We start from the raw sequence: 49,086 nt of genomic DNA on the forward strand, positions 1-49,086 counted from the left end.
TCTTGAGCGCGTTTTGTCCGCGCTGGAGCGGGCCGGGTGTGAGGGATGCGCCGCGCGGATGGTGCTCAAGCGCGAAATCAAATTGCTTCGGACCGCACAGGAGGCCGTCAATGGATAGCTCACTGCAAATCATGGAACAGCGGGTTTCCGGACTTCGGACACGGCTGGATGCGTTGCGGGCCGACGAGCGCCTTTTCCAACGCGCGGCCGGCCTCAAGACGCAACTGGAAAAGGACCGCGCGGCGGTGTTGGAGCTGGCGTCCGCGCTGGAAGCGGAAAAGAAGACGCTGGACGACCTGCGCAACAAAAAGGCGGCGGCCATGCAGGCCACGGCCACGGCCATTGCGGAAAAAATGGGCCAGGTGCTGCCCCACGGGCGCGCGGAATTTCGCGTTGACGATGAAGGGGCGGTATTTCTCGGCTGGGAAATTCCGGGCCACGGGGTTGTGCCCTGCGGGGGCCTCTCTGGCGGCCAGCGTGTGATGTTCGAGAGCGCGCTTGCCTATGCGCTGGCGCCGCAAGGGCAGAAAAATCCGGTCATCCTCATTGAGGGAGCGGAACTCGGCCAGGAAATCGGGCTGCTGCTGGAGAGCGTCGCCACGTCCAATGTGGACACGCAGATTATCGCCTGCACCTGCCACGAACTGGCCTCCATCAGCGACGGGTGGACTGCGGTGCATGTTGTGGAGGCCGCCCGATGACTCACCCCAGCCTGAACCAGGAACAACAGGCCGCCGTGCTGGCGCGGGAAAAAAATGTGCTGGTGCTGGCCGGGGCCGGAAGCGGTAAAACCCGCACCCTGGTGGAGCGCGTGGCCCACCTGATTGAGCATGGGGCCAGCGGGTATGAAATCGTCTGCACAACCTTCACCCGCGCCGCTGCCGGGGAAATGCGGGCGCGGCTCAAAGCCCGCGTCGGCAGAGAAGCCCGTAAGGTCACGGTATCCACCTTTCACGGCCTGGGTCTGGGCCTGCTGAAAAAATACGGCCATCACATCGGCCTGCGCTACGGCAATCTGACCGTGTACACCCCGCTGGAAACGGACACCCTGATCCGGCTCTGCGGCGAGCAGCTCGGTCTGTACGCCAAGGGTAAATGGAAGCACGGCAAAAAGGCCCTGGATGACATGTTTGCCGCCTTGGAGCGGAGCGGAGAAAAAATCGGGACAGCGCACCCGTACTATCCCGTGTTACAGGCATTTGAGGCTGCGTGCCGTCAGAACAACGCCATGCCCTATTACGGGCTGATTCACGGGCTTGTGGAACTGGCTGAAGCCGGCAAGGTCAGAGAGTTCACCAACTGGAAATACCTGCTGGTGGATGAAGTGCAGGATCTGGACCCGATGCAGTGGCGTGCTCTGAAAGCCATCGCGGAACACACGGACGGCGCTGAATTGTACGCCGTGGGCGATCTTTCCCAGTCCATTTATGGATTTCGCGGGGCTGTTCCTGCCCACCTGCAACATCTGATGGATGCCGGCGCGTTGACCGTCTACGAGCTGCGCAACAACTACCGCAGCGCCCCGGACATAGTATCCGCCGCAAACTGCCTGATCCGTCACAACACCAGCCACCGGGCGCTTGCCATGCGGGCCATGCGGGATGACGCGCCCCACGCTCTGGCAATCATTCCGAACGCGGACAGTTCCCGACTGGCCGATATTCTCGCCGCCCGGCATGGGTGGCCGCATCCTCCTGTTGTGCTGTGCCGGAACAACCGGATGCTGGACAGACTCAGTGAGGAGCTGACCGCCCGCGACGTGCCGCACAAGCGGATCGGCAGGCGCGCCACGGCCCTGCACAGCCCGCTTTTCGTCAAGGCCAACGCAGCCTTGAAGTGCATCGTCAATCCCTTTGACGAAACGGCCTTCCTGCTGGCTCATGCGGGCCTCGGCCTGGACGCGGGCGCATACGCGAACATCCGCGTGCGGGCTGCGGAAGAAGGAAAATCCTGTTTTGAGGCGTACCGGGACGACCTGAACGCGGACATTCTGGAAGCTATGCCCTCGGAAAGCGGCACAGTGAAAGAGGCCCTCGACTGGTTTGGTTCGGACGGATACCAGTTCGACCCGCTGGACGGATACGGCCCGGAATACTGCCAGTGGCTGGAACTCTACGCCGCTCAATATCCCACCGCCACCATCGCAGACTACCTCGACTGGCTGGCCCTGGTGGATGTGCAGGACGAAATGCCCGCCAGGGACGAAGAACCGTGCATCCTGCTCATGACCTGCCACGCCGCCAAGGGGCTGGAGTTCCCGTGTGTCATCGTGGCCGGATGCAATGAGGGCATTATGCCCAGCAAGCAGGCTCTCACCGCCGAAACGAAAGGCGACACGGCGGGCATCGAGGACGAGCGCCGCCTCATGTATGTGGCCGTCACCCGCGCCAAAGACCGCCTCATTCTGGCCGTCAGGCCGGAAAAGGAAGGCGCCGGCGAACGTCCATCCCGGTTCATCGCGGAATCAGGCTTGAGCAGCCAATAGAGCATTTTTTGATTGAAAATATTCATCATTGAGGGTGCGGCGGCATGGCTGCGTAAAGTGAAGGAAGCCAGCGGGGTGCCGCACAGGGACGATAGGAGAGCACAGCATGATTGATTCAACTTTTCGCCAAGTCTGTGCCGCCGCTGTCCAAAAATACGGAGCCGACGCCCAGCTTTGCCAGATACAGGAAGAAGCCGCCGAGCTCATCGCCGCCATTTCCCATTTCCGGCGCGGCCGCTCCGACAGCCGGGCGAAACTGCTCGAAGAACTGGCGGACATGGAAATCATGCTCGAACAGGCGCGCGTCATCTTCGGCGACGACGCGGTCACCACCGCGGCCACGCCGAAAATTGAGCGACTGTGTGACCGACTGGGCATTGAAGACAGCGCCGGGTAATCCTCATCCGGGAGCGCGGCCGGACACCAACGCGCAACAGGAACGGCCATGAGTCAAAAAATATCGACCTTCTCCCTGCCGGAGGGCTGGGAATGAAACCCGCCGCCCGTCAGTACGGATTGCCTGGCTTCGAGTTTGACGATTATGTCCAGGATGCCATTGCATTCCTGCGTCTGAATGAGCCGAGAGGTGGTTATTTTGTGGGCTTCAGTGGCGGCAAAGACAGCATTGTTACCCTCGATCTGGTCACGCGGAGCGGGGTAAAATACGTTGCCGGATATAATTGCACGGGTATCGACTATCCTGAAATCCCCCGCTTTATTCGGCGTTATTATCCTGACGTGGTTTTCATTTTTCCCAAGGAAAGCTATTGGCGATTGCTACGCAAAAATGGGCCGCCCATGCGGACGGTCAGATGGTGTTGCAACCGCCTAAAAGAGGGACATAACCCATATAAAAAGTGTGTTTTTGGTATCAGAGCAGAAAAATCTTATAGGCGAGCAGCACGAGGGCACATTGATACCTACAAAGGAAAAACTACATATAAACCGATTTTTCACTGGCCTGAATGGGCTGTATGGCAATATATCGAAGAAAACTCTTTCCTGTATCCGTCGTTGTATGATGAAGGATCAAGACGCATTGGCTGTCTAGGTTGCCCTTTTGCGTTGTGCGGAGCAAGTGAAGCAAAGGCAATACGTCGTAATGAAGAGATGGAAAAGTTCAAGAACTGGTTCAGAATACACCGCAAAATTTCACGGGAGTGGTTTGAGCGTACGCGGAAAGCACATCCTGGGAAGTACCCGATCCACGATTTTGATACATTTTACCGTGCATACTGGTTGCATTGAGGAGGGAAAAGAAATGAACCAGACAGACGAAAGAACCGCCCACAAAGCGCGGCCTCGGCTGGAACGCAAATCCCTGGGTCTGGGTAGTGGGATTCAAGCGACTCCTCGACACGGACAAGGAGGCCGCATGACAGACCACCTTGCAGCCGAGCGCTATGCCGAGCTCCTCTCCGCCCTGCGCGAGCGTGACGCCGCTATGCGCAAATTGGCCGCGCTGGACAAGCGCATCAAGGAGTTGGCTGGCATCGTACAGACATCCCAAACGCACAAGCCTGCGCAAAAAACCCTTTCCCCCAAGGACTTCGCCAGGGGGTACGGCTTCTAGGGGGACACAGTGAGCATTCACAAGGCCAACAAGCGCGACCTCTTTTTCTGCAAGTGGCGCGAGAACGGCAAGGAAAAGCGGCGCTACTTCAAGACCGAGCAGGAGGCCCGCGCTTTTGAGGCTGACCGCCTCCAGACACGGACGCAGGAGGAGGAACGCCTCACCCTTGGCGAGCTGACCATGCTCTTCTGCCGCAGCCGCTACGACCTCAACATCGTGACCAAGCGAAAGATCGTCTATTTTCTTGCGGGCTACGAGAAGGACGGCGTTCACCATCCCGGCACAGGAGAGTTTCTGCGTGACAAGTATGCCGAATCCCTCACACGGCAGGATCTTGAGCGGATGCGTGAGAGTTTTCGCAGCCGTGGCGTGGGAAACAATACCATCAATAAATTTCAGGCCATGGTGCGAGCAATCCTCGCATGGGGCGTCGATCAGGAGCTCATCCGCTTCAACCCATGGCGGGATTTCAAGAAGCTGAAATTCGCCCGTCCAGTGTTCCAGCCCAAAATGGAGGACTTGAAAAGGCTCTATCCGGAGTTGCCTGAATACCTGCAATGGGCGGTGAAAACCGCCTTTTTTCTTGCCCTGCGTCCGGGCCAGGTGGAGCTTTTCAGCCTGACATGGGATGCCTTCAACTGGCGGCGCGGCGTGGTCATCGTCCGGCAGGGAAAGAGTGGCCGCCTGAAAACAGTCGTCCCCCACTCCGCTTATATGCAGGAAGCCCGGCGCCGGTATGAAGCAGACATGGCCGCTGGTATCCCGTGGGTATGCCACCGGGGCAAAGGGCAGCGCGTCCTAAATTTCCGGACAGCCTGGGTTTTGGCGTGCAAGCGCGCCGGGGTCACACTCAGGCCCTATGACATCCGTCACATAGCGGCCACGGAAATGCTGGCGCGCGGGGCAGACCTTGCTGCTGTGGCCGCACAGCTTGGCCACAGCAGCGTGGCAACCACCGGGGCGGTCTATGCCCATGTCACCGCAGGAGGGCAGGCACATGCTGGCGCACTCATGCCCGCGCTTGGTGAGATGCAGCCTCCGGACACGGGGCGCACAAAAAGGTGATACATGGTGATACAAAAATCAAGCACATAAAAAGGGCTGCATCCTCGCAGCCCTTGCTATTCCTTGGTGCCCGGAGTCGGACTCGAACCGACATACTCTGCGAGTGAGGGATTTTAAGTCCCTTGTGTCTACCAATTCCACCATCCGGGCATTGTCGGGTTTTCGGCTTGCAACCGGCCGTCTGGCGCGGCGTCTTGCGTCAAGCCGATCGGGGAGCCCTCATGACGGCTTTTCTGCCGCCAATGGGTCCGCGTCAGTCTTCCTCGTGTGTTCCGTCTGCACAGTCGATGCGCCGGTTTTGCAGGTTTTGGGGCGGGTTCTCCGGCACAGGGCGCGCTTCTTCCTGCCACTGCCCTGTCTGCATCCAATAGATATGCAGGGCGTCCAAGCTTTTGTCCAGGCAGAGCAGCCGCCCCGTTACGCCCTGGGGCAGGATTTTTGCCGTTTCCTGGGCAATTTTACGGTACACATAGAGTTTATGCGCTTCAAAAGCACATTGAAACAGCAACGCATCGCCCAGGGGGGTAAAATCCAGGTGCGCGGCTCCGGCCCGCAGCAACAGCTCTTCCAAAGCCGTGGTCAGGCCTGCTTCAGTGTCCAGCAACTGTTCATAGCTCAGGCTTTCGTCATAACTGAGCCGACCAAAAAGCTCACTGTGATTTTTGTCCATGCCCTTGCCTCATCATGCCGAGTTCTATGCCAAAACCGCGGATTAGGCAACATTCCCGGCTGGCTTTGCGTGAGGAAGGCTCGTATATTCAGGCCTTGGACGGAGGACTCGCCGCCGGGCTTCTCCGCTGCCGCGGGAGCGAGTGCCGGGTGCGGCTTTCCTTTCTCTGGTTGGCGGTTCGGCCGCGTCAGCTTTATCTTCCGCGCAGTCAGCAGGCCAGCCCCTGCGGCTCAGAGCCCATTGCGATGCAGAGCAGGAGGCGGCGCTTTTGCCGCAGGCCCGGCACAAACAGCGGCACGCCGCATTGGAGAGTGTATGCGTTCCCGGGATGCATGGATATTGTCGTTTTGCCGTTTGGGCATAGCCGGTCTGGCCCCCAAAGCGCCGGGCACCTGGGGCACGGCCCTGGCCTGTGTGCTGGCGCCGTTCGTATTTCTGCCCTTTTCTCTGGGGGGACGCATACTGGCCGTGATTCTGCTGTTTGTGCTGGGCGCTCTGGCCGCAACACGCGCGGAAATTCTGCTGAACCGCAAGGATCCGGGCGAAGTCGTCATCGACGAGCTGGTGGGCGTCTGGATTGTGCTCTTGCCTTTTGAGCATCCAGGAATTGGGATTTTTGCGGCGGCCTTTGTCTTTTTCCGCTTTTTCGACATTCTTAAGCCCTGGCCGGTACGCGCCTCTGAAAACTGGCTGCCCGCAGGCTTTGGGATCATGCTGGACGATGTGCTGGCAGGATGTTGGGCTTTGCTCTGCGTCTTTCTGCTGCGTCTGGCCGGAGTGATCTGATCCCGTTCCCGCCTCCGGGCGCAGGGCAGTGTTGCAAAGCCGCGGGCATGGCTTCAGAAGACGCGCATGACGCCGCAGACTCCGGGAACAGGCAGAGGAGAAAGCGCAGACGCGCCCCGCGCTACTTCATGCGGTAGGTGATGCGGCCGCGCGTGAGATCATAAGGGGAGAGCTCCACCTTGACGCGGTCGCCGGGCAGGATGCGGATATAGAACTTGCGCATTTTGCCGGAAATGTGGGCCAACACCTCGTGGCCGTTTTCCAGCTCCACGCGGAACATGGCGTTGGGCAGAGCTTCCTGCACCACGCCGTCAACTTCAATGGAACCTTCTTTCGCCATGTGGCCTCCGTAAAAGACATGCGTAAACGGCAGACAGCTTCACAGAAAAGACCGGGCCTGTCAACAGGCGGCGAGGCGGCGTACAGGGCTGCCGCAAGGCAAGAGCCCGTTTTCAGGGTCTGCCCTTTTGCCAAGTCCTTTTTTGCTCGGACTTCATTGGTCTGAGCAGCAGCCAGAGGCCCACCAGAATAAGCGGCACGCAGAGCGTCTGACCCATGGTCAGCCAGCCGAAGGCCAGATAGCCCAGCTGGGGATCCGGCACGCGCACGAATTCCACAAGAAAGCGGAATACGCCGTAGCCCACGGCAAACAGGCCGGACACGACGCCGGGCTTGCGCGGCTTGTCCGAATACATCCAGACGATGATGAAGAGCGCCAGCCCTTCCAGCAGCGCCTCATACAGCTGGGAGGGGTGGCGCGGCTGCGGGCCGCCGCCGGGAAAGACCACGGCCCAGGGCCCGTCGCTGACTTTGCCCCAGAGCTCTCCGTTGATGAAGTTGCCCAGGCGTCCGAAAAAGAGGCCCTGGGGAATCAGAGGGGCCACAAAGTCCGAGACTTCCAGAAAGGATTTTTTGCGGCTGCGCGCAAAATACCAGAATGCCGCGAGCACGCCCAGCAGGCCGCCGTGAAACGACATGCCGCCGTTCCAGATGCGCAGGATCTCAACCGGATCGTGGATGTAGACCGGCAGATCGTAAAAGAGCACATACCCCAGGCGACCGCCCAGAATGATGCCCAGCATGACGCAGGTCAGCAAATCGTCCACATCGGCGGGCCGCCAGCCAGAGCCGGGCCGCGAGGCGCGCCGGCGCCCCAGAATCCAGCCCAGCGCGAAACCGAAGAGGTACATCAGGCCGTACCAGCGCAACTGCAGGCTGCCGATGGAAAAAGCCACGGGATCGATCTGGGGCATACTCATAAGGGCAATTCCGGAGCGTTGAATTCGCCGCTTTTGCCGCCGCTTTTGTGCAGCAGGCGCACCCGGCTGATCACTATGTCGCGCTGTATGGCCTTGCACATGTCATAGATGATGGCCGCGGCGGTCTGAGCGGCTACAATGGCCTCCATTTCCACGCCCGTGGCGCCCACGCTGCGGGCCTCGGCCTCAATGCGCACCTGGGGCGGCCTGTCGCGCACCTCAAAGCGGATATCGGCAAAGCTCAACTGCAGCGAATGGCAGAGGGGGATCAGTTCGTCCACGCGCTTGGCAGCCATGATCCCGCCGATTTTGGCGCAGGTCAGCACATCGCCCTTGGGCAGAGCGGCCTTTTGCAGCAGCTCCAGGGTGGCCGGCGCCAGTTCCACAATGGCTTCGGCAATGGCCACGCGCCTGCCTGGGGTCTTCCCGCCCACATCGACCATTGTCACAGTGCCCTGGGCATCCAGATGCGAAAAGGAATGTTCCATGCTGCGTCCTTGGATCATAGTGCTTTTAGAGCATTTTCAAAGTGAAAATGCCTGGCGCCGTGGGGCACGTTTGCCTGAGATTGCCCGCGCCTGTCGCCGACGCGCTTACGCGGGCGCAACGGATAAAACCGCCCCTGCTTCTTCGACGTGCCCCATGATGCGCGGGGTTCGGAGAAGCGTAGGGACATGCCGCATGGGCAGCGCAGTCTGTGTGATTTTTACAGCACATACTGTAGTTCGCGGCTTGAGGCAAGACCGTGGAAGGGGCCTAGCGCAGGCCCACCAGCCAGGGCCAGAACGACGGCGGCCGGGGAGGGCGCGGCGTCCCCCAGCGCGAATCGCGACCGCTGTCGGAAAAGCGCAGGCGTTCGCGCAGCAGCCGCGCTCCGCTCCCTGCCGCCTGTGGGGCGTTTTTGGGACGGAGGTCCGGGCTGTCGCCCTGTCCAAGTTCCACTTCCACCATGAGTTGAAAAGGGATATCCGCATGCGGGCGCATGGCCATGAGTTTTTGTACAAATTCCAGATTGCTGCCAAAGCGCAGATCATGGATTAAAAATTCGCGGGCGTGCTGCGCCGGGTCTTGCGGCCACTCCTCCCGGCGCAGGGGGGCGATGACCGGCAGCACGGCAAATTGCAAAAACGTCTCGCAGGTCACGGACTGGCGCGAAAGATCCGCTGCCAGAGCGTTGGGCACGGCCGTACAGGCGCGCTCCGGCGTGCGCGCCTGCCCCAGGGCATTGAGCCCTTGCTCGCGCACGTTTTTCCCCTTGGCGTTCTCTTCTTCAAAGAGCACCCGCCAGAAAAAGGGCGCCAATGCGTCCGGCAGCACGGTTACCCGGCTCACAAGCCGGTGTTCGGCCGCCAGGCGCGCTTCGGTCTGGGCCGTATGCCAGGCGTTGAGCCCCACGCCCAGGGCCGGGTATACGAAAATCCAGGCCAGGGCCAGGAGCATGAGCGCGCGCTTGGTGCGCCAGCGCCAGACAGCCCAGAGCAGGGGCAGCGTCAGCAGCAGATCGATGATAAAGATGCCGTTGAGGCGAACGCGCTCGTGCGAAAAGGGCAGAAAAATCATGGTGCCGTAGGTGGTCACCACGTCCAGCCAGATATGGAGCAGCACCAGGGCGCAGGCCAGGAGCCAGACCCGCGCGAAGCTCCAGCGCGCCGGCGTGGCCGCGCGCCAGAGAGGCCAGGAGCAGACGGCCAGAATCAGGCCCATGACCGGCAAGGCGGCGAGGGAATGGGTGATGCCCCTGTGCAGCAGGAGGAACTGCAGCGGGCCGGAGGCGAAAAGGATGTCCAAATCAGGCGAGGCGGCAACCAGAGCGGCCAGAGGCACGGCCCAGCGCGTGGCGGGGCGGCCCGGCAGAGCCAGCATGGCCACGGCGCCGCTGGCGGCATGGGTGACGGGATCCATGACGGGCGCTACTGCCTGAAGGGGCTGCGCTGCCTGGGAACCGCGCGATACGCCGGATCCTCTGGAGTGGGCTGGTCGCCGCGCAGACCGCTGAAGCGGCTCATCTGCCATTGCTGCATGCGGCTCATGACGTCCGGCCGGTTGACATGGTAGAGCATGCGCTGGGTATTGCTCATGCCGGTCATGGGGTAACGCAACTGATCCTCAGGGGCCATGCCCGGCGAGGCCGCGGCATACTCCGAGGAGGTGCCCGTCCCGATGTCTTTGGGGCCGCAGGCGGCCAATGCAAAGACCGTCAGAAGGGCGAGACAGAGAGTCTTGGTGGCTGTATTCATGCCGCCAGTATAGACATGAGCGCGCCAGGCCGCAAGGGGCGGCGCAACAACTCCGACGCTGCGAGGAATTCAGCTTTAAGATGATTTCAGTAAAAAATCCATTGTAATTTTACATGGTTGCAAAAGGAATTTCGCTCTAAAAATGAATCCTTCCAGAGCCAGGCATCTTGCCTTGCGCCCCGGCACAGTCTATAGATACACTTTCCATGTCATTGTACCGCCGCGCCGGACAGCGCGGCGCACCCACTGGAGTCATTATGCGCCCCGCAAACTGCGGCATTACCCCCGAAGGCTGGCCTTGCATCGGCCTGACCGCGCTCTCGGCCCTGGTTTTCGCTTTTCTGGGCTGGAGTTGTTTGGCTTTGCTCCTGTTGGCGGCCTGCTGGTTCAGCATGCATTTTTTCCGCGATCCCGAACGCGTCGTGCCGCAGGGCGAAGGTCTGGCCGTGAGCCCGGCTGACGGGCGGATCATCCGCATTGAGCAGCGCCCGGATCCCTTTGATCCGAGCGGCGAGCCCAGGCAGTGCATCAGCATTTTCATGAATGTCTTCAACGTGCACGTCAACCGCTCGCCCGTGGAGTGCGTGGTGGAGGAAATCCGCTACTGGCCCGGAAAATTTTTCAATGCCGCCATGGACAAGGCCGCCACGGACAACGAACGCTGCGCCTACCGCCTGCGCGGGGCTGACGGCCAGGTCTGGAGCATGGTGCAGATCGCGGGCCTTGTGGCGCGCCGCATCGTCTGCCGCGTGGCCGAAGGTGACGCGCTGGGCCGCGGCGAGCGTTACGGCATGATCCGTTTCGGCTCGCGAGTTGACCTTTATCTGCCGCAAGGCTATGCTGCGGCCGTGCAAATGGGCGAAGAAGTTTTTGCCGGGCAGAGCGTCCTTGCCCGGGCCCGGTAAGCCGCGCCCCGGCGTTGCGCCGCATGATGCGGCCGGTTTGGAAAAGCATGGAAAAGAAAAAGCCGCATAAAGGGGTCTACCTCCTGCCCAACATGATCACGACGCTGAGCATGTTTCTCGGCTTTTTGTCGATGGTCTGGGCAGTGCAGGGCCGTTTTGAAGCCGCGGGCATGGCCATCCTGCTTTCGGCGCTTATGGACGGTCTGGACGGCAAGGTGGCCCGCCTGACCAACACGGCCAGCGAATTTGGCGTGCAGTACGACTCCCTTGCGGATCTTGTGGCTTTCGGCCTTGCCCCGGCCATGCTGCTCTGGCAATGGCAACTGGAGGCCTTCGGCCGCCTGGGCGTGGCCGCGGCCTTCATTTATGCGGCCTGCGGGGCTTTGCGCCTGGCGCGCTTCAATGTCAGCACTGCTGCCGTGGGCAAGCGTTTCTTCATCGGTCTGCCGATCCCCGCAGGGGGCTGCACGGTGGTGACTTTTGTCTTTTTCGCCTCGCTGTTCCCCGGCTTTCTGCAGCCGCTGACTGCCTATCTGGCGCTGCTGCTGGCTGTGGGCGCAGGCATTTTGATGGTCAGCCGGGTGCGTTACTTTTCCTTTAAGGAATATGATTTTCTGCGTGCCCATCCCATCCGTACCATGATCGCCTTTTTGTTCATCCTCGCGTTGGTGGTTTCGCTGCCCCGGCTCATGGGCTTTGTGCTCTGCGCTTTGTACATCGCAGGCGGCCTTGTTTACACCTTTGTGATGCTCCCCCGCCGCAATCGTCAGTTGCTACGCGCCCTGTCGCCGCAAAGCGAGTAAGGTTGCGTAACGGCCCGCCGCCTTTCGGGCGGAAAGACGCGCTCCCCGGACAGCCGCCCTTTACGGTGGCCGTTACGCAAGATATATCCACTCGTTGCCGTTGGGTTCAGGCTTTTTGGCGCAGGGGCTCCCATGAGGCGGCCGCGTCCGTGCCTCAGGCGTTTGCGCTGCCGGTGGTCGGGCATTTTGAAAGGGAAAGCGCTGCGGCGGTTCCCTTGACAGCAACCGTGTTTGTACGGGGGAGCGGCATCAGACCAGAGGAGATCGTCATGCATAACCGCGTCTACTTTTTCGACACTACCTTGCGCGACGGCGAGCAATCGCCCGGCGCCACCATGAATTTACAGGAAAAACTGCGCCTTGCGCATCAACTGGAAGTGCTGGGCGTGGATATTATGGAGGCGGGCTTTCCTGCCTCCAGCCCCGGCGATTTTGAAGCCGTGCGGGCCATTGCCGCGCAGGCCGGGGATATACAGGTGGCCGGTTTGGCCCGCTGCGTGGAAAACGATATCGACCGTTGCTGGGACGCCGTGAAAATCGCCCGCAATCCGCGCATTCACATTTTCTTGTCCACCTCGCCCCTGCACATGAAGCACAAACTGCGCAAGGAGCCGGAAGAGGTGCTCAAAATGGCGGTGGCCGGGATCCGGCGCTGCGCTGCCTACACGGATAACGTGGAATTTTCCGCCGAGGATTTCTCGCGCTCCGAGCGCGACTTCCTCTGCCGCATCGTGGAGGCCGCCATCAAGGCCGGGGCCACCACCATCAACCTGCCGGACACCGTGGGCTACGCCCAGCCTGAGGAATTCGCCGCGCTCGTGGACTATGTGATCAAAAATACGCCCAACAGCGACAAGGCGGTTTTCAGCGTGCACTGTCATGACGATCTGGGCCTTGGGGTGGCCAATACCCTGGCTGCCCTCAAAGTGGGCGTGCGCCAGGCCGAAGTGACGCTCAGCGGCATCGGCGAGCGCGCGGGCAACGCCTCGCTGGAAGAGGTCGTCATGGCCTTGAGCGTGCGCCGCGATTACTACGCTCTGGAGCACAACATCAAGACCGAGCAGCTCTATCCCTCCTGCCGCCTGCTTTCCATGATCATCGGCCAGCCCATTCCCAACAACAAGGCCGTGGTGGGCGCCAACGCCTTTGCGCACGAATCCGGCATTCATCAGGACGGGATGCTCAAGAACCGCGAAACCTACGAGATCATGACCCCGCAGTCCGTGGGCCGCAGCGCCAGCAGTCTGGTCATCGGCAAGCACTCGGGCCGCAATGCTGTGCGCAACAAGTTCGAGAGCATGGGGTACAAGCTGGACGAGGAACAGCTCAATCTGGTCTTTGAGGCCGTGAAGCAACTGGCGGATCGCAAAAAAACCCTGCATGACGACGACCTCATGGCCCTCATCCAGCAGGAGATTTACCGTATTCCGGATCGCCTGCGCCTGCGCCATGTGAGCGTGCAGAGCTCGGATGCCGGAGGCGTGCCGCCCACGGCCGCGGTGCTCATGGATGTGGACGGCATGGAAAAGAGCGGCGCGGGTTTCGGCGTGGGGCCGGTGGACGCGCTCTTCAACGTGATCGCTGACATTGTGGGCCGCGAGCCCGAACTGGAGCAATACGCCATCAATGCGATCACCGGCGGCACGGACGCTCTCGGCGAAGTAACCGTTCGGATCAGGGAAAAGGCGTATTCCGCCGTGGGCCGGGGCACGCACCCGGATATTTTCGTGGCCAGCGCCAAGGCCTATGTGGACGCGCTGAACCATCTGGCCAAGAGAGAGGAGGAAGGCGCGCGCCTCCACTGCCAGCATGATTAGCGGGCGTCTATTGTCTTCCGGGCTGCGTCAGGCTGCGCTGCCCGCTCAGATGTATATTTGTAAGGAGTTTGAACATGCCTCAGACGCTTGCGCAGAAGATTCTGCAGGCTCATACCGACGACACCGTGGAGCGCGACGGCCAGATTGTCCAATGCCGGGTTTCTCTGGTGCTGGCCAACGACATCACCGGGCCGCTGGCCATCAAGTCTTTTCGCGGCATGGGGGCGAAACGGGTTTTCGACAAGGATAAAATCGCCCTGGTCATGGATCATTTCACGCCCCAGAAAGACATTGATTCGGCCAATCAGGTGCTGATCAGCCGCGCCTTCGCCCAGGAGCAGAACATTACCCACTATTACGAGGGAGGCGACTGCGGCGTGGAGCACACGCTGCTGCCTGAACAGGGCCTGGTGGGGCCGGGCGATCTGGTCATCGGCGCGGACAGCCACACCTGCACCTATGGCGGCATCGGAGCTTTTGCCACGGGCATGGGCTCCACGGACATTGCGGCGGCCATGGCTTTGGGCGAAACCTGGCTCAAGGTGCCCCCCACCATCCGGGTCAATTTCACGGGCGTCATGCCCCGCTGGTTGCGCGCCAAGGATCTTATACTTTTGCTGATCGGAACCATCGGCGTGGACGGAGCCTTGTACAAGGCCCTGGAATTCGGCGGCCCGGTCATTGACGCCCTGCCCGTGGAAGGCCGCCTGACCATGGCCAACATGGCCATTGAGGCTGGCGGCAAGGTGGGATTGTTCGCTGTGGACGCCCAGACCCGCGCCTATTGCGCCGAGCACGGCCACGATCCCAACCATCCGGGTTTGATCCGGGATCTGGCCGCGGATGCGGGCGCGGCATATGAGCGCGTGCTGGACATTGACGTCACCGGCCAGGAGCCTGTGGTGGCCTGCCCGCATCTGCCGTCCAACGTCCGGCCCGTGTCCGAGGTCAGGGATACGCCTGTCCAGCAGGTGGTCATCGGCTCCTGCACCAACGGGCGGATCAGCGACATGCGCGACGCGGCGGAAGTGCTGCGCGGCCGCAAGGTGGACAAAAAGGTGCGCTGCATCGTGCTGCCCTCCACCCCCACGGTCTGGAAGCAATGCCTCAAGGAAGGCCTGATGGAAGTGTTCATGGATGCGGGCTGCATTGTGGGCCCGTGCACCTGCGGGCCCTGCCTGGGCGGCCATACGGGCATTCTGGGCGACGGCGAGCGCGCGGTGACCACCACCAACCGCAACTTCAAGGGCCGCATGGGCAGCCTCTCTTCCGAAGTCTACCTGGCCGGGCCGCTGGTGGCGGCGGCCAGCGCCGTGGCCGGCAGGATCGCTTCCCCGGACGCGCTGTAAGGCCGGATGGGAGCAGGGGCCAGGGCAGACGCAGCGCATGCGGCAGCCCTGAAGCAGGGGCGCAGTGCAGGAAAAATTTCGGGAAAGATGCGGGCCAGGGGAGGGAAAAGGCTTTCCTGCCCCGGTATTTCCGCCGGAGGAATCACATATGGAGTACAAGGGCAAGGCCCACAAAGTGGGCGAACATATCGACACGGACGCGATTATCCCGGCGCGCTTTCTGGTCACCAGCGACGCCGCGACATTGGGCGAAAAATGCATGTCCGGACTGGACCCGGAGTGGGTCAAACGGGTGCGGCCGGGCGACATTCTGGTGGCCGGGCGCAACTTTGGCTGCGGCTCCTCGCGGGAGCACGCGCCCATTGCCATTCTGGGCGCGGGCATGCCCGTGGTCATCGGGCACAGCTTTGCGCGCATTTTTTACCGCAACGCCTTTAACATGGGCCTCTTGCTCATGGAAGTGGGCGACGAGGTGGACAAAATCCGGGACGGCGACGAACTGGAAATCGACGCGGCCACGGGCCGCATCCACGATCTGACCAACGGCGCGGAAATCGTCTGCCCGCCCCTGCCCAAATCCATGGCCGCCATTCTGGCCAGGGGGGGCCTGGTAGGCTATGTAAAGGAGCGCCTGGGAGACGGGCGCTAGCGCCTTTTGCTTCCCGGCCTGCCTATGCGCCTGTTTTGCCCAGGGCTCACGGCCTGTGCTGCTGCATCCGTATGCAGGCGCGCCGCCAGGGGCAGCGGCAAGCGTGTTTGGCCTGTGGGGCGTCTGCCTGGCGGAGATTGCGCGGTTGCCGGCTGTTGCCGGTCATGCGCGCGGAACAACGTGGAGTACCTGAAAAAGTTAAGGAAATGACATATGCATAAGACCATCTGCCTCTTGCCCGGCGACGGCATCGGCCCGGAGATTCTGACCCAGGGAGCCTGCGTGCTGGCGGCCACGGCGCAAAAATTCGGCCACATCTTTGATTTTGAGGAAGCCCTGATCGGCGGCGCGGCCGTGGACGCCACGGGCGAACCCTTGCCCGCCGAAACCGTGGAGAAATGCCGCAAGGCGGATGCGGTCTATCTCAGCGCGGTGGGCGGCCCCAAGTGGGATGCCGTGCCGCCGGAAAAACGGCCGGAAAAAGGCCTTTTGGGCATCCGCAAGGCTCTGGGGCTTTTCGCCAATCTGCGCCCGGCCCTGCTGCTGCCGGAACTGGCCGGAGCCTGCCTGCTGCGGCCGGACGTGGCGGCCAGGGGCCTTGATCTCATTGTGGTGCGCGAGCTCACGGGCGACATTTATTTCGGCGAGCCGCGCGGTCTGGAAACGCGCGACGGCCTGCGCACGGGCTTCAACACTATGATTTATACGGAAGAGGAAATCCGCCGTATCGCGGTGGTGGCCTTTGAGACCGCGCGCAAGCGCCGCAAAAAGGTCTGCTCCGTGGAAAAGAGCAATGTGCTGGAAACCTCGCGGCTCTGGAAGGAAGTGGTGCTCGAAACCCACAGGGAGTACGCCGACGTGGAGCTTTCGCACCTGTATGTGGACAATGCGGCCATGCAACTGGTGCGCGATCCCTCGCAGTTCGACGTTATCCTGACCGGCAATATCTTCGGGGATATCCTTTCCGACGAGGCCTCGGTGATCACCGGCTCCCTGGGTATGCTCCCCTCGGCCTCACTGGGCGCTTCCGGGCCCGGGCTCTTTGAGCCTGTCCACGGTTCCGCGCCGGATATCGCCGGGCAGGACAAGGCCAATCCTCTGGCGACGATTCTGTCCGGGGCCATGCTCCTGCGCCTGGGTTTTGGACTGAGCGCCGAAGCTGACTGCATTGAAGCGGCCGTGCGCCGGACCCTGGCCGACGGCTACCGCACCGGCGACATCATGGAAGCGGGCAAAACTCTGGTGGGCTGTGAGGAAATGGGGCGCAAAGTCCTGGAGCGGCTGTAAGCCTGCGCCGTAGAGCATTTTTTGATTGAACATATTCATTTTCAATCAAAAATGCTCTAATGAGGGCTGAACTTGGCTGCTTTCATGAGCAAAACGCTCCCCTCTATCTTCTCAACGGCGCAAAGGATATTTTTTTCGCCTTGATCGAAAATTTTTATGATTTCCCGGACTGGCGTCTTGACAAGTTCACTGCGTCTGAGCTACGAAAAACAAATTCAAGGCGGTGGGCGCTGGCGCGCCTGCCGTCGCATCCTGATGCGGGACGCATGTTCACAACGGGGTGGCCTGAATAGGCCCCCTTTTTTTTGTTCTCGCGGCCGGCCCGGCTGTTCCGGCAAGGTGTCCGCAGCCAGCCGCCAGAGCTGCCGCCAAGGAAGATATGACCGAAAACGACCTCAAAGAAAATGTTATCCGCCTGGCCGATCCCGTGGCCCGCTCTCTGGGGCTGATCATCTGGGGCGTGGAAATCAGCCGGGCCGGCCGCATGATCCTGCGGCTCTTTGTGGATGTGCCCCGGCTGGAACAGGAGACTGCGGCCCTCCAGGCCCGGCCCGACCGCGATCAGGCGCCCATTGAGGCAGTTTTTTCGGCCCCGGCGCCCTCTGCCGCAACTTCTCCGGCCCCGGCTTCCCCCGGTTCGGCTTCCCCCAGCTCAGCTTCCATTGACCAGTGCGAGGAAATTTCGCGCCATCTGGCGCTTGCCCTGGAGGTGGAAGACATCATCCCCGATCCCTATGTGCTGGAAGTTTCCACGCCCGGTCTCACGCGCACCTTTTTCAGCCTTGCGCAGATGCGCCCGTATCTGGGCGACATGGTGGAGGCCCGGCTGCATGCGCCTCTGGCTCCCCAGGGCAGGCATCCTGCCGCTGCGGGCGATGCGGGGCGCAGGATCTGGCGCGGCAGGCTGGCGGCAGTGGAGGAGGACGGCTTCGTGCTTGAGCCGGCCCTGGTTTCGCCCGATGGCGAGGTGCAGCCTGAAGATCTGCCGCCTGTGCTCCTGCCCTGGCAGGCCGTGCGCAAGGCCAGCCGTATGCATATTTTCTGCCGGCCCGGCAAACCCGGAAAACAACCGGGCAAAAAGACCGGAAAAGCCGCTGGGAAAAAAACGGGCAAGACTATTGCCGCAATGGGAAACACGGCCGACTGATGTCGGCAGCAGCGATTTTGACGCCGCAACGCGCGGCGGACGGAGGCGACCATGAATCTTGAGCTCAAAAAGGCCATTGATCAGATCAGCAAGGACAAAGGCCTGGATCGCGACATGCTCATCGACACCCTGGAAGATGCCGTGCGCACTTCCGTGCTGCGCCGCTTCAGCGAGGATATGGACGTGGAAGTAACCTACAATGACGAGACAGGCGACATTGAGGTCTACCAGTTCAAAATCGTGGTGGAGGACGACGACGTGGCCAACGAGGATACCCAGATCGCCCTGGCTGACGCCCGCGAGCATGATCCTTCCGTGCAGCTCGACGACGAAATGGGCTTCAGGGTCAAAATCGAGGATCTGGGCCGCATTGCCGCGCAATCCGCCAAGCAGGTGATCATCCAGCGCATGCGCGACGCCGAGCAGGAAATCATCTATGAGGAATACAAGGATCGCGTGGGCGAAATCGTCTCCGGCATCGTGCAGCGCCGCGACAAGGGCGGCTGGGTGATCAATCTGGGCCGCACCGAAGCCGTTCTGCCCCGCGAGGAGCAGATCCCGCGCGAGCATTACAAACGCAATGACCGCGTTCAGGCCCTGATTACCGAAGTGCGCAAGGAAGGCCGCGGCCCGCAGATCGTCATTTCCCGCGCGCACCGCGACTACATGGCCGCGCTCTTCCGCCGCGAGGTGCCTGAGGTGGACGACGGCGTGGTCCAGCTCATGGGCGTGGCCCGCGATCCCGGCTCCCGCGCCAAAGTGGCCGTGCTCTCGCGTGAGCGGGACGTGGACCCGGTGGGCGCCTGCGTGGGCGTGCGCGGCTCGCGCATCCAGAATATTGTGCAGGAGCTGCGCGGCGAGCGCATTGACATCGTGGTCTGGAGCCCGGACATTGCCACCTATGCCCGCAACGCCCTGGCTCCGGCCCTGGTTTCGCGCATCGTGGTGGATGAAGAAGAAAATCTTCTGGAAGTGATCGTGCCGGATGATCAGCTGACCAACGCCATCGGCCGCAAGGGCCAGAACGTCAAGCTGGCCGCGCGCCTTCTGGGCTGGAAAGTCGATATTTTCACCGAGACCCGCTACAACGAGGCCAATGCCATTGGCCACGGCCTTGAGCAGGTGGCCAGCGTGGCCGAAGTTTCCATAGAGGCCCTTCTGGAAGCGGGCTATTCCTCGCTGGACGCCCTGCGCTCGGCCAGCGACGAAGAACTGGCGGAAAAGCTGACCATCAGCGCCTCGCGGATCGCGGATCTGCGCTCGGCCATCAACTTCCTGGCGCCGGTGGTGGAAAGCACGCCGGAATCCTCGGCTGTGGAGCTCGGCAAGATCGAGCAGGAGACGGAAGAAAGCGCGCCGCAGGCCGCAGAAGCTGAGGATTCCGGAAAATAAGGCTGTCGCAGTGAAGCACGATTTTGTCGCGGACGGACCGGTGCGCATGTGCGTGATCTGCCGTCGGCGTTTTCCCAAAGCCGCGCTGACGCGCCATGTGCTGACGCCGCAGGGGAATTTGAGTATTGACCCGGAAAAAGTCAGACCTGGCAGGGGCTGGTATCTGTGTTCCGATCCTGTTTGCGCGTTGAAATTCGCAAAATACAGGCCCGGCGCACGGCGCGCGGCAGCCGTTATGCGGAAAACGCGCATTGCCCTGGCTGTTGCGGCGCAGCCGCTTGCAGAGAAGGACAGCAGAGACACGGATGGCGACAGCCTTGACAAGGGGGGTAAACATGCCTGAAGAAAAAGTCAAAATAAAGGATCTCCTCGGCGAGCTTGAAGTGCCGGCCAAGGATATGCTGCGCGCGCTGCGCGAGCTGGGCCTGCCCGCCAAAAGCACGGCTGGTTCCGTGTCCGTGGAGGATGCCGCGCGCCTGCGCGGACATTTCGCGGGCCAGAAACAGGGTGGCGTGGAGCGCACGGAAGTGCACCCCAACGTCATTGTGCGCCGTCGCCGCAGGGACGCCGCCCCGGCTGCCCAGGGCGAAGCCAATGCCGTTGCCGCGCGCCATGCCGCGGAAACGCCTCCGGCAACAGCCCCCACGCAGGAAGCTGCCCCGCCGGCCTCCCAGGACAGGCCCCAGACAGCCGGCGTTGAGGCCGACGCCCCCGCAGTTCAGGCCGCGGCCGCCCAATCCCCGGATGTTCCACCGGCTGCCGGGGCAAAAGGCGAGCCCCGGACCACAGAGGCCGCGCCGCGGCCGCCCAGGCCCGCCCGTATCGTTACGGCCGCCCGGGTCATCAGCCGCCCCAACGAGGCGGCCCCGCAGCCGGAACCGGCCCCGGCCCCGCAGGCTGTTGCCGCGCCCGAGGCAAAGGCCGACGAGCCCCCGGCCGAAGCCCCGGAAAAAAGCGCCAAAACGACTTCCCGTCTGGCCCGGCCTGACGCTTCAGCCGTGCCCGAAGGCTCTTCCGCGCCCACCCTGCCCCCGCGCGCGGCCGAGCCCAAACACGAAGAAAAACCCGCACAGAGCGCCAATGAAACGGCCGATGCAGCCCCCCGCCGCTCCCCCCGGGCGGAAGCCGCGCCCGCGCCCCAGGTCCGGGTTATTTCCCGGCCCGCTCCGGGCGCGCCTTCGCCGCGGGATGCCCGCCCGGCAGGCGCGCGGCCCGGCCCCGGCGGCCAACGCCCGGGCCGTCCCGGCGACAGCTCGCGGCCAGCTCGCCCCGGGGGACCCGGCGGCGCGCGGCCCCGCGGTTTCGGCCAGCCCGCGCCTGCGGCGCCCGCTGACGCCCGCGACGGCCAGAGCAAGAAAAAACGGCTCAAGGGACGTCGCACCGTTGACTTTCACCAGGGCGACTTTGGCCGCCGCCAGGATGACGACGACGCCCCGCGCCTGAACCGCGGCAAAGGCCGCCGCAAGAGCGGCAAAGCCGCGCCCGCGCCCCAGGCCACGCAGCCGTTGAAGGCCGCCAAACGCAAAATCCGCATCACCGAGGCCATCCGCGTGGCGGACATGGCCCATCAGATGGGGCTGAAGGCCAACGAAATCATCAAGGTGCTCTTCGGCCTGGGCGTAATGGCCACCATCAATCAGTCCCTGGACATCGACACCGCTGCCCTGGTCGCTGCGGAGTTCGGCTACGAGGTGGAAAAAATCGGCTTCTCCGAGGACGATTACCTGCTTCCCAAGGACGCGGACGCGCCCGAAAGCCTCAAGCCGCGTCCGCCTGTGGTCACGATCATGGGCCATGTGGACCACGGCAAGACCTCGCTGCTGGACGCCATCCGCAAATCCAACGTGACCAGCGGCGAGGCGGGCGGCATTACCCAGCATATCGGCGCCTACCATGTGAAGACCAAGCGCGGCGAAATCGTCTTTCTGGACACGCCCGGCCACGAAGCCTTTACGGCCATGCGGGCGCGCGGCGCGCAGATCACGGACCTGGTCATCCTTGTGGTGGCTGCGGACGACGGCGTCATGGAGCAGACCCGCGAGGCCATCAACCACTCGCGCGCGGCCAACGTGCCGATCATGGTGGCCGTGAACAAGATGGACAAACCCGGCGCGGACCCGGATCGCGTGCTGCGCGAGCTGGCCGAGCTGGGTCTGCAGCCCGAAGCCTGGGGCGGCGATACCATTGTGGCCAAAGTTTCGGCCAAGACCCGCGAGGGCCTGGACGAGCTTCTGGAAATGGTGGCCCTGCAGTCGGAAATCATGGAGCTTACGGCCAACCCGGACAAAGCCGCGCGCGGCCACATTGTGGAAGCCAAGCTGGATAAGGGCCGCGGCCCCATAGCCACGGTGCTGATCCAGGAGGGCACGCTCAAACAGGGCGACAACTTTGTCTGCGGGCCTTTTTCCGGCCGCGTGCGCGCCCTGACCAACGATCAGGGCAAAAAGGTCAAGGAGGCCGGTCCTTCCCTGCCCGTGGAAGTGCAGGGTTTTGAAGGCGTGCCCGAGGCGGGCGAGGAATTCTTTGTGGTGGCCGACGAAAAGCTGGCCCGCCGCATTGCCGATTCCCGCGCGGCCAAACAGCGCGAGCGGGATCTGGCTTCCGAGTCCAGGGTCACGTTAGAGACCTTCCTTTCCCAGCGCGCCTCGGATCAGGAAACCCTGACCCTCAACCTGGTTGTCAAGGCCGATGTGCAGGGCAGCCTGGAAGCCATTACCGAAGCCCTGAACAAACAGAGCACGGATAAAGTGCGGCTGAGTGTGGTGCATGGCGGCGCAGGCGCGATCACGGAATCCGACATCCTGCTGGCCTCGGCCTCCCAGGCGATCATTATCGGCTTCAACGTGCGGCCCACAGCCAAAATCAAGGACGTGGCGGAACACGAAAACGTGGATATCCGCTTCTATGACATTATTTACAAACTGGTGGACGACATCAAGAGCGCCATGACCGGCATGCTTGCCCCGGTGCAGCGCGAGGTCTATCTGGGCCAGGCCGAAGTGCGCGAAACCTTCAGCGTGCCCAAAGTCGGCATCATTGCCGGTTCGTATGTGGCGGACGGCAAAATCGCCCGCAACGCGGGCGTGCGGCTTTTGCGCGACGGCGTGGTGGTGTACACCGGCAAGATCTCGTCCCTCAAGCGTTTCAAGGACGATGCCAGGGAAGTGGTCAAGGGCAATGAATGCGGCGTGGGCCTTGAGAACTTCAACGACGTGAAGGTGGGCGACATCATCGAGGCTTTTGAGACTGTGGAGGAGGCTGCCACACTGTAGCGGCAGAGGACAAAGCCGGGTTTTGGCCTGGCTTTGAGCCGCCGGAGTATACGACGAAAAACAGCCTTTTTTACGCCGGCTGCGTCAGCAAAGCATTTTTGCCGCTCAGGTAACGTGAGTACGCTGCGCGCAAAAATGCTTTGCTTCCTTGCCGACGCGAAGCAAAGGCGGATAGCTTGTGCCGGAGAATACGGCAAAGAAAACAAAGCCCCCAAGCCGGGGCCAAGGCACAGTTTTTATGCCCCTGTTCATGGCGGTACTGACCGTTGAATTCAGTCTGGACGGCAACGACAATCTCAAGGCCAAACGCCGGGTCGCCAACAGCCTGAAACAAAAAACCCGTAACAAGTTCAACGTGGCCATTGCCGAGGCAGGCACCGAGGATAGTCTCACCCGCCTGCGTCTGGCCGTGGCCTCCATTTCCAACAGCGAGACGCATCTGCGCAGCCGCATGGACAAATGCGCCCTGATGATGGAAGCGATCTGCCCCGAAGAAATGGTGGACAGCCAGGTGGAAATCTATGCCGCAGACTGATCTGATCCCCGCGAGCTTTATGGCGGGCGCGCAACGCATGGCCCTGGTTCTGAGCGGGCTTGATCGCGTGCTGATTTCCGGCCATGTCAATCCCGACGGCGACGCGGCGGGCTCGCTGGCCGCGGCCGGGCTGATTCTGCGCTCTCTCGGCAAGGAATTCGTGCTCTACAGCAGCACAGGCCTGCCGCAGTATCTCAATTTTTTCCCCTTACCCGGCGCCATCCACACCAGTCTTGAACGCTTGCCCTTCCAGCCCCAAAGCGCCCTGCTTCTGGACTGCGGCGAGCCGCACCGCCTGGGCAGGGAGCTGGCCGGGCGTCTGCCCGCTCTGACAAGCGTGAACATCGATCACCATCTGGGCGGAAACGGCATGGGCAGCCTGGCCAACTGGGTGGAGCCCGCGGCGGCGGCCACCGCGCAACTCATGGCCTATGTGGCCCTGGCCGCGGGCCTGCCGCTCAAGGGCGAACTGGCCGATGCCGTGGCTTTGGGCGTCATAACGGATACAGGCGGCTTCTGCCACGGCAGCACCAGTGCGGACGTGCTCTTTCTCTGCGCCGCTCTGGTGGCGGACGGCTGCGATCTCACCGGCCTGCGCCAACACCTGGAAAACAACTGGAGTCCGGGCAGGATGCGCCTGTGGGGACGGCTCATGGAGCGCGCGCGGCTGACGCGGGGCGGCAGCGTGGCTTTCTGCCGGGTGCTGCTGGAAGATCTGGCCCAGTGCCAGGCCTGTAAAGAGGACTTGGAAGGCTTTGTGGAGCAGTTGCGGCGTTTGCGCGGGGTCAGGGTGGCCGCGCTCTTGCGCGAGGAAGGCCCGCAGCTCTGCAAATTCAGCCTGCGTTCGTATGGAAGCACTGACGTGCGGAGCACGGCCGCGCTGCTGGGCGGCGGCGGCCACTTCAACGCCGCGGGCGGCACGTTGCGGCTGACGCCGGATCAGGCGGAAAAGGCGCTGCTGGACGCCGTGGATCGGCAACTCAATGATGAAAAAACTGCATGACAGACATACGATAAAACCTGACATCTTTTCACAAGATCTAACAAGCAGGAATCATGCGATGCCAAACAGAACTAAACCTCAGCGTATCTCTTTACGCGCTGTTATAATTTTTGCTTTTCTGTTTGCCTTCGGCTACTTACTGCGTTTCTATTTTTTCCCTGCGAAATTCTTCGATTATACCATGTTCCTAAATAAATGGTATTTGTTACTGCAGAAAAACGGGTTCAGCGCTTTTAGCCAACCCTTTTCAGACTATACATATCTTTATCTATATTATTTATACTTTTTAGCTAAATTTGATATAAATTCTTTGTATGGAATAAAATTTTTATCCATCATCTTTGATTCAGGATTAGCTATTCTTACATATAGAATTTTACGGATGAACAGTTCACAACTAAAGTCACTTGCTGGAAGTGTAACCGTATTTTTACTTCCTACATGCTTTACTAATGGAGCCATATGGGGCCAATGTGACTCAATATATACTTTTTTTCTTCTCCTTTCAGTTTATTTTTTGTTAAAAAGGCAGGGACTAAAAGCATGCCTCGCATTTTCATTAGCATTTTCTCTAAAATTACAAAGCGTATTTATTTTACCTACTTATGCATTACTTTTTTTATTTCCCCAAAAAAGAGCTGAATACAATATCAAAAAATGGTATTTCTTATTACCTCCAGCAATATATATCATTATTGCCTTGCCCACCCTTTTTGCAGGAAATAGTCCAAGTTATGTTTTTTTATTTAAAACTTTTTACAATCAAATTCACGGCTATACGGACTTAACACTCAATGCCCCTACTATCTGGGCTTTTTTCAGCAAAGAATACATGCATCCTATTGTTCCGTTCCTGAGCCTCCCTGGAATTGTAGCAATTTCCTTCCTATTTTATACACTTTTTCTTTCCAGCAAAAATAACCATGATGAAATATTGCCGCTTGTAATTTTAACATTAACGACACTCAGTATATTCCTTCTGCCACGCATGCATGAACGCTATTTTTATTTTTCTGATATTTTTTCTGTTGTTATAGCCTATTATTATTGGAAGCCAGCTCTTTTTTTGGCATCTGCATGCATCATTACCGCTTCGTTTACGACTTATTGCAATGTCCTCTTTGGCACATCTGCCACAAGTATCAAAACTCTTACTCTCTTAATGGCACTAGCCATTCTTATTCTGATTTCTACTATGCTGCAAATTAGGTGGAATAACCATCTAGCAAAAAAAGCACTATATAGAGAGAACAAGGGATCAACGCTCCAAAACTGAATCTGATCAGCGGGAAATCGCAAAGCCGTATAAATTTATTTTACCCTTCTTTGCATTCTACCGCTCTTCGGCTATGACAGATGACTATGGCGGCGGCCACTTCAACGCCGCGGGCGGCACGTTGCGGCTGACGCCGGATCAGGCGGAAAAGGCGCTGCTGGACGCCGTGGATCGGCAATTGAACGAGGCGGAGGCGGCCGCGCCCCCGCTGCCTGGATGCGGGCAAGCTCCTGTCCCGTCAGGCGATCCTGGAGAATTTTTTGATTGAACATATTCATTTTCAAGCAAAAAATGCTCTGCTATTCAGATACGTCTGCCCTGCATGGCGCTCTGATACTTTTTGACTTCCCCCCCCAGTACGGCTATGGTTGCAACTTGCGTATGATGAAACACAACGCGGCGACTCAGACAAGCGCAGGCAGTACTGCCCGGCACATGGCGCGCGAGAGCGGCCCTCAGGCCGCGCGTTTGCCGCAACTGCCCCAATTGCCCCAATTGCATGGGGTGCTGGTGCTGAACAAGCCCTCCGGCCCCACCTCGGCCCGGTGTCTGACGGCCCTCAAGCGCCTGGGGCAGAAAAAAATCGGTCATGCGGGGACTCTGGATCCGCTGGCATCGGGCGTGCTCCTGGTTTTGCTGGGGCAGGCCACCAAGCTTTCATCCCATTTGCTGGCAGGCGGCGGCAAGATTTACAGCGGCGTTTTGCGCCTGGGGCAGACCACCGACACCTGGGACAGCCAGGGCACGGTAGTGGCCGAAGCCCCGTGGGAGCACATCCGCGCGGAAGACGCCCGCCGCGAGATTGCCCTCTGGCGGGAAATGCGCGAGCAGCCCGTGCCGCCTTATTCGGCGGCCAAGCATGAGGGGCAGCCTTTGTACAAGCTGGCCCGCAAAGGCGCCGCGGCTCCGGCCAAGATCAAACGCATGGAAATTTCACAGGCGGACACGCTCGACGTGAGCCTGCCGTTTGTGCGCTTTCGGGTCGCTTGCAGTTCCGGCACCTACATACGCTCCCTGGCCCACAGCTTGGGGATGCGCCTTGGGTGCGGAGCCGTGCTCACGGAACTGACCCGGGAGTACAGTCACCCCTTCGGCCTGGACGTGGCCTGCGATCTGCAGGAAGTCACGGCCGATCCCGCCCTACTGGCCGCCAGCCTGCGCCCTATTGCCGAGGCGTTGCCGCACTGGCCCAGGGTGGAGCTCACGCCGGAGGAAGCTCTGCGCGTGCGTAACGGCATGGCCGTGCCCTGCCGCTCGCGGCCCCGGACCGGGCCAATGGCGGAAAACGGACATGAATCGGCGCTGCTGCTGCACAGGGGCGAAGCCCTGGCGCTGGCACAGCGCGCGGATTCGCCCGTGGGGCACTGCTGGACCGTGTTGCGGGGGCTTTGGAAGTAACTTTATCCTGGAAGGAGAACTGCTGTGGTCATGGATGCGGCTCAGAAAAAAGCGGTCATTGACGCCCACGCCAAACACGAGGGCGATACGGGCTCCCCGGAAGTTCAGGTGGCTTTGCTCACCGCGCGCATTGAGGGCCTGACCGGGCACTTCAAAGTGCACAAAAAAGATTTTCACTCCCGCACCGGTCTGCTCAAACTCGTGGGCCAGCGCCGCAAGATCCTGAACTATCTGAAAAAGAAAGACATTCAGAGATATCGCGGCCTTATTGAAAAGCTGGGCTTGCGCAAGTAATTTCAGGTACAGGCGGGGGAGCGGCGGCGCTCCCCCTTGCCGCATTCTGGGCCAAAGCCCGCATGCGGTCTGATGGCGACGCTCCCAACGGAGCACAAACGCGAGATGAAGGGGGGTCCGGGAAAATCAGGCAAAGGAGCGCGTGCCCGCGGCAGGCCGTCGGCGCATCCGGCGACGCGGACACCACGCAGTCGCGCTCGTCTTTTTGTGCCCGATTTTGCCGGAATCCCCTTCGCACGAGCAAAGGATTCACTCACATGTTGCAGGATATTTTCAATCCCACCAGGATCACAGCCCAGGTGGGCGGCAGGGAAATCATCTTTGAGGTCGGGCGGCTGGCCAATCAGGCCGACGGCGCGGTCTGGGTGCAGTGCGGGGGCACGGTGGTGCTGGTCACTGTCTGCTCCCAGCCTCTGGAGTTCGACAAGGGCTTTTTCCCGCTCACCGTGGAATATTCCGAAAAAATGTACGCGGCCGGGCGTATTCCCGGCAGTTTCTTCCGCCGCGAGATCGGCCGCCCCTCGGAACGCGAAACCCTGGTTTCGCGGCTGATCGACCGGCCCATCCGGCCGCTTTTCCCCAAAGGCCTCAAGGAAGACGTGCAGGTGCTGGCCAGCGTGATCTCCGCGGATCAGGAGAATGAATCCGACGTGCTGGCCCTGACCGGCGCGTCCGCGGCCCTGCTGATTTCCTCCCTGCCCTTTGAAGGGCCGGTGGCGGGCGGGCGCATCGGCCGGGTGAACGGGCAGTTTGTGCTCAATCCCTCCTTTGAGCAGCAACAGCAGAGCGATCTGAACATCATTTTCGCGGCCTCGCGCGACGCCCTGACCATGGTGGAAGGCGACGCGCGCTTTTTGCCCGAAGACGTGATTATTGAGGCCCTGGAATGGGGCCGCAAAGAAATCCAGCCCCTGATCGACGCCCAAATGCAGTTGCGCGAACGCTGCGGCAAGCCGAAAATGGCCTTCACCCCGCACGAGGATGATCCGGCCCTTCTGGCGCGCGTGCGGGAACTGGCCATGCAGGCCGGCATTGAAGAGGCTTTGCGCGTGCCTGACAAGCTGCCGCGCAAGGAGGCCCGCAAGGCCGTGAAGGAAAAGGTGCTGGAGGCGCTCAAGGCCGATCCGGACTGGGCCGAAAATGAAGACGCCCTGCAAAACGTGGGCGAGATCATCGGCGATCTGGAAAAGAAGCTGGTGCGCGCGCGCATCGTCAACGAGGGCACGCGCATTGACGGCCGCGACACCAGGAGCGTGCGGCCCATTCAGATCCAGACCGGCGTGCTGCCCAGGGCGCACGGCTCGGCGCTTTTCCGCCGCGGAGAGACCAAATCCCTGGTCATCACCACCCTGGGCTCCTCCACGGACGAGCAACGCATGGATTCCCTGACCGGCGACGTGACCAAACGCTTCATGCTGCATTACAACTTCCCGCCGTATTGCGTGGGCGAAGTCAAAGCGGTGCGCGTCTCGCGCCGCGAGATCGGGCACGGCGCTCTGGCCGAAAAATCCCTGCGGCCCATTCTCCCGGCGGATACGGATTTCCCCTTTACCGTGCGGGTGGTGGCCGAAACCATGGAATCCAACGGATCCTCTTCCATGGCCGCGGTCTGCGGCGGCTCGCTTTCCCTGATGGACGCCGGGGTGCCGGTCAGCGCGCCTGTGGCCGGCGTGGCTATGGGCCTGATCAAGGAAGGCGACCAGTTCGTGGTGCTTACCGACATCCTGGGCGATGAAGACGCGCTCGGCGACATGGATTTCAAGATCGCGGGCACGGCCGACGGGGTGACCGGCGTGCAGATGGACATCAAGATCACCGGCCTGACCACGGACATCATGCGCACGGCCATGCAGCAGGCCCGCGAAGGCCGCCTGCACATTCTGGCCGAAATGGCCAAGGCCCTGGAAGGGCCGCGCAAGGAGCTTTCGCGCTACGCGCCGCAACATGCCGAGATTTTTGTGAATCCGGACATCATCCGGCTGATCATCGGTCCGGGCGGCAAGAACATCAAGGCCATCACCGCGGCCACCGGCGCTTCCGTGGATATCGAGGATTCCGGCCGGGTCTCCATTTTCGCGCCCACGGCCGAGGCCCTGGAAAAAGCCCGCGAAATGGTTTCCTACTATGACCAGCGGCCGGATATCGGCAAGAACTACCTGGCCAAGGTGCGCAAGGTCATGGAAATCGGGGCCATTGTGGAAGTGCTGCCCAATGTGGAAGCCCTGGTGCATGTCTCCCAGCTGGACGTGAACCGCGTGGAACAGCCCGGCGACGTGGCGCGTCTGGGCGAGGACATGCTGGTCAAGGTCATTGAGATCAACGGCGATCGCATCCGCGCCAGCCGCAAGGCCGTGCTCCTGGAAGAGCAGGGCCATCCCTGGAATCCCGAAGAAACGGCCCGCCCGCCGCGTTCCGACCGCGGGGACAGGGGCGATCGCGGCGGGCGCGACCGGCGCGGCCGCCCGGATCGCGGGGACCGTCGCTGAGCCGAAAAAATACGCTTGTCCCGGCCTTTCCCGTTTTTGGGGAAGGCCGGGCACAACCTTGCAGGAAGCTTCCTTATGCCCAAAAAAAATACAGAAACACTGCCCACTGCAACTCCTGCCGACCGGATTGAAGAGGCCGGGAGCAAAAACGCGGCAGCCGCCACAGCGCCCACGCCCTCCGGCCCGGCTCGCTCTGTGCGGACTGCCGACGTTGACGGCAAAGCCCCGGAGGCGCGCCAACCCACGCCCGAAGAGATGGAGGCCATGCTCCAGGGCAAAAACCGCAGCCATTTTGAAGGTCTTGGCGATGCCTGGGCCGTGCTCACCGGCCAGAATCCCGCGGCGATCATGCCCCAGATCGTGGCCACCATCATGCACGAGGGCGGCACGCGCCCGTCCTGGCAATGGAAGCGCAACGGCAAGGATCATGTGCTGCTGGCCTGGCCCAAGGATCAGCCGGTGCGCGCATCCCTGCTGGTCCGCGGCGCGGAAGGCGAAAAACTCGCGCCGGTCACGGCCGTGCCCTTGCTGGACGGCCTGCCCAACGATCTGACCGTGGAAGAGGTGCATCCCTGGCAGAGCGGCGTGGAAGCCAATGTGGCCGTCAGCATGATCCAGGGCAAGAATCCCATGTGGTTTTTTGATCCTCTGTATGGCCGGGATTACGAGGATCTGACGCCCGGCATCACCCATACTTTTTTGCTGGCCGGTCTGGCCTACGGCCTGCGCAAAGCTCTGCTGGATCAGGTGACCATCACCCAGGGCCCGCGCTATGAGGCGTACGCCCAGACCTGGCTGGAGGAAAATCCCGGCAAAAGCCGTCTGGACGTGCCGCCCCTGAAAGTCGATGTTACAGGCCGTCATCTGATCATGCCCGGCCGCCACTTTTGCGAATACCAGATGCGCGCCGCAGTGGAAGAAGTGGAGGACTGCCAGCTGGAAAAAATGCCGGTGAAGCTGCTGTATCTGAGCTTTCCCTTTGAAAACCGCGCGCCGCTGCGCCTGCCGGTCTATGCCTCCAAAATGGTTCTGGGCGAGTATGTGCCGGAAAAAGGCCAGGAAGTGGACGCCTATGTGTGGCTGCAAGGCCGGATCATCGACATGGATCAAAGCCCGCAGCAATAGAGCATTTTCTCTTTGAAAATGCTCTGCTGACGCGAAAGCGGCAGCCGCCGCAACGCGCGTACATTCAGGCGAAAACCGCGTTTTTCGCCTGAATGCCACCTTTGACTTTCATAAAAAGTCAAAGGTAATCTGCTCTGGAGCGGCTGCCTTGCGCCGGGCCCGGCACTGCGGGCGGCACGCCGTGCGTCTGCGGACGCGGAGGTAAAGAATGAATCCGTCCCTGCTCTGGTTTTTGCTGGGCATTGCCTTTTTGCTGGCCGAGCTGGCGACGCCCACCACGGTGCTGCTCTTTTTCGGCGTCGGAGCCTGGGCCGCGGCCGCGGCCGCGCTGCTGGGCCTGACCACAGGCTGGCAGCTGGCCGCCTTCATGGCGGTTTCCCTGCTCACCCTGATTTTTCTGCGCCGCCATTTGCGCGCCGTATTCGGCGGCCGTTCGCACAGAGCCGCCCCGGAAAACAGTCAGCAGGGCCATCCCCTTTCCGGCCGTCAGGGCATTGTCAGCAAGACGCTGCATCCCGGCCAAATGGGCGAGGTAAGCATTGACGGCAGTTTCTGGCGCGCCGTGGCGCAAAGCGAAATCCCCCAGGGGCGGCCGGTGCGCGTGCTGGGCACTTTGCCCGCTGATGCCCTGGTCCTGCGGGTCGCGCCCCTGGAAGAAAACGAATAAGCGCTCCGGGCGTTTCACGCTCCGGCGTGACGCTCCCGGAGCCGGAGGAATCCTCTATGGAATTCATCAATCATTTCGGCTGGCTCTTTCTGCTGGCCGTGCTGGTGATCATTGTTCTGATCAAAACGGCCGTGGTGGTGCCCAACCAGTCCGCCTTCGTGGTGGAACGCCTGGGCAAATTTCACAAGGTGCTTTACGCCGGTTTTCACCTTCTGGTGCCCTTTGTGGATGTGACGGCCTACAAGCGCAGCCTCAAGGAGCAGGTGCTGGACGTGCCCAAGCAGACCTGCATCACCCGCGACAATGTGAGCGTGGACATTGACGGCGTGCTCTACCTCCAGGTGATCACGCCGGAAAAATCCGCCTACGGCATTTCGGACTATGAATGGGGCGCCATCCAACTGGCCCAGACCTCCTTGCGCTCGGTCATCGGCAAGCTGGAACTGGACAAGACCTTTGAAGAGCGCACCCGGATCAACCAGGAAGTGGTGGAAGCCCTGGACGCGGCCACCGCGCCGTGGGGCGTCAAGGTGCTGCGCTACGAAATCCGGGACATCACGCCCCCGTCCACGGTTATGGAAGCCATGGAAAAACAGATGCGCGCCGAACGCGAAAAGCGCGCCACCATTGCCGAATCCGAAGGCGAGATGCAGTCCCAGATCAACCGCGCCGAAGGCGCCAAGGCCGCGGCCATCGCCCAGTCCGAAGGCCAGAAGCAGGCCATGATCAATCAGGCCGAAGGCGAGGCCGCCCAGATCCGCACGGTTGCCACGGCAACCGCGGAAGGCCTCAGGATTGTAGGCGATCAACTGGGCAACGACGGCGTGGCCGCGGCCCAGCTCCGCCTGGCCGAGGCCTACATCAGCGAGTTCGGCAAGCTGGCCAAACAGGGCAACAGCCTGATCATACCGGCTGACGTGGCCGATGCGGCGGGCATGGTGGCAACCATGACCAAAATCATCAAGCCCGGTCAGGGCCTGTCTTCCGAAAGCCGCACGAGCTAGAGCGTTTTGCTAATGACATTAGAGCATTTTCACTTTGAAAATGCTCTAGTCAAGTAAAGTTTATTTTGACAAACATGAATTTCTGTATGTAATAGGCTCCCAACCATAATGATCAGGATCCTATACTCATTCCACAGAGGGCATGTATAATGGTGAATATTGTTAGAATGGTTCAGTTAAATCAAATTTTGAAGAGACTAACCTCTTGAAATGATCTGATTTATATCAAAAACGCCCATTTTAAAAGCCTCTCTGAAACCAGCAACTATAATTATTTGTCTTTTAGTGGGAATATCCATATTCCATCCATTTGATATGGTTTATCACATATGACTTTTTCACCTATATATACATTGTCCTTAAAATAATGAAATTTTGTGGCATCACTGAAAAAAAGCGACCTATAGTACACGATACCCCACAACCTCTGTGTGAAAGGTGAGGCACCCACTTAAAGATTTTGTGAAAAATTCCTCCGCTTAAGCTCAGCTTTTACGCTGTCTCCCCCATGTTCTCTTACCAACCTAATTATTGGAGATGTAATCTCATCAAAGTTATCATAAATAAAAGGCTTGTAAGAGGTTAGTTTATGAAACTCGCTTTTGTTCCACAACAGCGCCAAGGCAAATTCCCAAGCATCGGCTTCCTCATTCACAGAGTAATTGCCATCCCTTGGGGGCTCATCAGAAGTTTCCCCACTAAAATAGGGAATATAGGCCACAATATGCCCTAGTTCATGGGCTAGCCATATCCGTGCATCAAGAAAATCATTCTCTTTACTGCCACTGGGCAGGTAAATCGTACAACCATCGTGGAAAAAATTACACAACGACTTGCGGGAAACATGCTTACTGATGCGGGTTTGTATCCGAAAATTCACGTCCTTCGATTTTCTCAGTCTGGCACGACGAAAAATATCCCCCTCAATCTGGCGGATCGTGTGGGCAAGGAAGTTATCCACGCTCACCTTTGCATACTTTTTCCCAAGCTCAGCAGGTGACTGCATTTAAGCTCCCACTGACTGATGGCACGATATGCGATCCCAACTTTCCAAAGCGTGCTGCTCGAGATTCTTCAATCTCTCCTCATCAGTCCACTCCCCACCATAGCGAGTAAACAAAATCCCCATTTCTTTGCGCAGAAAATCAATCTTAGAAGGTGTATCTTTCAACCCCTTGTCTGCGTAGAAAGCAGCAAATTGCCACTCTTCCCGTATTTCACACAATTCCATCAGATCGTTCCTGAAAAATTTTTAGGGCCGCCAAATTTTTAAACAGCGTATACCAGAGCAATTTCACTTTGAAATTGCTCTGGTGGCCGCGGGAGCGGACGCCCGCGCCGAATGAGCCTGAAAACCACGCTTTTCAGGCGCTTGTCCCGCTTGCGGGGAAATGATGGCAGCGCCGCTTTTGAAATTGAATAATTTCAAAAGCAAAATGTTCTAATGATTCTGCCGAAAAAATCATTAAAAGGCAATGGCTGCCTCCCCAGTGCGCCATTGAAATATAAACAAAAATTCAGATAAATTAGCATAGCTCATATCAATGATGTGAGAATCTTTTTCTATGCATACATATCTAGCTGTAAAATAAAAGAAAAATACTAAAAATAGTTATAAATACTATTAAACTCACCTTAGCAAACCGCTCTAAAATAGTTGAGAATGCGCAGGATAGTGCTAACCCGCCCTGGGTGCTTCACTCCTTTCATGAGCAAAACGCTCCAAAAAGAACCATCAGTCCTCGGCCTGAGCCTTGAGCGCCTCGGTCTGGGCGGCTGTGGACAAGGCCTCAAGAAGCGGGGTCAGCTCGCCCTCCATGATCCGATCCAAGGAATACAGGGTCAGGTTGATGCGGTGATCCGTGCAGCGGCCCTGCGGGAAATTATAGGTGCGGATGCGCTCGGAACGGTCGCCGGAACCCACCTGGGCCTTGCGGTCGGCGGAAAGCTCGGAATTCTGGCGTTCACGCTCGGCGGCCAGAATACGCGAGGCCAGCACTTTCATGGCCCGGGCCTTATTCTTGTGCTGGGAGCGCTCGTCCTGGCAGGTGACCACGGTATTGGTGGGCAAGTGGGTGATGCGCACCGCGGATTCGGTCTTGTTGACGTGCTGGCCGCCCGCGCCGGAAGCGCGATAAATATCAATGCGCAGATCCTCGGGCCGGATTTCCACGTCCACTTCCTCGGCTTCGGGCATGACGGCCACAGTGGCCGCCGAGGTATGAATGCGCCCTTGCGCCTCCGTGGCGGGCACGCGCTGGACCCGGTGGGTACCGGCCTCAAATTTGAGGCGGCTGTAAACCCGTTCGCCGGAGATCAGGCAGATGATTTCCTTGTACCCCCCGGACTCGGAAGGAGATTCGCTCAAAATCTCCACTTTCCAGCCTTTGACTTCGGCATAGCGGCTGTACATGCGGAAAAGATCGGCCGCAAAGAGCGCGGCCTCCTCGCCGCCGGTGCCTGCCCGGATCTCCAGGATCGTATTCTTTTCATCCAGGGGATCAGTGGGCAGCAGGGCTACCTTGAGAGCCTGCTCCAACCTGGGCAGCTCTTCCTCGGCCTTATGGATCTCCTCCTGGGCCAGGGCCTTGAGCTCCGGGTCTTCCTCGTGCAAAAGCTGCTTGTTGTCGGCAATCTCCTGAAGCAGCGCGCGGTGGCGGCGAAAAAGCTCCACCACCTCGCGCAAATCCGCATGCGCTTTGGCCAGCTTGCGGTAGTGCTCCTGATCGTTGAACACATCGGGCTGGGCCAGAGCCTCTTCCAGCTCCAGAGATTTTTTTTCAAGGCCTTCCAGTTTGGCAAACATGGGAGCTCCAATCAGAATCTGAAATATGCGTGGCAAGAAGCGCGGACCCGGCCGTCAGAGGCGCTCGCTCCATGCGCGCGGGCGACCGCGGCGCTCCCGTATGCGGCAGGGAACGCACGCGCGCCGGGCAAAGGCAGCCGTACCGGCACGCCGCCACACGATCCGGCATGCGTTTCGGGCAAGCGCGTGCGCAGCCGTCTTCAGCACAGAACGCTTTAGCCAACCGTATAGGGCGCGGTACGGATATTCTCTCCGGCTTCCGGGCCCAAGGCCTCGCGCAAGGCCACCACAGCCACGTCCAGTTGATCCCGATCCGGTTCATAGGTGGTCAGGCGTTGCAGCGCCAGACCCGGCGCGCGCAGCACACTGGCCCAAAAACCGTCGGCCAGACGCGCCGCATAGCGGATCAGCTCATAGGCCAGGGCGCTGATAGGAGCCATCAGCAGCAGCTTGAAAGCAATGGTCAGGCCGTGCTTGGCCACAATGCCCTGGGGGGTGTGCACCATCAGCAGCAAAGGCACCAGAACCGCATGCAGAATAATGGAAATGCAGATCACAAAGAGCAGAAAGGTGGTGCCGCAACGCGGATGCAGACGGCTCATGCGCGCGGCTTGCGCCGCGCTGACTTCGCCCCCTGCCTCAAAGGCATGAATCGCCTTGTGCTCGGCGCCATGATACTGAAACACGCGGCGAATATCCGGCACAAGGGAGATCAGCCAGATATAGCCCATGAAAATGCAGCACTTGAAAAAGCCGTCCCAGAGGTGGAAGGAGAGCCCCTCCACATCGCCGCCCAGATGCAGCCAGAGCATAATCAGCGAGAGCAGATGCGGAGCCACCACAAACAGGCCAACGGCCATGAGCAAAGCCAGCCCCAAAGTCAAGGCCAGATGCCAGCCCTCCAGTTTTTCTTCCTGGGCGTTCGCCGTGGCCTCCACTGAGCGGTTCAGGGCCTGAATGCCGTTGACCAGGGTTTCCAGCAAAACCGGAAAACCCCGCAGAAACGGTTTTTTCAGCCAGGGATGCCGCGTCAGGGAAAACCAGGGCAGGCGTTGGGCGCGTATGCCGCCGTCAGGGAGGCGCACGGCCAGAGCATACGCGTCGCCATTGCGCATCATCACGCCTTCCATGACAGCCTGCCCCCCCACAGTGGGGCAGGCTGTCCGCAAGGCAGCCATGCCGGGCAGCAAAGAGCGCCGCATGTCCTTCGGCCCGCGCCTATTTTTGCTCAAATTTGGCGTACTTTTTGCGGAAACGATCAATGCGTCCGGCCGTGTCCAGAAAACGCTGCTTGCCCGTAAAGAAAGGATGGCAGACCGAGCAGACTTCCACATGCACTTGTTCGCCCCTGGTAGAGAGCACTTGCTCCTCATGGCCGCAGGCGCAGGTGATGGTTGCCATGTACACTTTGGGATGGATGCCTTTTTTCATCACAGAACCTCGTGGCGGCAGGCCGGACCTGGCCCTTGCTGCGGCCCGCGTTGCCGGAATGTGCCGGAACGGGGCGGACCTTTACGGACGCCGCGCAATGTTTGCCCGTCCGGCAGGAATATCCGGACAGGGAGAGACTATTTAACGCTTTTTATAGCGCTTGGCAAGTGCGGGGCAGCGTGGGAGCAGGGAATACAGCGCAATCCCAGCTGCGAGGGGCGATTGGAAAAAATATGCCGCTTCGGCACAACCTCATTGCCAGCGCCGCGCCGAGCGGCTATATCTGCCCCATGCCCAAAACTTCCCGTCAGCGCGCCGACCAACTGGTTTTCGAGCAGGGCCTGGCTGAAAGCCGGGAGCAGGCCCGCCGTCTGATTATGGCCGGCAGGATCGCGCTTGCCGCAGCCGGGCCTCACGGCGCGCCGCTTGTGCCGTCGGGCGCGCCCCTTGCTCTGGTGCCCAAACCAGGGCATCCCTATCCGGCCGGCACGCGCTTCGCGCTCCTGGAGGGCGAGCGCTATGTCAGCCGGGGCGCGTACAAGCTGCTGACGATTCTGGACCGGTTCCGCCTGGATGTGCGCGGCTTTGTCTGCCTGGATGCCGGAGCTTCCACAGGCGGCTTCACGGATTGCCTGCTCCAGAACGGCGCGGCCCGCGTCTATGCCGTGGATGTTGGACGCAACCAGTTGCACGAAAAACTGCGCGCGGATCCAAGAGTGATCAATCTGGAAGGCATCAATCTGCGCCGCGCCCTGCCGACGCTGATCCCGGAACCCGTGGATCTGGTGGTGGCCGATGTTTCCTTCATTTCCCTGACGCTGGTGCTGCCGCCCTGCATGATCTGGCTCAAGCCCGGCGGTCTGGCGGCCGTGCTGATCAAGCCGCAGTTCGAGCTGGGGCCGGGCGAAACGGTCAAAGGCGTGGTACGCGACGCGGCCGCCCGCCAACGCGCCGTGGACAAAATTCTGGCCTTTTGCGCCGCCAACCTCGACCTGACCTGCGAGGGGGTCTTGCCCGCCGCCATCAAGGGCCCCAAGGGCAATCAGGAGTACATGGCCCTGTTCCGGCGTTCGCATCCCGCGCAGCCGTGAGGCCTTCCCCGCCGCTCCAAAGCCGGCCGCAGACGCGCCCGCATTGCAGTGCCTGAAAATTCCGTCAGCAGGCGCCTGAAGTCACCTTTTCCTCGGCGTCATTTTTTCTCTTTGGAGTCAGGCGTAAACAGCCTGCCGCGCTGTACAACGCTTTTTCCGAAACGGCCCCGCAACAGATCCAGGGCTTGATCCAGCTTTTGACGGCGCGCCTCTTCAGCGGGATCGCGCCTTGCCGCAGCCTTGCCCGCGGCCTGCGGCAAAGCCACGCCCGGCAAAAAAAGCTGGGCCGGGGTCTCGTCAAAGCCGGAAACGCCCAGGCCGATCAGGCGCACGGGCTGAGGCAGCGCAAGCGCCTCCAGAAGTTCGCGGCCTGTTTCAAAAATGGTTTGCGTGCTGTTGGTAGCCTCGGCCACGGTGAGCGAGCGGGTGATCTGGCGGAAATCCGCAAACTTGACCTTGAGCGTGACGGTGCGGCCGCTGAGCCCGTGCCTGCGCAGGGAAGCGCCGACCCGCTCGGCATGGGCCATGAGCATACGGGCCAGAAACTCCCTGTCGCGGGTATCCTGCTCAAAGGTGCATTCCGCGCTCTCGCTCTTCATGGGATGCGAGGGCTCCACCGGGCGCGGATCAATGCCGCGGGCCCGCTCAAAGAGCACCCGGCCCCATTTGCCGTAGCGGCCTGCCAGAAATTCCAGGCTGTAGCGGCGCAACTGCTCCACGGTCACAATGCCCAGATCCCGCAGACCGGCCGCCATGCGGCGGCCCACGCCCGGCAGGCGGCCCACCTCCAGGGAGCGCAGAAAAGCATCCATTGCCTCAGGCCGCAGAATGAACACGCCGTCGGGTTTGTTCACATCCGAGCAGATCTTGGCCAGAAACTTCACGGGCGCGGCTCCCACCGAGCAGGTCAGGCCGCCCGTGACCTCGGCCACCCGCGCCTTGATCCGGGCAATGAGCTCTTCCGGCGGGCCGAACAGACGCTCCAGGCCCGCGGCGTCCAGATAGGCCTCGTCAATGCTGGCCGGTTCCACCAGGGGCGAGAACTCGCCCAGAGCCGCCATGATCAGGCCTGAGATCTCCGCATAGCGGCGACGGCGGCCGCGGATGAAAATGCCCTGCGGACAGAGCCGCCGGGCCGTGACAACGGGCATGGCCGAATGCACGCCGTATACCCTGGCCTCGTAGGAAGCCGTGGAAACAACCCCGCGCAGGCCGCCGCCGATGATCACGGGCCTGCCCCGCAATTCCGGGTTGTCCATCTGCTCCACGGCAGCGAAAAAAGCGTCCATATCCAGGTGAATAATCATGAAAACGTCCAGCCGGCACGTCAGAGCGTTTTGCTCATGAACGTAGCTAAACGCTCTAGCGCATTTTGCTTTTGAAATTATTCAATTTCAAAAGCGGCGCTGCCATCATTTCGCCTGAAAAGCGTGGTTTTCAGGCTCATTCGGCGCGGGCGTCCGCTCCGCGGCCGCCAGAGCGGTTGCCGTTTTCAACAGCAAACCGCTCTAATCCAGCTTTTCGCGCAGGCGGGCCAGCTCCGTCTGCACATAGGCGTCCGGGGCTCCGAGATCGCGCAGCAAAAATTCGGACATGGTCAGGGCCACCTCGCGCTCGCCGCTGAACACCTCGGTGACGCCCATTTTCCGCAGGGCGCGGGCCTCATTCACAAAAGCCGTGTGCACCAGAATACGGATGCCGGGATTGAGCGAGCGGGCAATGGGCGTCACCTCGCGGGCCGGGATGCCCGGCGTGGTCAGCAACAGCGCTTCGGCATGTTCCAGCCCGGCCTCGCGCAGCACTTCAGCCTGCCCGGCGTCGCCGTGCACAGCGGGCCGGCCCTCTTCTCGCAGCATGCGCGCCGTGTCGATGTTGTTCTCCACCACCACCGGCGTGATCCCGTTATGGATCAGGATGCGGCAGAGATTGCGGCCCACCGGGCCGTAGCCCACGACCACCACGCGGGGCGTTGACGCATCCTCGGCCGGGAGGGATTGCGGCGGCAGGGGCGACTGCGACAGAAAAGCCGGGCCGTGTTTTTCCAGCCAGCGGGCCATGCCCTTGATGCGGCGGTACAACAGCGGATTGAGCGTAATGGAAATAATGGCCGCCGGAATGATCGCATTGTTCACGGCAGTGCCGAACAGGCCCTCGCTGATCCCGAGCGCGGCCAGAATAAAAGAAAACTCGCCGATCTGCCCCAGGGCCACGGCCACGGAGAGGCTCAGGCGCAACGGTTGTTTGAATGCCGTGGTCATGATCAGCGCGGCCAGGGGTTTGATCAGGATAATGATCCCCAGGGTGACCAGCATCAGGGGCCAGTCGCTGAGCAGCGTCACCGGATCGAAAAGCATGCCCACGGAAACGAAAAAAAGCACGGCGAACGCGTCGCGCAAAGGCAGGGCCTCGGCCGCGGCGCGGGCGCTGAAGTCGGACTGGCCCACCACCATGCCCGCCAGAAACGCGCCCAGCGCCATGGACGCATCGAAAAAGAGCGCCGCAGCCACGGCAATGCCCAGGGCCAGGGCGATGACGGCCAGGGTAAAGAGATCGCGCGCGCCGGAGCGCGCCACATAGCCCAGAAAAATCGGGATCAGCTTCTGCCCCACCACCAGGGTGAATGCCGACAGCGCGGCCAGCTTCAGCAGGGTCAGGCCCAGGGCCGTCCAGAAATTGCCGCCGGGCGAGAGCACAGCGGGCAGGAGCACCAGCAGGAGGATGGTGAAAAGATCCTCCACCACCAGCCAGCCCAGAGCCACATGCCCGGTGCGGGTATGCAGGGCGTGGTTGTCCGAAAGCACGCGGGTCAGCACAACAGTGCTGGCCACGGAAATGGACATGCCGAACACTGCTCCGGCCAGGGGCGAAAAGCCGAACAGGGACAGGATGCCCATGCTCGCCAAGGTGGTCAGCGCGATCTGGGCCAGGGCCCCGCTCAAGGCGATCGCGCGCACGGCCAGCAAATCCTTGAGGTGAAAATGCAGGCCGACGCCGAACATCAGGAGAATAACCCCGATCTCCGCGCATTGCCGGGCCGTGGCCGCGTCAGCCACAAAACCCGGCGAGTGCGGCCCCACGATCATCCCGGCCAGCAAATAGCCCACCAGGGGGGAAAGACGCAGTTTCTGGGTGATGAAACCCAGCACCAGGGCCGCGGAAAGGCCGCCGGCCAGGGTCAGGATCAGGGTCAGTTCATGGGGGGCGCTCATGCTCTCAGATCTCTTCCGCGCCGGGCAGCCATTGCAGCCAGAGGGAACGGCGGCGCGGCCCGTCGCCCTCGCACAGATAGACCGCCTGCCAGGTTCCCAGACAGAGCCGGCCGTCCTCCACCAGAAGCAGCAGGGACGAGCCGTGCAGCGAGGCTTTGATGTGGGCGTCGCTGTTGCCTTCGGCGTGGCGATAATTGCCGTCTTCCGGCACAAGGCGGCTGAAAGACGCCAGCATGTCGCGCCTGACGTCCGGATCCGCGCCCTCGTTGACGGTCAGGCCGCAGGTGGTGTGCGGGCAGAACAGGACCAGCGCGCCGTGCAGCCAGGCGCGCTCCTCGGCCATGCGGGCCGCAAAGGCGCGCAGTTGCGGCGTGATGTCGCACAGTTCGCAGCGGCTGCGGGTGGCAAATTCAAGCGTATGCATGGCTCTTCCTCAACGTCTGTATTCCAATAACGTGGAATGCGCCATGCGGTCCAGCCCTTCCCGCCGCCCGGCCGGGCTTTATGTAAACAAAAAGCCGAAATGCGAGAAAGGCGTGAAATCGCGGGGGCGTTGAAAAACCTGATTAGCCTTTGCGGATTCTGTCACAGCAAGGGAAACTGATAAATCTGCCTTTGATATAGGCTCCGCGAGATAAGAAATAAGCAAGCAATTCCTTATTTGGAAAAAAATCCAAAAATGTGTGTTTGCCACGCGCCTTATTGAGTTCAAAAAAAAGACGCACATTAGGTGTGCAATATTGCAGAAGATCTTTAAGAAAGTAATCCCACTCTGGCACGTCCCACGAAGCAAGGGAGCCATCGTCGGAAACTTTTGTGTTAAAGCAAGTCCATCTGGCAATCACAAGATCAAAGGCAACCTTAAAGCACGGCAAAGGCTCAAAGGGCTGGATGCGGTGAACAATGCGTTTTATGCCGAGTGCGGTAGTGAACTCTTTATATATCTTGGGGGCATCACTGTAGGGTATATCCAGCCCATAGGCTTCGTGCCCGAAAAGATTGAACAAATGAGGCGTATACCCGGGGCCTGTTCCGATATCCAGCACGCATAACTTTTTCTCCCCGAGTATTTCTTCGAGGAGGCCGAACTTTCCCATGGCGCTGATGAATCCCGGTAGAAAACGCTCATAGTCCGCATACTTGATGGGGCCGAGCTCTCCCGGCTCGGGCGAGTAAGCGGCCCTTGCTTTCATGAAGGCAGGATTAGCCTCCAAAGCTGTTTTCTGTATCTTCAGAAGCGCCTGTATAAGAAGTTTCACAGGATCCTCCCGGCATTTCTCAAGGAGAGAGAAGATACGTTGAGCACATTTCTGAAAAATGTAAAGAGCATATCCGCCGCACCGTCAGGAAGGCGCACCCCCGGCTTGACAGCAGAAGCCCGAATCCGGCTCCAGGCAAGGACTGAACCCGGTTTACGCGCCGGGCATCCCCGCGAGAAAGATACCGTTTGCGCTGTAAGGCTCCTGCCCAGAAATGTACAACAATTCGTCCTTTCGAAAAAAGCTCCGTCTATGGCTTTTTCGAGCCCCGGGTCGCGGCGGATACTCATGCCGGGATACGAGCCACCCGGATTTTGCAGGGCCACCTACAACACCCTGAAATACACTGCCGGCTCCCTGAGCAGCCCCGCGTCCACAGCGCGCTGGAGCGCGTCGCTCATGGCCCGTGCTGTGGTTTCATGGGTCATGAAGACCAGGGGCACGCCCTGGCCCTCGTCCGCTTTCTGGATCATCTGGGCCACGCTGATGCCCTCGGCGGCCATGCAGCCGGAAATATCCCGCAGCACGCCGGGCGCGTCCCGGACCATGACCCGCACATAATAGCAGGAACGCCATTCCTCAGGCGGCACAATGGCGGCCTTGGGCAGTTCCCTGCCCACAAATCCCGTGTTGTTGGGCCGCTCCTCGCGGGCCACGGCCATCAGGTCGGCCAGCACGGCCCCGGCCGTGGGCAGATCCCCGGCCCCGCGCCCGTGGAAGAAGAGCGAACCCGCGGCATTGGCCTCCACGCGCGCGGCATTGTACACGCCGCCCACGCGGGCCAGCAAAAAGGTGTGGTGCACCAGAGCCGGAAAGACCCCTGCCTCCAGGCGCACCGGGCGGTCGGCGGCGTCGCCCGCGCACTCCCTGCCGTCCTTTTTTGCCTCGGGGCAGGGCACTTCGCGCACCTGACCGATGAGCTTGACGCGGTAGCCAAATTCGCGCGCCAGACGGATATCCAGACCCGAAAGGCCCCTGATGCCGCGCACGGACAAGGCCGTATACGGATAATTGACCCCGTAGGCCAGCCGGATCAGCAGGATCAGCTTGTGCGCCGCGTCATGGCCGTCAATGTCCAGCGTGGGATCGGCCTCGGCATAGCCCAGCTCCTGCGCCTGCTTCAGGGCCACATCGAAATCCAGGCCGTTGGAGGTCATTTCCGAGAGGATATAATTGCTGGTGCCGTTCAGAATGCCCATGAGCGAGGAAATGCGGTTGCCGGTCAGGCTTTCCTTCAGGGCCTGCACAATGGGGATGGCCCCGGCCACGCTGGCCTCATACCGCAAAATGCGCTTTTTGCGCTCGGCCTTTTGAAAGAGAGCCAGACCCTCCTCGGCCAGCAGGGCCTTGTTGGCCGTGACAATATGCTTGCCCTGATCCAGGGCGCGGTCGATGAGCGCGCGGGCCCGGTCAATGCCGCCGATCAGCTCCACCAGCACGTCGATGCCCGGATCGTCGGTGAGCGCCGCGGGATCCGTGGTCAGTTCCGCGCCCGCGGGCAGGGGCACGCTGCGGGCCTTTTGCGCGTCGCGCACCAGCACGCGCCTGACCACGATGTCACGGCCCGTGCGCCTGCGGATGATGTCCGCGTTTTCCTTGAGCAGGCGCGCCAGGCCGCCGCCCACCGTGCCGAAACCGGCCAGGCCGGCCACCAGGGGTTTGCTTTCGTTGGCTTTGCTCATGCCTGCTCCGGCGCGCCCGAGAGCAGGCGGCGCATGTTGCTCACGGCCTGCCGGGTGCGATGTTCGTTTTCAATAAGCGCGAAGCGCACATACTCATCACCGCAGGAGCCGAAGCCCAGGCCCGGCGACACGGCCACATGCGCCTCGGTCAGCAGCAGCTTGGAAAATTCCACGGAGCCCATTTTGCGGAAAGCTTCGGGGATCCGCGCCCAGACAAACATGGTGGCCCTGGGCGCGGGGACCTCCCAGCCGATGCGCTTCAGGCCCTCAATGAGCCGGTCGCGGCGCTCGCGGTAAATGTCGCAAATCTCCTGCACGCAGTGATCAGGCCCGTTGAGAGCCACGGTGGAGGCGATCTGGATCGGCTGGAAGATGCCGTAATCCAGATAGCTCTTGATCCGGGCCAGGGCGTGCACCAGACGCTTGTTGCCCAGACAGAAGCCCACCCGCCAGCCGGGCATGGAATAGCTTTTGGACAGGGTGTAAAATTCCACGCCCACATCCCTGGCCCCTTTGGCCTGCAAAAAGCTGGGCGCTTTGTAGCCGTCAAAAACCAAATCCGCATAGGCCAGATCGTGAATGACCCACAGGCCGTTTTCTCTGGCGAAATCCGCCACCTTCTGAAAAAAGGCCAAATCCGTCACTTCCGTGGTGGGATTATGCGGATAGCACAAAAAAAGAATCTTGGGCTTGGGCCACGCCTGCCGCGTGGCGGCCGTGAGATCCTCAAAAAAATCGCGGCCGGGCCCGATGGGCACGCTGCGCACGTCGCCGCCCGCAATGACCGGCGCGTATTTGTGAATGGGATAGGTGGGGTCCGGCGCCAGGACCACATCCCCGGGCGAAAGCATGGCCAGGGAAAGGTGCGCAAGGCCCTCCTTGGAACCCATGGTCACAATGGCCTCGCTTTCCGGATCCAGTTCCACGCCATAGAGCCGGGCATAGCGATCGCAGATCGCCTTGCGCAGGTTGGGAATGCCCCTGGAGAGCGAGTAACGGTGATTTACGGGCTTTTGGGCCGCCTCGACCAGTTTTTCCACAATGGGCGCGGGCGTGGGAATGTCCGGATTGCCCATGCTGAAATCCACAATGTCGACATTCTGGCGACGCAGCCGCATCTTCAGTTCGCCGACAACCGCGAACACATACGGGGGCAGACGCTGGATACGCGAAAACTCTTCCATCCTCTCCTCTCCTTGCTCGGATCAGGGCCGGGGAAAGCGCGCTCGGCGCGCGGCATGGGATAGCATAGACGGCTCTGCGCCTTCTTGTAAAGAATTTTGCCGGAACAGCCGCAAGCTTGCCGCCGCTTTTGCAATTCAAGGCATTGTCATGTATTGGCAAAAAACGCCTGCCACGACGCCCCCCCGGAACATGTGCCGGCGGCTTGCGCGCCGGGAACGCATTTTTGTCCGCAGAGCGTTTTGCGCATGAAATCAGCTGAATGCTCTGCAAATACACGGAAAACAGGAGCTTGCATGGACGATCACATTCGTTTTGATCCCGAGGCGCTCACCTTGCATCTGCTGGATCAGCGCCTTTTGCCCGATCAGGAGGTTCATGTGTCCTGCCGCACAGTACAGGATGTGATTGCCGCTCTGCAAAACATGGTGGTGCGCGGGGCCCCGGCCATTGGCGTCACCGCTGCCTGGGGCTGCGCGCTGGCCGCGGCCGGGGCCGGGAATGGCCCGGACTGGCGGGATCGTCTGGAAACCGGCCTGGAAACTCTCGCCCGGGCCCGCCCCACGGCCGTCAATCTGCGCTGGGCCGTGGATCGCCTGCGCGGCTTGTGGCGGGCGCGCCGGGACGCCGATCAACCGGCCCTCCTGGCCCTGTTTCTTGACGAGGCCAGGCGCATGCAGGAGGAAGACGTGGCCGCCTGCAAGGCTCTGGGCCGTTTCGGCGCGGACTGCCTCCAGGACGGCGACAGCGTGCTCACTCACTGCAATGCCGGAGCCCTGGCCACAGCCGGATACGGCACGGCCCTGGGGGTGATACGCGCCGCCGTGGAACAGGGCAAACGGATCCGGGTCATTGCCGATGAGACCCGGCCTTTTTTACAAGGCGCGCGGCTCACGGCCTGGGAACTGGCCCGCGACAACATCCCTGTCCGCGTGGCCTGCGACAATGCCTGCGCCCTGCTGATGCAAAAGGGCCTGGTGCAACGCGTGGTGGTGGGCGCGGATCGCATTGCGGCCAACGGCGACGCCGCCAATAAAATCGGCACCCTGGGCGTGGCGATCCTGGCGCGGCATTTTGGGATTCCCTTTTATGTGGCCGCGCCGCTTTCGACCATTGACCCGGCGGCCGCCAACGGCGCGGCCATCCCCATTGAAGAGCGCCCGGCGGGCGAAGTGACGCATATGGGCGGGCGGCGCATCTGCCCGGAGAGCGTGCCGGTTTACAACTTTGCCTTTGACGTGACCCCGGCCGCCCTGATCGCCGGGATCATCACCGAGCGGGGCGTGCTCAGGCCGCCCCTGGGCCCGGCCATTGCCCACATCCTCGCGTCGTGCCGGGAGGTGTGAAATTTTTCCCTGGCAGGACAATTGCAACACGAGGCACAGGCATGAAGGAACTGATTCTTCTGGCGGACAGAGCCACACTGCCCGCGGATCTGGAACAGACAGGCTCCACGCGGGCGTCCGGGGCCGAGGAAACCGCGCGTGTGGTGGCGTACTGGAACAGGTGGGACGCGCCCGAAGGCGGCATCTCGCTGCCCGCCCGGCTGTATGCCGAGCTGACGCGGATCCGCGCCGAGCACATGGCCTGGGCCTATGATCTGGGCCGCTTGCGCGTGGGCGGGCGCGAGGTGCAGGAGCAGCTCAAGGCCGGAGAGAATCTTTCCATGTGGTGGTGCTCCCTGCTCTACGAGCGCCACCCCAAAATGACGCCCAATCTCTACGCCGTGTATAAATTGCGGGCCCTGGAACGCCTTATGGACGCCGAAGGCTTCACGGTCCTGCGACTCTGCGGCGGCGACGCGCTTTTGCGGCAGACCCTGGCCGCATTCTGCGCGGCATCGGGCCGCCTGTTCGTGGAGTTTCATGAGCCGGGCAGCGGCCGCAAAGCCGCGCAAAGCCCGCTCAGGCGGCTGTATGCGGCCTGCCCCGCGCCACTCAGGGCCGCGGCCCGCTATGTCCACTGGTGGTGGACCGTCCGGCGCAAGCTGCCCTGGCGCGGCATCCCCCCCCTGCCCTCTGGCGCGGAATCCCCGGCCACCATTGTCAGCTATTTTCCCAATGTGGACATGCGCGCCGCGGAGATCGGGCGTTTTCGCTCCCGCTACTGGGAAAGCCTGCATGACGCGCTGGAGGCCGCGGCCCGGCGCGAAGGCGGCCCGCAAGGGCAGTTCGTGCGCTGGCTGTTCATTCGTTTTCCCGCGCCGCAGCTTTCTTTCCGGCAATGCCTGCGCCTGCGCGATCGCTTCCGTCAGGAGCACAGGGACGGCGCGTCCTTTCATTATCTGGAGGAATTTCTGCGCCACCGGGATCTCTGGGCCGCGCTCCGGCGGCATCTGCGCCTCAGCCTGTCAAGCCTGCGCTTGCAGAAAAAAGTCCGCCCGGCCTTTTGCTTTGCCGGTTCGCGGCTCAATTTCTGGGAGTACCTGGGGCCCTGCTGGGCGGAATCCTTCCGGGGCTGGCGCGGTTTGGAGCGCTGCCTGCAATACCGGGCCTTCAAAAGCTATGCGCAGTGCGCCGGGCCGCAGCGCTGGACGCTTTTCCCCCTGGAAAACTGCCCCTGGGAACGGATGCTGACCCAGACCACCCACGACGCCCGCCTGGGCCCTGTCTACGGCGCGCAGCATTCGGTGATCCGGCCCACGGACTTTCGCTATTTTGACGATCCGCGCACCTTCAGCGCCGCGGATTGCGCGCTGTTCCAGCCGGATCTGATCCGGGGCAACGGCCAATCCGCCTGCCGCCAATGGCTGGATGCGGGCATGCCGCCCCAACGCCTTGGCCAGGTGGAAGCCCTGCGCTATCTCTATCTGGCGCATACGCCCGCCACAAAGGAACCGGCGGCGGCGCCACGCCGCCTTCTGGTTGTGACCAGCTTTTTCAGGGACGAGACAGAGGCCCACCTGGCCCTGCTGGCCCGCGCCCTGCATGCGGGCCTGCTGGACGGCTATGCGCTGGCGGTCAAGCCGCATCCCTACCTGCCGGTGCAGGAACGGCTGCGCGCCCTGCTGGGCCGCAGAGCCGGGGAAGTGCGCCTGACTGACGGAGCCATTGCCGGGGAATTGCGGCCCGGCACGCTGGTCTGGGCTTCCAATTCCACCACCGTGGCTCTGGAGGCCGCGCTCAAGGGCCTGCCGGTCATGGTCATGTTGCCCGTGGATGACTTTGATCTCTGCCCGCTGCAGGACGTGCCCCATCTGCCGCGCACGGGCACGCTGCAAGACGTGCGGCAGGCCCTGGCGGCCGCCGCGCCCCTGGATCTGCCGCCGGACTACCTGGATCTGGATCCGGCCCTGCCGCGCTGGAAACACTTGCTTGGACTGTGAGGAAAAGATGGACGCACGCGAACAAATCACGGACTGGGTGCATCACTGCTATTGGGACAAGGACATCAACTGCGCGCGCACCACGCTGTTTTGCCTGAGCCAGCTGTGCCGCCTGCCCCTGCACCCCCAGATTTCGCAGGCGGCCGTGGGCCTGAACGGCGCGGGGCGCATGGGAGGTCAATGCGGCCTGCTGGAAGGCGCACTGCTTTTTCTGGGCATCCGGGGCGCGGCATCGGGCAAAACCGACAAGGAAATTGTCAGCCTCTGCGGGCAGTATGCCACGGCCTTTCAACAACGCTTTGGCGGCATCACTTGCCGCCAACTGCGGCCCGGCGGCTTTCGCAAGGACGATCCCCCGCACCTCTGCGAGGCTATCACGGTGGACGCGATCTGTTTTGCCTGGGATTTTCTGCGCGCCGCGTAGGCGCAGGCGAATTTCCTTGCGCCGTTACGCGCCGGGGCAGGCACGCTTATTTTTTTAATTATTTTTTAGAGCAATTTGACTTTTATTTTATTTAGAAATCGTTTAGATTGCAGAGATGAAATTTGCATCTGAAGAAATCCGAACCAAGGCTGTTCATGCGTATCTTGATGGAAAAGCAACAGCCAGGCAATTG

General features: G+C 61.1%; 48 protein-coding genes and 1 tRNA gene. 31 read left to right on the plus strand and 18 right to left on the minus strand.

Going from position 1 to position 49,086, the window contains the following annotated elements; translation table 11 throughout:
- The first annotated feature begins 110 nt into the window (after positions 1–110).
- The 6 genes from G7Y51_RS07580 to G7Y51_RS07605 all read left to right on the plus strand — a co-directional run bounded on the left by G7Y51_RS07580 (position 111) and on the right by G7Y51_RS07605 (position 5,123).
- On the plus strand, positions 111–701 hold the full coding sequence (locus tag G7Y51_RS07580) for a hypothetical protein (RefSeq protein WP_165176150.1): 591 nt from the start codon (positions 111–113) through the stop codon (positions 699–701).
- Positions 698–2,485 carry an ATP-dependent helicase gene (locus G7Y51_RS07585; protein WP_165176152.1) on the plus strand — a complete coding sequence of 596 codons (1,788 nt, stop codon included), beginning with the start codon at positions 698–700 and terminating at the stop codon, positions 2,483–2,485. Before G7Y51_RS07580 ends, G7Y51_RS07585 begins: the two co-directional genes overlap by 4 nt.
- 106 nt (positions 2,486–2,591) lie before the next feature.
- Positions 2,592–2,882 (plus strand): hypothetical protein, encoded by a 291-nt coding sequence (locus tag G7Y51_RS07590; RefSeq protein ID WP_165176154.1) that lies wholly within the window; start codon positions 2,592–2,594, stop codon positions 2,880–2,882.
- Positions 2,883–2,974: 92 nt separating this feature from the next.
- Positions 2,975–3,733 carry a phosphoadenosine phosphosulfate reductase family protein gene (locus G7Y51_RS07595; RefSeq protein WP_165176156.1) on the plus strand — a complete coding sequence of 253 codons (759 nt, stop codon included), beginning with the start codon at positions 2,975–2,977 and terminating at the stop codon, positions 3,731–3,733.
- Between the two features lie 127 nt (positions 3,734–3,860).
- Positions 3,861–4,058, plus strand: coding sequence for a hypothetical protein (locus G7Y51_RS07600; protein WP_165176158.1), 198 nt, complete (start codon positions 3,861–3,863; stop codon positions 4,056–4,058).
- Positions 4,059–4,067: 9 nt separating this feature from the next.
- Entirely contained in the window at positions 4,068–5,123 is a 1,056-nt protein-coding gene (locus tag G7Y51_RS07605) for a tyrosine-type recombinase/integrase (protein ID WP_165176160.1), read from the plus strand.
- 64 nt (positions 5,124–5,187) lie between these two features.
- On the opposite strand, the gene G7Y51_RS07610 is transcribed toward G7Y51_RS07605, so the two are convergent.
- Both G7Y51_RS07610 and G7Y51_RS07615 read right to left on the minus strand, forming a co-directional pair.
- Positions 5,188–5,273 (minus strand) — tRNA-Leu (locus G7Y51_RS07610).
- A gap of 103 nt (positions 5,274–5,376) precedes the next feature.
- Positions 5,377–5,793 (minus strand): hypothetical protein, encoded by a 417-nt coding sequence (locus tag G7Y51_RS07615; protein ID WP_165176162.1) that lies wholly within the window; start codon positions 5,791–5,793, stop codon positions 5,377–5,379.
- A 315-nt stretch (positions 5,794–6,108) separates the two neighbouring features.
- Here G7Y51_RS07615 and G7Y51_RS07620 point away from each other — a divergent pair, with 315 nt between their 5' ends.
- A complete protein-coding gene (locus G7Y51_RS07620; protein WP_165176164.1) occupies positions 6,109–6,579 on the plus strand; it encodes a phosphatidylglycerophosphatase A in 471 nt (156 codons plus the stop codon).
- A 121-nt stretch (positions 6,580–6,700) separates the two neighbouring features.
- Here the strand turns inward: G7Y51_RS07620 and infA are convergent, their stop codons facing one another.
- From infA to G7Y51_RS07645, 5 genes are all read right to left on the minus strand, one after another.
- A complete protein-coding gene (infA, locus tag G7Y51_RS07625; protein WP_006008898.1) occupies positions 6,701–6,919 on the minus strand; it encodes a translation initiation factor IF-1 in 219 nt (72 codons plus the stop codon).
- Positions 6,920–7,031: 112 nt separating this feature from the next.
- Positions 7,032–7,838 carry a prolipoprotein diacylglyceryl transferase gene (lgt, locus tag G7Y51_RS07630; RefSeq protein WP_165176166.1) on the minus strand — a complete coding sequence of 269 codons (807 nt, stop codon included), beginning with the start codon at positions 7,836–7,838 and terminating at the stop codon, positions 7,032–7,034.
- Positions 7,835–8,326 (minus strand): cyclic pyranopterin monophosphate synthase MoaC, encoded by a 492-nt coding sequence (moaC, locus tag G7Y51_RS07635; protein WP_165176168.1) that lies wholly within the window; start codon positions 8,324–8,326, stop codon positions 7,835–7,837. Before moaC ends, lgt begins: the two co-directional genes overlap by 4 nt.
- Before the next feature lie 268 nt (positions 8,327–8,594).
- Complete coding sequence (locus G7Y51_RS07640) at positions 8,595–9,740, minus strand: metal-dependent hydrolase (RefSeq protein ID WP_165176170.1); 1,146 nt, start codon at positions 9,738–9,740, stop codon at positions 8,595–8,597.
- An 8-nt stretch (positions 9,741–9,748) separates the two neighbouring features.
- Positions 9,749–10,075 (minus strand): chemotaxis protein, encoded by a 327-nt coding sequence (locus tag G7Y51_RS07645; RefSeq protein WP_165176172.1) that lies wholly within the window; start codon positions 10,073–10,075, stop codon positions 9,749–9,751.
- Between the two features lie 257 nt (positions 10,076–10,332).
- Here G7Y51_RS07645 and G7Y51_RS07650 point away from each other — a divergent pair, with 257 nt between their 5' ends.
- From G7Y51_RS07650 to G7Y51_RS07750, 20 genes are all read left to right on the plus strand, one after another.
- Positions 10,333–10,980, plus strand: coding sequence for a phosphatidylserine decarboxylase family protein (locus G7Y51_RS07650; RefSeq protein ID WP_165176174.1), 648 nt, complete (start codon positions 10,333–10,335; stop codon positions 10,978–10,980).
- A 47-nt stretch (positions 10,981–11,027) separates the two neighbouring features.
- Positions 11,028–11,783, plus strand: coding sequence for a CDP-diacylglycerol--serine O-phosphatidyltransferase (gene pssA / locus G7Y51_RS07655; protein WP_165176176.1), 756 nt, complete (start codon positions 11,028–11,030; stop codon positions 11,781–11,783).
- Positions 11,784–12,052: 269 nt separating this feature from the next.
- Positions 12,053–13,600, plus strand: coding sequence for a 2-isopropylmalate synthase (locus G7Y51_RS07660; RefSeq protein WP_165176178.1), 1,548 nt, complete (start codon positions 12,053–12,055; stop codon positions 13,598–13,600).
- A gap of 74 nt (positions 13,601–13,674) precedes the next feature.
- Entirely contained in the window at positions 13,675–14,949 is a 1,275-nt protein-coding gene (locus G7Y51_RS07665; RefSeq protein WP_165176180.1) for a 3-isopropylmalate dehydratase large subunit, read from the plus strand.
- A gap of 148 nt (positions 14,950–15,097) precedes the next feature.
- Entirely contained in the window at positions 15,098–15,598 is a 501-nt protein-coding gene (locus tag G7Y51_RS07670; protein ID WP_165070301.1) for a 3-isopropylmalate dehydratase small subunit, read from the plus strand.
- A gap of 213 nt (positions 15,599–15,811) precedes the next feature.
- Positions 15,812–16,885, plus strand: a complete 1,074-nt coding sequence (leuB, locus tag G7Y51_RS07675; RefSeq protein ID WP_165176182.1) for a 3-isopropylmalate dehydrogenase — start codon at positions 15,812–15,814, stop codon at positions 16,883–16,885.
- Between the two features lie 379 nt (positions 16,886–17,264).
- Positions 17,265–18,032 carry a ribosome maturation factor RimP gene (locus G7Y51_RS07685; RefSeq protein ID WP_165176186.1) on the plus strand — a complete coding sequence of 256 codons (768 nt, stop codon included), beginning with the start codon at positions 17,265–17,267 and terminating at the stop codon, positions 18,030–18,032.
- A gap of 51 nt (positions 18,033–18,083) precedes the next feature.
- Entirely contained in the window at positions 18,084–19,424 is a 1,341-nt protein-coding gene (nusA, locus tag G7Y51_RS07690; protein ID WP_165176188.1) for a transcription termination factor NusA, read from the plus strand.
- 10 nt (positions 19,425–19,434) lie between these two features.
- Positions 19,435–19,767: a YlxR family protein gene (locus tag G7Y51_RS13930; protein ID WP_346773695.1), complete on the plus strand. Its 333-nt coding sequence runs from the start codon at positions 19,435–19,437 to the stop codon at positions 19,765–19,767.
- A complete protein-coding gene (infB, locus tag G7Y51_RS07700; RefSeq protein ID WP_165176190.1) occupies positions 19,760–22,696 on the plus strand; it encodes a translation initiation factor IF-2 in 2,937 nt (978 codons plus the stop codon). Before G7Y51_RS13930 ends, infB begins: the two co-directional genes overlap by 8 nt.
- A gap of 238 nt (positions 22,697–22,934) precedes the next feature.
- Positions 22,935–23,231: a DUF503 domain-containing protein gene (locus G7Y51_RS07705; protein WP_206214277.1), complete on the plus strand. Its 297-nt coding sequence runs from the start codon at positions 22,935–22,937 to the stop codon at positions 23,229–23,231.
- A complete protein-coding gene (locus tag G7Y51_RS07710; protein WP_165176192.1) occupies positions 23,218–24,234 on the plus strand; it encodes a DHH family phosphoesterase in 1,017 nt (338 codons plus the stop codon). The genes G7Y51_RS07705 and G7Y51_RS07710 overlap by 14 nt, the downstream gene beginning before the upstream one ends.
- Positions 24,235–24,292: 58 nt before the next feature.
- Positions 24,293–25,510, plus strand: coding sequence for a hypothetical protein (locus G7Y51_RS07715; protein ID WP_206214278.1), 1,218 nt, complete (start codon positions 24,293–24,295; stop codon positions 25,508–25,510).
- Between the two features lie 73 nt (positions 25,511–25,583).
- Positions 25,584–25,778: a hypothetical protein gene (locus tag G7Y51_RS07720; RefSeq protein WP_165176148.1), complete on the plus strand. Its 195-nt coding sequence runs from the start codon at positions 25,584–25,586 to the stop codon at positions 25,776–25,778.
- Between the two features lie 167 nt (positions 25,779–25,945).
- Entirely contained in the window at positions 25,946–26,908 is a 963-nt protein-coding gene (gene truB, locus G7Y51_RS07725; RefSeq protein ID WP_165176228.1) for a tRNA pseudouridine(55) synthase TruB, read from the plus strand.
- 30 nt (positions 26,909–26,938) lie between these two features.
- Entirely contained in the window at positions 26,939–27,202 is a 264-nt protein-coding gene (rpsO, locus tag G7Y51_RS07730; RefSeq protein ID WP_206214279.1) for a 30S ribosomal protein S15, read from the plus strand.
- Positions 27,203–27,462: 260 nt separating this feature from the next.
- Complete coding sequence (gene pnp / locus G7Y51_RS07735; RefSeq protein ID WP_206214280.1) at positions 27,463–29,688, plus strand: polyribonucleotide nucleotidyltransferase; 2,226 nt, start codon at positions 27,463–27,465, stop codon at positions 29,686–29,688.
- Positions 29,689–29,763: 75 nt separating this feature from the next.
- Positions 29,764–30,813 carry a hypothetical protein gene (locus G7Y51_RS07740; RefSeq protein WP_241160174.1) on the plus strand — a complete coding sequence of 350 codons (1,050 nt, stop codon included), beginning with the start codon at positions 29,764–29,766 and terminating at the stop codon, positions 30,811–30,813.
- A gap of 208 nt (positions 30,814–31,021) precedes the next feature.
- Positions 31,022–31,480, plus strand: a complete 459-nt coding sequence (locus tag G7Y51_RS07745) for an NfeD family protein (protein WP_165176198.1) — start codon at positions 31,022–31,024, stop codon at positions 31,478–31,480.
- 56 nt (positions 31,481–31,536) lie between these two features.
- On the plus strand, positions 31,537–32,484 hold the full coding sequence (locus G7Y51_RS07750; RefSeq protein WP_165176200.1) for a stomatin-like protein: 948 nt from the start codon (positions 31,537–31,539) through the stop codon (positions 32,482–32,484).
- 451 nt (positions 32,485–32,935) lie between these two features.
- On the opposite strand, the gene G7Y51_RS07755 is transcribed toward G7Y51_RS07750, so the two are convergent.
- The 5 genes from G7Y51_RS07755 to rpmE form a co-directional block, all read right to left on the minus strand.
- A complete protein-coding gene (locus G7Y51_RS07755) occupies positions 32,936–33,490 on the minus strand; it encodes a hypothetical protein (protein ID WP_165176202.1) in 555 nt (184 codons plus the stop codon).
- Positions 33,491–33,715, minus strand: coding sequence for a hypothetical protein (locus G7Y51_RS07760; RefSeq protein ID WP_165176204.1), 225 nt, complete (start codon positions 33,713–33,715; stop codon positions 33,491–33,493).
- A 504-nt stretch (positions 33,716–34,219) separates the two neighbouring features.
- Positions 34,220–35,290 (minus strand): peptide chain release factor 1, encoded by a 1,071-nt coding sequence (gene prfA, locus G7Y51_RS07765; RefSeq protein WP_165065863.1) that lies wholly within the window; start codon positions 35,288–35,290, stop codon positions 34,220–34,222.
- A gap of 215 nt (positions 35,291–35,505) precedes the next feature.
- Positions 35,506–36,492, minus strand: coding sequence for a DUF1385 domain-containing protein (locus G7Y51_RS07770; RefSeq protein WP_165176206.1), 987 nt, complete (start codon positions 36,490–36,492; stop codon positions 35,506–35,508).
- 16 nt (positions 36,493–36,508) lie between these two features.
- Positions 36,509–36,721 carry a 50S ribosomal protein L31 gene (rpmE, locus tag G7Y51_RS07775; protein ID WP_165065868.1) on the minus strand — a complete coding sequence of 71 codons (213 nt, stop codon included), beginning with the start codon at positions 36,719–36,721 and terminating at the stop codon, positions 36,509–36,511.
- Between the two features lie 290 nt (positions 36,722–37,011).
- Here rpmE and G7Y51_RS07780 point away from each other — a divergent pair, with 290 nt between their 5' ends.
- Positions 37,012–37,812 carry a TlyA family RNA methyltransferase gene (locus tag G7Y51_RS07780; protein ID WP_165176230.1) on the plus strand — a complete coding sequence of 267 codons (801 nt, stop codon included), beginning with the start codon at positions 37,012–37,014 and terminating at the stop codon, positions 37,810–37,812.
- A 98-nt stretch (positions 37,813–37,910) separates the two neighbouring features.
- Here the strand turns inward: G7Y51_RS07780 and dinB are convergent, their stop codons facing one another.
- From dinB to G7Y51_RS07810, 6 genes are all read right to left on the minus strand, one after another.
- Positions 37,911–39,131, minus strand: a complete 1,221-nt coding sequence (dinB, locus tag G7Y51_RS07785) for a DNA polymerase IV (protein WP_277424686.1) — start codon at positions 39,129–39,131, stop codon at positions 37,911–37,913.
- Positions 39,132–39,320: 189 nt separating this feature from the next.
- On the minus strand, positions 39,321–41,021 hold the full coding sequence (locus G7Y51_RS07790) for a cation:proton antiporter (protein ID WP_165176210.1): 1,701 nt from the start codon (positions 41,019–41,021) through the stop codon (positions 39,321–39,323).
- Positions 41,022–41,025: 4 nt separating this feature from the next.
- Complete coding sequence (locus G7Y51_RS07795) at positions 41,026–41,445, minus strand: secondary thiamine-phosphate synthase enzyme YjbQ (RefSeq protein ID WP_165176212.1); 420 nt, start codon at positions 41,443–41,445, stop codon at positions 41,026–41,028.
- Positions 41,446–41,587: 142 nt separating this feature from the next.
- Positions 41,588–42,280: a class I SAM-dependent methyltransferase gene (locus tag G7Y51_RS07800; RefSeq protein ID WP_165176215.1), complete on the minus strand. Its 693-nt coding sequence runs from the start codon at positions 42,278–42,280 to the stop codon at positions 41,588–41,590.
- Positions 42,281–42,606: 326 nt separating this feature from the next.
- Positions 42,607–43,962, minus strand: coding sequence for a homoserine dehydrogenase (locus tag G7Y51_RS07805; RefSeq protein WP_165176218.1), 1,356 nt, complete (start codon positions 43,960–43,962; stop codon positions 42,607–42,609).
- Positions 43,959–45,146, minus strand: a complete 1,188-nt coding sequence (locus G7Y51_RS07810) for an aminotransferase class I/II-fold pyridoxal phosphate-dependent enzyme (protein WP_165066141.1) — start codon at positions 45,144–45,146, stop codon at positions 43,959–43,961. The genes G7Y51_RS07805 and G7Y51_RS07810 overlap by 4 nt, the downstream gene beginning before the upstream one ends.
- A 294-nt stretch (positions 45,147–45,440) precedes the next feature.
- On the opposite strand from G7Y51_RS07810, the gene mtnA reads away from it, so the two are divergent.
- From mtnA to G7Y51_RS07825, 3 genes are read left to right on the plus strand one after another with little or no spacing between them, the layout of a single operon-like run.
- Positions 45,441–46,490 (plus strand): S-methyl-5-thioribose-1-phosphate isomerase, encoded by a 1,050-nt coding sequence (mtnA, locus tag G7Y51_RS07815; protein ID WP_165176221.1) that lies wholly within the window; start codon positions 45,441–45,443, stop codon positions 46,488–46,490.
- A gap of 41 nt (positions 46,491–46,531) precedes the next feature.
- Positions 46,532–48,469, plus strand: a complete 1,938-nt coding sequence (locus G7Y51_RS07820; protein ID WP_165176223.1) for a TIGR04326 family surface carbohydrate biosynthesis protein — start codon at positions 46,532–46,534, stop codon at positions 48,467–48,469.
- Between the two features lie 7 nt (positions 48,470–48,476).
- Entirely contained in the window at positions 48,477–48,893 is a 417-nt protein-coding gene (locus G7Y51_RS07825) for a C-GCAxxG-C-C family protein (RefSeq protein ID WP_165066152.1), read from the plus strand.
- Positions 48,894–49,086: the final 193 nt, after the last annotated feature.

Source organism: Desulfovibrio sp. ZJ369, assembly GCF_011039085.1.
In the GTDB taxonomy this organism is placed as follows: domain Bacteria; phylum Desulfobacterota; class Desulfovibrionia; order Desulfovibrionales; family Desulfovibrionaceae; genus Desulfovibrio.

Bases quoted from the DNA above. Each gene is read 5' to 3' on its own strand.
- G7Y51_RS07755 (WP_165176202.1), bottom strand. From the start codon at position 33,490: ATGCAGTCACCTGCTGAGCTTGGGAAAAAGTATGCAAAGGTGAGCGTG.
- G7Y51_RS07810 (WP_165066141.1), bottom strand. From the start codon at position 45,146: ATGGAAGAGTTTTCGCGTATCCAGCGTCTGCCCCCGTATGTGTTCGCG.
- G7Y51_RS07660 (WP_165176178.1), top strand. From the start codon at position 12,053: ATGCATAACCGCGTCTACTTTTTCGACACTACCTTGCGCGACGGCGAG.
- prfA (WP_165065863.1), bottom strand. From the start codon at position 35,290: ATGTTTGCCAAACTGGAAGGCCTTGAAAAAAAATCTCTGGAGCTGGAA.
- G7Y51_RS07710 (WP_165176192.1), top strand. From the start codon at position 23,218: ATGCCGCAGACTGATCTGATCCCCGCGAGCTTTATGGCGGGCGCGCAA.
- G7Y51_RS07780 (WP_165176230.1), top strand. From the start codon at position 37,012: ATGCCCAAAACTTCCCGTCAGCGCGCCGACCAACTGGTTTTCGAGCAG.
- G7Y51_RS07805 (WP_165176218.1), bottom strand. From the start codon at position 43,962: ATGAGCAAAGCCAACGAAAGCAAACCCCTGGTGGCCGGCCTGGCCGGT.
- G7Y51_RS07750 (WP_165176200.1), top strand. From the start codon at position 31,537: ATGGAATTCATCAATCATTTCGGCTGGCTCTTTCTGCTGGCCGTGCTG.
- G7Y51_RS07745 (WP_165176198.1), top strand. From the start codon at position 31,022: ATGAATCCGTCCCTGCTCTGGTTTTTGCTGGGCATTGCCTTTTTGCTG.
- rpsO (WP_206214279.1), top strand. From the start codon at position 26,939: ATGGATGCGGCTCAGAAAAAAGCGGTCATTGACGCCCACGCCAAACAC.
- G7Y51_RS07705 (WP_206214277.1), top strand. From the start codon at position 22,935: ATGCCCCTGTTCATGGCGGTACTGACCGTTGAATTCAGTCTGGACGGC.
- G7Y51_RS07685 (WP_165176186.1), top strand. From the start codon at position 17,265: ATGACCGAAAACGACCTCAAAGAAAATGTTATCCGCCTGGCCGATCCC.
- truB (WP_165176228.1), top strand. From the start codon at position 25,946: ATGGCGCGCGAGAGCGGCCCTCAGGCCGCGCGTTTGCCGCAACTGCCC.
- G7Y51_RS07825 (WP_165066152.1), top strand. From the start codon at position 48,477: ATGGACGCACGCGAACAAATCACGGACTGGGTGCATCACTGCTATTGG.
- G7Y51_RS07590 (WP_165176154.1), top strand. From the start codon at position 2,592: ATGATTGATTCAACTTTTCGCCAAGTCTGTGCCGCCGCTGTCCAAAAA.
- G7Y51_RS07820 (WP_165176223.1), top strand. From the start codon at position 46,532: ATGAAGGAACTGATTCTTCTGGCGGACAGAGCCACACTGCCCGCGGAT.
- G7Y51_RS07620 (WP_165176164.1), top strand. From the start codon at position 6,109: ATGCGTTCCCGGGATGCATGGATATTGTCGTTTTGCCGTTTGGGCATA.
- G7Y51_RS07795 (WP_165176212.1), bottom strand. From the start codon at position 41,445: ATGCATACGCTTGAATTTGCCACCCGCAGCCGCTGCGAACTGTGCGAC.
- moaC (WP_165176168.1), bottom strand. From the start codon at position 8,326: ATGGAACATTCCTTTTCGCATCTGGATGCCCAGGGCACTGTGACAATG.
- G7Y51_RS07595 (WP_165176156.1), top strand. From the start codon at position 2,975: ATGAAACCCGCCGCCCGTCAGTACGGATTGCCTGGCTTCGAGTTTGAC.
- G7Y51_RS07790 (WP_165176210.1), bottom strand. From the start codon at position 41,021: ATGAGCGCCCCCCATGAACTGACCCTGATCCTGACCCTGGCCGGCGGC.
- G7Y51_RS07770 (WP_165176206.1), bottom strand. From the start codon at position 36,492: ATGCGGCGCTCTTTGCTGCCCGGCATGGCTGCCTTGCGGACAGCCTGC.
- infB (WP_165176190.1), top strand. From the start codon at position 19,760: ATGCCTGAAGAAAAAGTCAAAATAAAGGATCTCCTCGGCGAGCTTGAA.
- lgt (WP_165176166.1), bottom strand. From the start codon at position 7,838: ATGAGTATGCCCCAGATCGATCCCGTGGCTTTTTCCATCGGCAGCCTG.
- G7Y51_RS07670 (WP_165070301.1), top strand. From the start codon at position 15,098: ATGGAGTACAAGGGCAAGGCCCACAAAGTGGGCGAACATATCGACACG.
- G7Y51_RS07720 (WP_165176148.1), top strand. From the start codon at position 25,584: ATGACAGATGACTATGGCGGCGGCCACTTCAACGCCGCGGGCGGCACG.
- pssA (WP_165176176.1), top strand. From the start codon at position 11,028: ATGGAAAAGAAAAAGCCGCATAAAGGGGTCTACCTCCTGCCCAACATG.
- G7Y51_RS07650 (WP_165176174.1), top strand. From the start codon at position 10,333: ATGCGCCCCGCAAACTGCGGCATTACCCCCGAAGGCTGGCCTTGCATC.
- mtnA (WP_165176221.1), top strand. From the start codon at position 45,441: ATGGACGATCACATTCGTTTTGATCCCGAGGCGCTCACCTTGCATCTG.
- rpmE (WP_165065868.1), bottom strand. From the start codon at position 36,721: ATGAAAAAAGGCATCCATCCCAAAGTGTACATGGCAACCATCACCTGC.
- nusA (WP_165176188.1), top strand. From the start codon at position 18,084: ATGAATCTTGAGCTCAAAAAGGCCATTGATCAGATCAGCAAGGACAAA.
- G7Y51_RS07740 (WP_241160174.1), top strand. From the start codon at position 29,764: ATGCCCAAAAAAAATACAGAAACACTGCCCACTGCAACTCCTGCCGAC.
- leuB (WP_165176182.1), top strand. From the start codon at position 15,812: ATGCATAAGACCATCTGCCTCTTGCCCGGCGACGGCATCGGCCCGGAG.
- G7Y51_RS07665 (WP_165176180.1), top strand. From the start codon at position 13,675: ATGCCTCAGACGCTTGCGCAGAAGATTCTGCAGGCTCATACCGACGAC.
- G7Y51_RS07760 (WP_165176204.1), bottom strand. From the start codon at position 33,715: ATGGAATTGTGTGAAATACGGGAAGAGTGGCAATTTGCTGCTTTCTAC.
- G7Y51_RS07645 (WP_165176172.1), bottom strand. From the start codon at position 10,075: ATGAATACAGCCACCAAGACTCTCTGTCTCGCCCTTCTGACGGTCTTT.
- G7Y51_RS07715 (WP_206214278.1), top strand. From the start codon at position 24,293: ATGCCAAACAGAACTAAACCTCAGCGTATCTCTTTACGCGCTGTTATA.
- G7Y51_RS07585 (WP_165176152.1), top strand. From the start codon at position 698: ATGACTCACCCCAGCCTGAACCAGGAACAACAGGCCGCCGTGCTGGCG.
- G7Y51_RS07580 (WP_165176150.1), top strand. From the start codon at position 111: ATGGATAGCTCACTGCAAATCATGGAACAGCGGGTTTCCGGACTTCGG.
- G7Y51_RS07640 (WP_165176170.1), bottom strand. From the start codon at position 9,740: ATGGATCCCGTCACCCATGCCGCCAGCGGCGCCGTGGCCATGCTGGCT.
- G7Y51_RS07600 (WP_165176158.1), top strand. From the start codon at position 3,861: ATGACAGACCACCTTGCAGCCGAGCGCTATGCCGAGCTCCTCTCCGCC.
- G7Y51_RS07615 (WP_165176162.1), bottom strand. From the start codon at position 5,793: ATGGACAAAAATCACAGTGAGCTTTTTGGTCGGCTCAGTTATGACGAA.
- infA (WP_006008898.1), bottom strand. From the start codon at position 6,919: ATGGCGAAAGAAGGTTCCATTGAAGTTGACGGCGTGGTGCAGGAAGCT.